Annotated in this window: 48 protein-coding genes and 2 tRNA genes (2 of these 50 only partly in view); 39 read left to right on the forward strand and 11 right to left on the reverse strand. The window is 65.9% G+C overall.

Features of this window, described 5'->3' with window-relative positions:
• Positions 1 to 137, reverse strand: partial view of a histidine kinase gene (locus tag MNO14_RS04925; protein ID WP_241945634.1) — the 5' portion only. Its footprint begins 883 nt before the window's first position; 137 of the gene's 1,020 nt are visible here — the first part of the coding sequence; the start codon lies at positions 135 to 137; its stop codon lies beyond the left edge, outside the window.
• 213 nt (positions 138 to 350) lie between these two features.
• Here MNO14_RS04925 and MNO14_RS04930 point away from each other — a divergent pair, with 213 nt between their 5' ends.
• Genes MNO14_RS04930 through MNO14_RS16660 form a run of 6 tightly spaced genes read left to right on the forward strand, consistent with a single transcriptional unit; the run spans position 351 to position 6,850 of the window.
• Complete coding sequence (locus MNO14_RS04930; RefSeq protein WP_241945635.1) at positions 351 to 812, forward strand: GspH/FimT family pseudopilin; 462 nt, start codon at positions 351 to 353, stop codon at positions 810 to 812.
• Complete coding sequence (gene pilV, locus MNO14_RS04935; protein ID WP_241945636.1) at positions 803 to 1,306, forward strand: type IV pilus modification protein PilV; 504 nt, start codon at positions 803 to 805, stop codon at positions 1,304 to 1,306. The genes MNO14_RS04930 and pilV overlap by 10 nt, the downstream gene beginning before the upstream one ends.
• A 38-nt stretch (positions 1,307 to 1,344) precedes the next feature.
• Positions 1,345 to 2,157 (forward strand): hypothetical protein, encoded by an 813-nt coding sequence (locus tag MNO14_RS04940; protein WP_241945637.1) that lies wholly within the window; start codon positions 1,345 to 1,347, stop codon positions 2,155 to 2,157.
• Entirely contained in the window at positions 2,154 to 2,735 is a 582-nt protein-coding gene (locus MNO14_RS04945) for a PilX N-terminal domain-containing pilus assembly protein (RefSeq protein WP_241945638.1), read from the forward strand. The genes MNO14_RS04940 and MNO14_RS04945 overlap by 4 nt, the downstream gene beginning before the upstream one ends.
• 3 nt (positions 2,736 to 2,738) lie before the next feature.
• The gene (locus tag MNO14_RS04950) at positions 2,739 to 6,419 is read left to right on the forward strand and encodes a PilC/PilY family type IV pilus protein (RefSeq protein ID WP_241945639.1); all 3,681 of its coding nucleotides are present in this window, start codon (positions 2,739 to 2,741) and stop codon (positions 6,417 to 6,419) included.
• Between the two features lie 2 nt (positions 6,420 to 6,421).
• On the forward strand, positions 6,422 to 6,850 hold the full coding sequence (locus MNO14_RS16660; RefSeq protein WP_305879409.1) for a type IV pilin protein: 429 nt from the start codon (positions 6,422 to 6,424) through the stop codon (positions 6,848 to 6,850).
• Positions 6,851 to 6,963: 113 nt separating this feature from the next.
• Here MNO14_RS16660 and MNO14_RS04965 read toward each other — a convergent pair whose 3' ends face one another.
• The 3 genes from MNO14_RS04965 to MNO14_RS04975 form a co-directional block, all read right to left on the reverse strand.
• Positions 6,964 to 7,353, reverse strand: coding sequence for a hypothetical protein (locus MNO14_RS04965; RefSeq protein WP_241945640.1), 390 nt, complete (start codon positions 7,351 to 7,353; stop codon positions 6,964 to 6,966).
• A 202-nt stretch (positions 7,354 to 7,555) separates the two neighbouring features.
• Positions 7,556 to 7,750 carry a hypothetical protein gene (locus tag MNO14_RS04970; protein ID WP_241945641.1) on the reverse strand — a complete coding sequence of 65 codons (195 nt, stop codon included), beginning with the start codon at positions 7,748 to 7,750 and terminating at the stop codon, positions 7,556 to 7,558.
• A gap of 94 nt (positions 7,751 to 7,844) precedes the next feature.
• Entirely contained in the window at positions 7,845 to 8,405 is a 561-nt protein-coding gene (locus MNO14_RS04975) for a helix-turn-helix domain-containing protein (protein ID WP_241945642.1), read from the reverse strand.
• 512 nt (positions 8,406 to 8,917) lie between these two features.
• Between MNO14_RS04975 and MNO14_RS04980 the strand changes: the two genes are divergently transcribed.
• From MNO14_RS04980 to MNO14_RS05080, 21 genes are all read left to right on the forward strand, one after another.
• Positions 8,918 to 9,268, forward strand: a complete 351-nt coding sequence (locus MNO14_RS04980) for a hypothetical protein (protein WP_241945643.1) — start codon at positions 8,918 to 8,920, stop codon at positions 9,266 to 9,268.
• 1 nt (position 9,269) lies between these two features.
• Positions 9,270 to 10,109 (forward strand): hypothetical protein, encoded by an 840-nt coding sequence (locus MNO14_RS04985; RefSeq protein ID WP_241945644.1) that lies wholly within the window; start codon positions 9,270 to 9,272, stop codon positions 10,107 to 10,109.
• On the forward strand, positions 10,039 to 10,464 hold the full coding sequence (locus tag MNO14_RS04990) for a hypothetical protein (protein WP_241945645.1): 426 nt from the start codon (positions 10,039 to 10,041) through the stop codon (positions 10,462 to 10,464). Before MNO14_RS04985 ends, MNO14_RS04990 begins: the two co-directional genes overlap by 71 nt.
• 236 nt (positions 10,465 to 10,700) lie before the next feature.
• Complete coding sequence (locus MNO14_RS04995; RefSeq protein WP_241945646.1) at positions 10,701 to 11,129, forward strand: hypothetical protein; 429 nt, start codon at positions 10,701 to 10,703, stop codon at positions 11,127 to 11,129.
• A 599-nt stretch (positions 11,130 to 11,728) separates the two neighbouring features.
• A complete protein-coding gene (locus MNO14_RS05000; RefSeq protein WP_241945647.1) occupies positions 11,729 to 12,262 on the forward strand; it encodes a hypothetical protein in 534 nt (177 codons plus the stop codon).
• Positions 12,262 to 12,603, forward strand: coding sequence for a hypothetical protein (locus tag MNO14_RS05005; RefSeq protein WP_241945648.1), 342 nt, complete (start codon positions 12,262 to 12,264; stop codon positions 12,601 to 12,603). Before MNO14_RS05000 ends, MNO14_RS05005 begins: the two co-directional genes overlap by 1 nt.
• Positions 12,600 to 12,845 (forward strand): hypothetical protein, encoded by a 246-nt coding sequence (locus tag MNO14_RS05010; protein WP_241945649.1) that lies wholly within the window; start codon positions 12,600 to 12,602, stop codon positions 12,843 to 12,845. The genes MNO14_RS05005 and MNO14_RS05010 overlap by 4 nt, the downstream gene beginning before the upstream one ends.
• Positions 12,845 to 13,210 carry a hypothetical protein gene (locus MNO14_RS05015; protein ID WP_241945650.1) on the forward strand — a complete coding sequence of 122 codons (366 nt, stop codon included), beginning with the start codon at positions 12,845 to 12,847 and terminating at the stop codon, positions 13,208 to 13,210. The genes MNO14_RS05010 and MNO14_RS05015 overlap by 1 nt, the downstream gene beginning before the upstream one ends.
• 445 nt (positions 13,211 to 13,655) lie before the next feature.
• Positions 13,656 to 14,042 carry a DUF3168 domain-containing protein gene (locus MNO14_RS05020; protein ID WP_241945651.1) on the forward strand — a complete coding sequence of 129 codons (387 nt, stop codon included), beginning with the start codon at positions 13,656 to 13,658 and terminating at the stop codon, positions 14,040 to 14,042.
• Positions 14,043 to 14,077: 35 nt separating this feature from the next.
• Positions 14,078 to 14,494: a hypothetical protein gene (locus MNO14_RS05025; protein WP_241945652.1), complete on the forward strand. Its 417-nt coding sequence runs from the start codon at positions 14,078 to 14,080 to the stop codon at positions 14,492 to 14,494.
• Positions 14,494 to 14,898 carry a phage tail assembly chaperone gene (locus MNO14_RS05030; protein ID WP_241945653.1) on the forward strand — a complete coding sequence of 135 codons (405 nt, stop codon included), beginning with the start codon at positions 14,494 to 14,496 and terminating at the stop codon, positions 14,896 to 14,898. The genes MNO14_RS05025 and MNO14_RS05030 overlap by 1 nt, the downstream gene beginning before the upstream one ends.
• A 44-nt stretch (positions 14,899 to 14,942) precedes the next feature.
• Positions 14,943 to 15,170, forward strand: coding sequence for a DUF4035 domain-containing protein (locus MNO14_RS05035; protein WP_241945654.1), 228 nt, complete (start codon positions 14,943 to 14,945; stop codon positions 15,168 to 15,170).
• Positions 15,171 to 15,327: 157 nt separating this feature from the next.
• A complete protein-coding gene (locus MNO14_RS05040; protein ID WP_241945655.1) occupies positions 15,328 to 16,386 on the forward strand; it encodes a hypothetical protein in 1,059 nt (352 codons plus the stop codon).
• Complete coding sequence (locus tag MNO14_RS05045) at positions 16,386 to 16,742, forward strand: hypothetical protein (protein WP_241945656.1); 357 nt, start codon at positions 16,386 to 16,388, stop codon at positions 16,740 to 16,742. The genes MNO14_RS05040 and MNO14_RS05045 overlap by 1 nt, the downstream gene beginning before the upstream one ends.
• Positions 16,743 to 16,888: 146 nt before the next feature.
• Positions 16,889 to 17,350, forward strand: coding sequence for a DUF1833 family protein (locus MNO14_RS05050; RefSeq protein ID WP_241945657.1), 462 nt, complete (start codon positions 16,889 to 16,891; stop codon positions 17,348 to 17,350).
• 13 nt (positions 17,351 to 17,363) lie between these two features.
• Positions 17,364 to 17,771 carry a hypothetical protein gene (locus MNO14_RS05055; RefSeq protein ID WP_241945658.1) on the forward strand — a complete coding sequence of 136 codons (408 nt, stop codon included), beginning with the start codon at positions 17,364 to 17,366 and terminating at the stop codon, positions 17,769 to 17,771.
• Positions 17,761 to 17,985: a hypothetical protein gene (locus MNO14_RS05060; protein WP_241945659.1), complete on the forward strand. Its 225-nt coding sequence runs from the start codon at positions 17,761 to 17,763 to the stop codon at positions 17,983 to 17,985. Before MNO14_RS05055 ends, MNO14_RS05060 begins: the two co-directional genes overlap by 11 nt.
• Positions 17,972 to 18,358 (forward strand): NlpC/P60 family protein, encoded by a 387-nt coding sequence (locus MNO14_RS05065; protein ID WP_241945660.1) that lies wholly within the window; start codon positions 17,972 to 17,974, stop codon positions 18,356 to 18,358. Before MNO14_RS05060 ends, MNO14_RS05065 begins: the two co-directional genes overlap by 14 nt.
• Entirely contained in the window at positions 18,349 to 24,912 is a 6,564-nt protein-coding gene (locus tag MNO14_RS05070; RefSeq protein WP_241945661.1) for a host specificity factor TipJ family phage tail protein, read from the forward strand. Before MNO14_RS05065 ends, MNO14_RS05070 begins: the two co-directional genes overlap by 10 nt.
• A complete protein-coding gene (locus tag MNO14_RS05075; RefSeq protein WP_241945662.1) occupies positions 24,912 to 25,184 on the forward strand; it encodes a hypothetical protein in 273 nt (90 codons plus the stop codon). Before MNO14_RS05070 ends, MNO14_RS05075 begins: the two co-directional genes overlap by 1 nt.
• Before the next feature lie 43 nt (positions 25,185 to 25,227).
• On the forward strand, positions 25,228 to 25,860 hold the full coding sequence (locus MNO14_RS05080; RefSeq protein WP_241945663.1) for a hypothetical protein: 633 nt from the start codon (positions 25,228 to 25,230) through the stop codon (positions 25,858 to 25,860).
• Positions 25,861 to 26,662: 802 nt separating this feature from the next.
• On the opposite strand, the gene MNO14_RS05085 is transcribed toward MNO14_RS05080, so the two are convergent.
• Together MNO14_RS05085 and MNO14_RS05090 are read right to left on the reverse strand one after the other, a co-directional pair.
• Positions 26,663 to 26,739 (reverse strand) — tRNA-Asn (locus MNO14_RS05085).
• Between the two features lie 90 nt (positions 26,740 to 26,829).
• Entirely contained in the window at positions 26,830 to 27,357 is a 528-nt protein-coding gene (locus MNO14_RS05090) for a GspH/FimT family pseudopilin (RefSeq protein WP_241945664.1), read from the reverse strand.
• 181 nt (positions 27,358 to 27,538) lie between these two features.
• Here MNO14_RS05090 and uvrB point away from each other — a divergent pair, with 181 nt between their 5' ends.
• The 3 genes from uvrB (at position 27,539) to MNO14_RS05105 (ending at position 38,743) form a co-directional block, all read left to right on the forward strand.
• Positions 27,539 to 29,572, forward strand: coding sequence for an excinuclease ABC subunit UvrB (gene uvrB / locus MNO14_RS05095; RefSeq protein WP_241945665.1), 2,034 nt, complete (start codon positions 27,539 to 27,541; stop codon positions 29,570 to 29,572).
• Positions 29,573 to 29,909: 337 nt separating this feature from the next.
• Positions 29,910 to 38,522: a glucoamylase family protein gene (locus MNO14_RS05100; RefSeq protein WP_241946264.1), complete on the forward strand. Its 8,613-nt coding sequence runs from the start codon at positions 29,910 to 29,912 to the stop codon at positions 38,520 to 38,522.
• Positions 38,519 to 38,743 carry a hypothetical protein gene (locus tag MNO14_RS05105; RefSeq protein WP_241945666.1) on the forward strand — a complete coding sequence of 75 codons (225 nt, stop codon included), beginning with the start codon at positions 38,519 to 38,521 and terminating at the stop codon, positions 38,741 to 38,743. The genes MNO14_RS05100 and MNO14_RS05105 overlap by 4 nt, the downstream gene beginning before the upstream one ends.
• Positions 38,744 to 38,960: 217 nt before the next feature.
• On the opposite strand, the gene MNO14_RS05110 is transcribed toward MNO14_RS05105, so the two are convergent.
• Positions 38,961 to 39,035 (reverse strand) — tRNA-Val (locus MNO14_RS05110).
• Positions 39,036 to 39,177: 142 nt separating this feature from the next.
• Positions 39,178 to 41,907 (reverse strand): TonB-dependent receptor, encoded by a 2,730-nt coding sequence (locus tag MNO14_RS05115; protein ID WP_241945667.1) that lies wholly within the window; start codon positions 41,905 to 41,907, stop codon positions 39,178 to 39,180.
• Positions 41,908 to 42,108: 201 nt separating this feature from the next.
• Between MNO14_RS05115 and MNO14_RS05120 the strand changes: the two genes are divergently transcribed.
• Together MNO14_RS05120 and MNO14_RS05125 are read left to right on the forward strand one after the other, a co-directional pair.
• Entirely contained in the window at positions 42,109 to 44,727 is a 2,619-nt protein-coding gene (locus MNO14_RS05120; protein WP_241945668.1) for an alpha-amylase family glycosyl hydrolase, read from the forward strand.
• A 193-nt stretch (positions 44,728 to 44,920) separates the two neighbouring features.
• Positions 44,921 to 46,018 carry a YncE family protein gene (locus tag MNO14_RS05125; protein ID WP_241945669.1) on the forward strand — a complete coding sequence of 366 codons (1,098 nt, stop codon included), beginning with the start codon at positions 44,921 to 44,923 and terminating at the stop codon, positions 46,016 to 46,018.
• A gap of 87 nt (positions 46,019 to 46,105) precedes the next feature.
• Here the strand turns inward: MNO14_RS05125 and MNO14_RS05130 are convergent, their stop codons facing one another.
• Complete coding sequence (locus tag MNO14_RS05130) at positions 46,106 to 48,310, reverse strand: TonB-dependent siderophore receptor (protein WP_241945670.1); 2,205 nt, start codon at positions 48,308 to 48,310, stop codon at positions 46,106 to 46,108.
• 177 nt (positions 48,311 to 48,487) lie between these two features.
• Between MNO14_RS05130 and MNO14_RS05135 the strand changes: the two genes are divergently transcribed.
• Entirely contained in the window at positions 48,488 to 49,417 is a 930-nt protein-coding gene (locus tag MNO14_RS05135; protein ID WP_241945671.1) for an oxygenase MpaB family protein, read from the forward strand.
• Between the two features lie 24 nt (positions 49,418 to 49,441).
• Here the strand turns inward: MNO14_RS05135 and upp are convergent, their stop codons facing one another.
• Together upp and MNO14_RS05145 are read right to left on the reverse strand one after the other, a co-directional pair.
• The gene (upp, locus tag MNO14_RS05140) at positions 49,442 to 50,074 is read right to left on the reverse strand and encodes a uracil phosphoribosyltransferase (RefSeq protein WP_241945672.1); all 633 of its coding nucleotides are present in this window, start codon (positions 50,072 to 50,074) and stop codon (positions 49,442 to 49,444) included.
• Between the two features lie 230 nt (positions 50,075 to 50,304).
• Positions 50,305 to 51,840 (reverse strand): aminotransferase class III-fold pyridoxal phosphate-dependent enzyme, encoded by a 1,536-nt coding sequence (locus MNO14_RS05145; protein WP_241945673.1) that lies wholly within the window; start codon positions 51,838 to 51,840, stop codon positions 50,305 to 50,307.
• A gap of 179 nt (positions 51,841 to 52,019) precedes the next feature.
• Between MNO14_RS05145 and MNO14_RS05150 the strand changes: the two genes are divergently transcribed.
• From MNO14_RS05150 to secF, 6 genes are all read left to right on the forward strand, one after another.
• On the forward strand, positions 52,020 to 52,451 hold the full coding sequence (locus tag MNO14_RS05150) for an Lrp/AsnC family transcriptional regulator (protein WP_241945674.1): 432 nt from the start codon (positions 52,020 to 52,022) through the stop codon (positions 52,449 to 52,451).
• Positions 52,452 to 52,671: 220 nt separating this feature from the next.
• On the forward strand, positions 52,672 to 53,721 hold the full coding sequence (gene queA / locus MNO14_RS05155; RefSeq protein ID WP_241945675.1) for a tRNA preQ1(34) S-adenosylmethionine ribosyltransferase-isomerase QueA: 1,050 nt from the start codon (positions 52,672 to 52,674) through the stop codon (positions 53,719 to 53,721).
• 103 nt (positions 53,722 to 53,824) lie between these two features.
• The gene (tgt, locus tag MNO14_RS05160) at positions 53,825 to 54,961 is read left to right on the forward strand and encodes a tRNA guanosine(34) transglycosylase Tgt (protein WP_241945676.1); all 1,137 of its coding nucleotides are present in this window, start codon (positions 53,825 to 53,827) and stop codon (positions 54,959 to 54,961) included.
• A 116-nt stretch (positions 54,962 to 55,077) separates the two neighbouring features.
• Positions 55,078 to 55,416 carry a preprotein translocase subunit YajC gene (yajC, locus tag MNO14_RS05165; RefSeq protein ID WP_183426274.1) on the forward strand — a complete coding sequence of 113 codons (339 nt, stop codon included), beginning with the start codon at positions 55,078 to 55,080 and terminating at the stop codon, positions 55,414 to 55,416.
• Between the two features lie 71 nt (positions 55,417 to 55,487).
• Positions 55,488 to 57,371: a protein translocase subunit SecD gene (gene secD, locus MNO14_RS05170; RefSeq protein ID WP_241945677.1), complete on the forward strand. Its 1,884-nt coding sequence runs from the start codon at positions 55,488 to 55,490 to the stop codon at positions 57,369 to 57,371.
• A gap of 13 nt (positions 57,372 to 57,384) precedes the next feature.
• Positions 57,385 to 57,671 carry the start of a protein translocase subunit SecF gene (gene secF, locus MNO14_RS05175; protein ID WP_241945678.1) on the forward strand. The gene runs 676 nt beyond the window's last position, so 287 of the gene's 963 nt are visible here — the first part of the coding sequence; the start codon lies at positions 57,385 to 57,387; its stop codon lies beyond the right edge, outside the window.

Raw genomic sequence — 57,671 nt, forward strand, 5'->3', positions numbered from 1 at the left:
AACCGGATGGGCCAGTCGGCATCCAGCGGCCGGGCGAGGCTGAGCATCGCCGCCAGCGCCTGGCTCGACAGCACCACCGCGACCAGCACGGGCGCGGTGAACAGGGCGAGTAGCGGGTGGGGCCGGGGCGCGGGCATGGGGTCTGACAGAAGGGACGGGACCACCATCGTGCCGCAAACCGTGCCGGCGCGACCGTTCGGCGCGCCGCAGCGACCATCCGTCGGCCACCGCTGGCATCCGGGCCGGGCGACCTCTAGTGTGCGGCCGATCGGATCGGGGGTGCTATGCGCAGTGGTGGACGTGGCCCGCAGGGGCGCATCGAAGCGGGCGGGTTCTCGCTGGTCGAGCTGATGGTGACAGTCGCGGTGCTCGCGATCCTGTCGGCCGTCGCCGTACCGTCGATGACCGGCCTCATCAATGCCAACCGGCTGTCGAGCACATCGAGCGATCTGGTGGCCGCCGTGCAGTTCGCGCGGTCGGAGGCTGTCCGCCGCAATGTCCGAGTCAAGCTGTGCGGCACCGCCGACGGGGCGACCTGCACCAAGGCGGCGGGATGGTCCGGTTGGCTGGTCGTCGACGAAAGTGGCGACGAGCCCGAAGTGCTGCGCACCCTGGTCGCGCCGGAGAGCCTCCAGATCAAAGGCCCGGCCAACGGTGTCGTGTTCCGGCCCTCGGGCCTGCTGTCGGAGGCATCGTCGCTGACCGTGTGCATGCCCACCACGAACCCCTCGAGCAACCAGCGCGTGATCAATATCAACGTCAGTGGAAGCGCACGCAGCAGCAGCAAGGACGGGAGGGGACAATGCGCCTGACCGGATACCCAAGACGCACCCTGATGTCGCCGCGCGGTCAGCGCGGTGTGAGCCTGATCGAGGTGCTGGTCGCCGTCGTCGTGCTGGGGATTGGCCTGCTCGGCACTGCGGCGTTGCAGACGGTCGCAATGCGTGCGGGCCAGAGCTCGCTGGAGAGCAGCATGGCGGTGGTTCAGACCAACTCCATCATCGAAGCGATGCGCGCGAACATTGCGCAGGCCAGCAGCTACAACATGGCAATGACGTGTAAGGTCCCGACCGCAGCTAACACATTGGCCCAGCGCGACCTGCGCGACTGGATGATCGCACTCAAGACCACCGTAGGCGCCGGTGCGGCCAACGCCGCCGGCGGCGCGACGGCCGCTGCCCTGGATACGACCACCTGCGCCAGTATCGACGGTTGCCCAGGCGCCTGCTCGGTCATCGTGCAGTGGGACGACACGCGCGCCCGTGGCGATGCGAAGCGTCAGATCGAAATGGTGACGCGGCTATGATCCGGCCCGGTGTCCAGGCGCGCGGCCGCGCCGCCGGCATGGCGCTGGTCGAGCTGATGATCGCCATGGTGCTGGGGCTGCTCGTCGTCGGCGCCGCGTTCGCGATCTTCCTGTCCAACCAGCGCAGCTATACCGCGAACGAGGATCTGAACCGGATCCAGGAGAATGCGCGGATCGCGCTGGACCTGATCGCACGCGACATCCGTGCCGCGGGCGGCTCCGCCTGTTCGAGCGCGTCGGAAATCGCCAGCTCAGACAGCAATGCGCTGTTGTTCCGTGACAGCCCGATCTCGGGCGATGCCAGCACGTTGCGAGTTGCGTCGGGTGAGGATGCTGCGTACAAGATCGCGTCCGCATCGACCACCAGCCTGACGCTGGCCCCCGACCAGCTCACCAAGGCGTCCAACGTATTCAGCGCGGGTGACGTGCTGCTGCTGTGCAACGCGCGCAAAACCTTCGTCGTCACCGCGACCGCCGTCGGCGATCAGACCATCAGCTTTGCTGCGCTGCCGTCCGGATACGACTTCGCGGCCGACCCCTATGCGTCCCTGGCGACAGTGGCGCTGGCGCGGTTTCGCGACGTCACCTGGTCTGTCGCCAACAACGCCAACGGCAAGCCGTCGCTGTTCGTCAAGCGCGGCGCCGCCGCCTCCGAGGAAGTGATCGAGGGTGTGCAGTCTGTCGCTTTCTCGTATCTGGACAGCAGCACCGGCCAGTACTCGGCGGTGCCGAACTTCGCGAACGTGATCGCAGTGCGGGTCGAACTCGTGCTGCAGGGCGCGGCCGTCGATGGCAGCCCGCTGCTGCGGCGTGCATCGAGCGTGATCAGCGTGCGTGGGAGAGCCCTATGACCGTTTCAGGACGATGGATGCCGTCAGGTGTTCGCCTTGCGTCCGGCCGCGCTTCCGAGCGCGGCATTTCTCTGATCGTGGTGATGGTGCTGTTGGTCATCACCGCGCTGCTGGGTATCGCGATCCTGCGCAGCGCCACGCTGCAGGAGCGCATGAGTGCGAATACCCGCGACCGCGGGCTTGCGTTCGAGGCCGCTGAAGCGGCCTTGCGTTACGCACAGCAGAACGTGCTCGACGCCGCGCCCGATACCGAAACGCCCAACCTGACCTGGGCCAGCATCGTGCCGACCGCCACGCACTGCACCAACCTGGGCGTGTGCCCGACCGGGTCCGCCGCTGCCTGGAAGCCCGTACCCATTGAGGCATTCAACACCAAGGGTCTGGTGTCGCAACCGGAGTACTGGATCGAGTACCTGGGGACGGGGCCGGGTTATCAAGGCAGCTGCGAGGTGGTCCCTGTGCCGCTCGATTGCCAGAGCCCGATTTTCCGCATCACCGCGAAAAGCCAGGCTGAGGGGCGTGCAGAGGTTGTGCTGCAGGCCAATGTCGTCAGCCGCATTCCGCAGCCGGGAGCCTGAAGCATGTCCGTCTCCCTTCCTGTGCATCGTCGCGCAGCCACTTCGCAGCGCCGCTGGTGGTCCGGGCCGACAGCTTGCCTGGTGACGTTACTGGCGCTGCCTGCCAGCGCGGGGATCACCATCCCCGACGATCCGTTGACCACCGCCAGTCGCGTCGCGCCGAACATCCTGTTCATCCTCGACGATTCGGGGTCGATGGCGTTCGAGACGATGCCGGACAACCCGCCGAGCACCTCGACGCCGGATGTCTCGGACTACGCGTACACGCGCAACTCGCTGGCCTACGACCCGGCGCGGAACTACTTCACCTGGCGCCGGGCCGACGGCAGCCGCATGACGGGCGGTACGAGCTTCAACGCGGTCTACGGCAGCTTCAACCTCGTGGGCGGGGGCACGATCAACTTGGCGAGCGGGTCGAGCTGCCGGCGCTACAACCGCAACAACTCCAATGCCACGACCGACGAGTTCTCGTCGGGCGGCACGCAGGTATGTGGTGGCGTGCAGACGTTCTATGTGCCAAAGGACAGGTCGCAGACGTCAGCGGCCTATCTGGGCAATGGCGAGAACTACTATCGCTACCAGATCACTGCCGACGACGTCATCCGCAGCGAGTACGGCGCGGCGCAATCGGGATCGGGCAATGCGACCGGGTTTCCCATCAGCAACCTGTCGCAATCGGCCGGCAACTGGCTCCGCTACAGTGTGACCGTGCCTGCAAACACCCAGACGCTCCGGGTCACGACGTCTGGAGGACTGTTTTCAGGTAATGCCGATCTGTATGTCCGTCCTGGCGCGGCCCCGACGCTGACCACATTCGAGTGTCGTTCGAGCTCGCTTCTTACGAGCAATAAGGAATGCCTGATCTCTTCGCCGAGTGCTGGTGCCACCTATGAGATCGGGGTGTATGGAGGCGGTTTTTTTGGCTTTTCGGGCATCACCCTCAACGCACAGATCACCACCAACAATCGCTGCGGTACCGGCACGGCCGCTCGCGACTGGATCAATTGCCAATCCGCGACTCCGACCGGCCGCAGCGTCGCGGCCGAGCAAGCGAACTACGCGACCTGGTTCTCTTATCACCGCACCCGCATGAAATCGGCCAAGGCAGGCGCGTCGGAAGCATTCAATGATCTCGACAGCAGCGTCCGCGTGGGCTTTCGCACCATCTGGGATCGCAACAGCTTCGATATCCCGGTCACCGACGGCAATGATGGCCGCTTTGTCGACAACCCGAGTGGCCAGGGGACGAGCGCCACGACCTCGCGCTCGACGTGGTACGACCGGATGCAGAACGCGATCGGCTACAACGGCACGCCTCTGCACGGCGCGCTCGATTCCGCCGGCCGCTACTTCAGTCTCGCGGATGCGAAGGGACCTTATGGTCCACAGGCGACATCCGGCCAGTTCTCGTGCCGTCAGAACTTCGCGATTCTCACGACTGACGGTTACTGGAACGACACGAGCACTAACTACGGTACCAAGGTCGGCAACCAGGACGGCGTCGCAGGCGAGAAGATCACGGGTCCCAACAACCAGAGCTATCAATACAGTCCGAGCGCGCCCTACAAGGATGACTACACGAATACGCTCGCTGATGTCGCGATGCGTTACTGGAAGGCCGACCTGCGGACGGATCTGGTCAATAACGTGCCGAACAACTCGGCCAACCCTGCCTTCTGGCAGCACATGGTGACGTTCGGCATCTCCATCGGCCTCAGTGGCAACAAGCCGTGGTCGAGCGTCGCCGCAGTGCCGTCGAACGCCACCTGGGAAGATCCGACGGATCGCGAGGATGCCGACCGCATCGACGATCTGCTGCATGCAGCCGTCAATGGCCGTGGTGCGTTCGTTGCCGCTTCCAACCCAGAAGAGTTCAGCGCAGGGTTGCAGAGCGCGCTGTCGGTGATCTCGGCACGTACCAGTTCTTACTCGAACGTGACTTCCAACTCGGTGTCGCTCGATACCGGCAGCCAGATCTTCAATGCCAGCTATGTGTCCGGTACGTGGAGCGGTGCGGTCACAGCGCGCGCGGTGACGCCGGCCGGCGTGGTGAATGCGGTCAGCTGGACGTCTTCCATTACCGAGGATTGGGCGAATCGCAAGGTCTTCACCGTCAGCGGGGGCGCGGGCGCCAACTTCCCGAGCACCGCGCAGGTCACCGCGTTGGGACGGCAGGGCGGCGTATCGAGCTTCCCGGTGACGGGCGTCGACAACGCGAACTATCTCCGCGGCCAGCGGACGCTCGAAAACAACCGCGGGGGCGTGCTGCGCAACCGGACGTCCGTTCTGGGAGACATCGTCGGCTCCTCGCCGGCGTATGTGGCAGACACCAACACCCTGTACGTCGGTGCGAACGACGGGATGCTGCATGCCTTCGACGCGGCGACCGGACAAGAGCTGTTTGCCTACGTGCCGGGTATCATCGACATCTCCGCGTTGTCGACGCTGAGCCGGCCCGACTACACACATCGCTACTTCGTCGACGGACCGGTGTCGGTCACCTCGCGGGCACTGACGCCAGGGAAGAATCTGCTGATCGGTACGCTCGGCCGCGGCGGCAAGGGGGTGTTCGCACTTGATGTGAGCGCACCTCGGACAGCGACCGCCGCGAGCGTCTACAAGTGGGAGCTGCGCGACACCGCGACCGGTACGGATGGCAACATGGGGCTGGTGCTGGGTAAGCCGCTGCTGTCCAAGGTTGCCGGTAACCGGGTCGCAGCAGTACTGGGCAACGGCGTCAACAGTACGCGCGAGCGGGCGGTGCTGATCGTGCTCGATGTCGAGACCGGGGAGATCATCCGGCAGATCGATACCGGCGCGGGTTCGACGCAGGCGCCAAACGGGCTGTCGGCACCGGTCGGCGTCTACAGTGCCGACGGACAGACGCTCGCCTACGTCTACGCGGGCGACATGCTCGGTAATGTCTGGAAGTTCGATCTGACCAGCACCAATGCGACGCAGTGGAGCGCCAAGCGGCTGTTCACAGCCCAGGATGCGAACGGCACCGCGCAACCGATCACCGGCGCGCCGACCGTCGCCACCAATCCGACGACCCGCAAGCGCTGGGTGTTTTTCGGCACCGGTCGCTACCTCACGGCCGAGGATGCCGACGCCCGGAATACCGCGGTGCAGACGCTCTACGGCCTGATCGACGACGATCCTGCGACCCCGCCAACCCGCGCGAACCTCAAGCGGCGCACGATCACTGTGCAGAGCACGAGCGTTAACGGTTTCGACGCGCGTGCATTCGAAGCGCGCACCGCGTTGCCGGCCAATGCGAAGGGGTGGTACATCGACCTGCCTGGCAGTGGCGAACGGATCGTCCAGGATGCACAGATCGTGTCTTCGTTCCTGGTCACGGCCAGCGTGATGCCATCGGGCAATGCCTGCGATGCCGGCGGTTCTGGCTACATCAATGCGCTCGACGCGTTCACCGGCACCAGCGCCGGTGGCTCGTACTTCGACCTCGATGGCGACGGGAAGACAGACGATGCCGCTGTGAGCTCCTCCAGTGGCCGATTGCCGGTTGGCTCGGTCAATCCCGGCGTCGGCATGCCGACACTGCCCAACCTGCTGCGCGGCCGTCTTGTGGTCGGCGGCACCGGCGGCCCTGAGGTGCGGACGATCGACACCTCGCGTCCGCGCTGGGATCGCGTATCGTGGCGCGAGCTCCGAGGAGACTGACGATGACGCATGCGTTCTTCGCCCGCTGGCATGCGCGCCGTCGCGCGCAGACCGGTTTCTCGCTGATCGAATTGATGATCGTCGTTGCGATCATCGGCATCCTGGCCGCGATCGCGTATCCGACGTATACGCAGCATATCGTCAAGACCCGCCGGGCGGCGGGCACTGCATGTCTGATGCAGGCGGTGCAGAAGATGGAGCGCTTTTACACGACCAACCTAACGTACACGGGTTCTCCGTCCAGCTTCCCCTGCGACAACGACGTGGCGACGTTCTACACCGTGAGCCAGGTGTCGGGCTCCGCTGGTGCCAGAACCTACAAGCTCAGCGCGGTTCCCAAGGGGGGGCAGGAGAATCAGGACAAGACGTGTGGCACGTTGACCATCGACCACACGGGCGCGCGTACCCCGACAACCAGCGAGTGCTGGTGATGTTATCCAACCGCAGGCACTTGTCTACGGAGCAGGGCGGAGCGGTTGGCGGTCATGCATCGTATGCCTCCGCTTTGCGAGCAAGTGAGCGATTGTGGACGTCGAGCTAGCCTTCACGCCGCCCACCTGCCTGCTGCGCTTGTCTCCGCCTGCATATCGGCAGCTTCTTCACTCTCTCGCTGTAATCGATCTTCAGCCATATCGCGCAGCCGAGCTTCGCGGGCTTCGCCATGGACTTGCGCGAGTCGATACAAGCGGATGAGAAGGTCTGAGCCGAGGAGGTCGGACGGCTCCACTTGATGCAAATCAGCAAGTGCGCGCTCGATGGCGCTGTAGTGCTCGCCATCGAAGGCGCCGTCGTTCCAGCTGTCCGCTTCCTCGACCGAGCTGGGATCGGTACGCAGTTGCTCGACGAGCTCATCGATCCGCTCGTTCTCGGCTTCTTGACGCTCGACTTGCGAGAGATGGGTATCTAGGTCCACGGAGATCGCGCAGTGCCACATCTATCTGCTCCTTAGACGCCGGCTCCTCCGGCTGCCTCAACTATAGGCTGACCTATATACTGGGTCAATAGGTGAACCTATGACGCCGGGCCAGGGCCTTGCGTGAACAAGGCCACAGGCAGCAGATGCTTACTTGATGATCTAACTCGCCGAATCAGCGTGAGAGATCGAAAATTGGCGAAAAGCGCGGACGCGTTCTACATCAACAGGCGGGTAAACAGTCAGGCAAACTGGCCCCTGTTTCCGCGGCGTCCACATATCCATGCATGCGACTCAGCAGGTCGTCCAGCTGCGGATCGGTCAAGTCCGACAGGTAGCGAACGCCTTTTGTCACTAAGAAGTGGCGTACGGCAATCTGCCAGTTGTAGGCGTTCGCGATGTGCATGATCTCGTGCATCTTGGTAGCACGGGGTGAGACGTCAACTGCTTCAAGCGCAGTCCAATCCGCAAGAGCGGAACGAATCGAAGACAATCTAGGCGACTGAGGCCCGTTAGGCGCGCTTTCGTGTCCGACCAAGCGCAGGTCGCGCGGAACCCCCATTTTTCTTTTCGCGCGCTGCGCCACCAGTTGAGCCATCCTTTCTATCCTTTGATCCCTGTCCAACACGATCTCCTGACTGCACTCGTTGCACAAAACGTTCGGCATCAGCAGGGGAGGCTTCAAGCGTGTCTCCCTCCAGCACCGCCTCCAAGGCGAGGGCCAGAAGCTCCGCATCCTCTGGATCGGCAGGGTCCAAAGGGTGCGGATCGACGAGCGAGGTCTCTGCCAATCGAGCCGCGGCGCGGATGATGTCGGCGTTCAGTCGCTTGGGCTGCGACTGATCGCTCTGACCCGTCATGATCCACATCGGGCTGACACGAAGGTACTTGGCAGCAGCCATCAGGTTGTCCGCCATGATCATGGCAGTCGCAGGCTTTGAGTCGGTGTCGTTGAACCACTGGTTGATCGACGGCTGGCTCTTGCCGCATGCCTTGGCAAGCCCGAGCTGCGACAAGCCATGAGGCTTGCCCGCGTCGAGCTTCTCTTTGATCCGTTTGGCCCAGGGCTGCATTAGGCCAGCCTACCTAAACCGGATATAGGTTGGCCTATTGACCTCTGAAATAGGCAAGCCTATAGTCAGGCCATGGACGCAGCCAAGATCATCAACTTGTTAGGCGGGACAGTCGCGGTGGCCCGGCTATGCGAAGTCAAGCCGCCTTCCGTCAGTGAATGGAAGCGCAAAGGAATTCCTCGCGCACGGCTTCAGTACCTGCGCGCGATCAGACCTGATGTCTTTGTCGATCGGGCTGCTCGTCGTCGAAAAGCCCAAGTCGCGAAAAGGAGCTCTGCCAGCTCGCTCTTGCCCCCCACCGACCTTCAGGCAGGAACCACATCTAGGCCCGGTCGTCAGGTCGTCCCCGTTCCGTCTTTGGCTATGGATCAGCATTGAGTCGAAACACATGCGAGACGTTGGTCAGCAGGTCGATCTTCGGCCGCTGGAGCCATCTGTGCGCGCAGAGCTAGTCGAGCTTGTCAGCAACTGATTCGGGCAGCCATTGCGGGTGCCATAGGAAGGATCGCAGCATGAGTACGCAACCCGATCTCGTATCCGGAGATCCCATCGATGCGATGCTATGTGAGAACGCGTCGGTCTTCCGTCCAGGATTTCAGGCCTGGGTGAAAGACAACCGCCACATCTGGCGTGCGTTTTGTCGGGAGGCCGACCGTGCCTGGGCTCGCGGACGTCAGCACTATTCGGCGCGGACCATCATCGAGTACCTACGGCATGAGACGTCCATGTCGGAATCCGGCTGCATATTCAAGATCGATGGCAATTGTGTGCCCGACATGGCGCGGCTCTATCGCCTGATCAATCCGGACCGCGCCGGACTGTTCGAAGTCCGGGTTATGCCCGGTAGCGTGCGGGCGGCCTGACATGGCGGATTGGATCAAGATGCGCGGAAACCTGTGGGACGACCCTCGGGTGTCGGCCATTTGCGATGTCGCAGATAGCACAGAGGCGGCCGTGATTGGAGCTCTGTACTGGCTGTGGGCGTCGGCCGACCAGCACACCGAGGACGGTGAATTGCCAGGTTTGAGCCTGCGCCAGATCGATCGAAAGACCGGGCTGCCCGGATTCGGTGAAGCGATGGTGCAAGTCGGTTGGTTGGAGCCAACCGAAGGCGGCGTGCGAATCGTGAGATTTGAAGAACACAACGGCTCTTCCGCAAAGCGTCGGGGCCTCGATGCGCAGCGAAAGGCAAGTGTCCGCAAGATGTCCGCATCCGATGCGGACAAGGTAAGGACGAATCTTGGAGGGATTGCGGAGCCAGAGAGAGAAGAGAGTGAGAAGAAGCAAGAACAAAAGCTATCTCCTTCGCTTCGCTCAGGAGAAGCGCGCAAGCGCGCGGCCACTCAGTCCCTTCCTCCCGATGGCGTTGACTCGCAGATCTGGCAGGACTGGCTCGCGCTACGGCGGGCCAAGCGCGCTCCGGTGACAGAAACCGTGCTGCGCTCGGCGCGAGCTGAGGCCGGTAAAGCAGGCATGTCGTTAGATCAATTTCTCAGCATCTGGTGCGCGCGCGGTTCCCAGAGCCTGCAAGCCGAGTGGCTCAAGCCTCATGAACGAGCGGGGCCAGCGCCGCTCGTGCAGCAGTTGAGCAAAACCCGTAACGCAATCCAGAAGCTGCAGGCGATGAAGATTGATGAACGTCGAGACGTGGATCCACAACGAGATTATGGATGGCCTGAGCAAGCTGCTTTGCCTAGGGCTTGATCGTGTGCCTGCCGCTGACCTGATCGAGGGAACCGCCGCGACGTGGGGGCAGGCGCTGACGCTGGGAAAGCAATGGGATCGCGAGCTCGATGCACCGCGGTTTCGACACGCCTTCATCGCCCTGGCTGCACGGCAGAAGACATGGCCCGCACCTGCCGATTTCGTGGAGCATCTTCCGCCACGTCGGCAACTCGTACTTACCAAGCAGCATATCCCCGCCGATCCCGAGCGGACTGCGGTCGCCGTCGACGAGATCGCGAAGATGCTTCGTCCCTGCAGGACTCGGACGAGAGTGCGCGGAAGACAGGTACGGGGGGCGCACGACGAAGATGAGAACTGGGAAATTAAGCGATGAAGGCCGCGACGATCGTAGATCGAGGCGGGGCTGCTGCCATCAGCAGCGCTTTGTTTATGCGCATGTCGGATCCGGAATCGGACGTGCGTGGCCAGTCGGGCCAAGCAACCGATAGAACGAGGTGGAAATGAACAGCTGCACGCAACACGAGATGGGCCAACGATGCGCGTGCCGCGCTCGCTCACGGGGCTCGGCAATCACGCCCGTCGCGCCTCTGTTTGCGAGAGGAGCGCTGTATGCAAATTGACACCTTTGGTATTTATGTTCGTGCAGAACTGGATCATTGGGGTTTCGAGTTTGCGCTGCATCGAGACGTGGAGTACCTCGGTTATGCCAGCCGTAGTGTTCTGCAGATGCTGATCGACCATCGCGGAGAAATGCCGGAACTTTCGAAGGGCTACAAGCCGCTGGAGACCGACAGTAGGGCGCAGAAGATCGAAGATATCGTGACGGCGATTTCCAGGACACACCGGTCGATGGCAATCTGCCTGCGAGGCTATTACTGCGCTCGAGGCCGCAGGCGAGTGGAACGATACGAGACCGCGCTGATGTTGCTGACCAACGCCGGTGAGCCCGTGATGAGCGCAACCGCTTATCTGGACTTGTCGCGGCGTGGCGAAGAGCGGGTGAGAGGTATCTTGGAAGGGTTGGCGATGGCGGCCTAGCTGGCTGCGATGGGCGGAGGATCGCGCAGCTTCGCGACCGGCAGGCAATGGCGCGTCTGCAGGTATGAGCATGAATCGGGTCGCCGCGCGCCTTGCAGCGGCGTGGGCAGGGGGAATCGAGTGACACCGTCGCGATTCGACAAGCGCGATCGCCATGTCGATGGCGCACAGCGCTTCCGAGTTCCCGGCTTGGATCAGTGACTTACCTTGCTGTTGGATATTTGCTCTGGAGTCTTGACAGGTCGGACCTGTGTCTGTATACTTCATGGCAACTTGAAGTAAGTCTGCCCAGCCACTGCGCTGGGCTTTTTTGTGGTTGCTTGCTCATACTGCGCACGCTTTCTTTGGTGATAAGCCGCTGCTGACGTCGCCACGTTTCTAGTGACGGATCCTGCTGTGAGAGCAGGTGCTTGCGAACTGCGACGACATTGAAGGCGTGCCCCATCATCGACTTACAGAGCGGTGGTGTCGCACGGCCGCGCTGCTCTTAGGGTCGGCGGCCTTCAGGCCGGCCTTCCCGTTGATGCTGTTATGAACCACCACGATGACCTCTCACGCCCTGGCTTGCCGCCGGGGCGTTTGCATTTTGAGTCCCTAGAATGAGTATTGAGCGCGCGCGTGCGATCAACGAAACGGCGATCGCGCCAGCGCTGCGGCTGCTACCCGCGAGGATGGACGCGCCAGCCGCTCGTATCGTGCTACTGGCGATATGCGGGCAGGAGTCGGACTTCCGATACCGCCGACAGATTGCCAGCGCCAGGGCATTCGGGCCGGCTAAGGGGCTATGGCAGGGTGAGCTTGGCGGTGGTCTCGTCCACGGCGTGCGTCGGCATGCTGCGACCAGACAGTACGCGGCTGCGCTCTACCGCGCGCGGGCGGTGGAACCGACCAACCAGGCGATCTGGGATGCGATCGAGCATGACGATGTACTTGCAGCGGGTCTCGCGCGTCTGCTGCTTTGGAGCGACCCTCGCGCATTGCCTGCAGCCGTCGACGTTGATGGCGGCTGGCAGCTGTACTTGCGGACCTGGCGTCCTGGTGCGTACGCCCGCGGTACACCCGCGTACAGATCCCGCTTGCGGGCGAAATGGGACGGGTACCACGCGACGGCGCGCGAAGCGCTGGAGGCTTGATGAGTCGACAGTCGCACGATGGCCGAATCCACTTCGCTTTGGGGCAGGTCGAACGATGGGTCGTTGCTGGCGGCGCGGGCCTGTTGTCTGTGCTCGGCGGGCTGGTCTATGCGGGCGTCACGTCGAGAATTGACTTGCAAGCTCGGGCGCAAGCTGAGATGAACTCGACGTTGACCGAGATCTCAAAGCAGCAGGCGGTCACTAACGGCCAGATTCAGACACTGAGCGCACAACTCGCCGATGTGCCGCGTCTTTCTCGCGACATGGCCGAGGTCAAGGTGAGAGTGGATCAGCATGAGCAAAGCATCCGCGAGCTCAGGCAGACGAGGGCCGCGCGATGAGCGAAGCCGTGATCGTGACGGACTGGCGCAAGGTCTGGCGCTACTACTCGACATGGGTGCTGGCGCTCCTAGCGCTGATGCCTGATCTGTACGCCACGCTGGTGGCATCGGGATTGCTGGCTGGCGACGGCATTCCGTCCGTCGCCTCGTGGATCATCCGCTGTCTTGCCGTTGCGGGCATTGCATTGCGCTTCGTCAGCCAGGCGCGTCCGGCGAAATTGTCGACTCGCGAGCCGTCGTAATGCGAGAAATCCTGGTGGCTCTTCTCTTGCTTGCAGTGATGTTCGGCGGTGTGCAGTCATGCAGGCTGTCCATCCGGAAAGAGGTACTCGCCGAGCAGGGAAGGTCGCTCGCGCGCTCCGACGTCGAGCTCACGCAATGCCAGGTCTCGCTGCGTGAAGCGGGCCGCGGTCTGGCCTACGGTCAAGCCAGAGCTGATGCGCGGGAGCAAGCCGGGCGCGCCGCATTGGAGAGGATCGGGAGCGTAACGGAGGCCATGACGAGCGAGCGCGTTCGCGTCGAGCGCGTACTGGTCGAATCCAAGCGCGATCTGACGTGTGTTGAGCAATTGGAGGTGAAACTGTGCCCAAGTATCCCTTTGCTCTGATGCTGCCGCTCCTGACCGGATGTAAATCGGTGCCGAGCGTGTCGGCCGCTATGCAGCCTAATGTGCACGTCGTCACGCGCCACATCCCAGTGCCAGATTCGCTGACTCGTCCTTGTCCGATCGCCGATCTCGATGATCGCAGTGTGGAATCAGTCGTGCGCGCGGCTAACGCCCGTCGATTGGCGCTCGAACACTGCAACGCTCAGTTGCGGGAGATTCGAGACTTGGATGCGCAGACGCTGCCTATGCCTGAGGTTACGCGCTGATACATCGGCTGCACAAAAGACCGGCGTATGTAGCCGGCCGTTCTTGAGATCTGTACATCCAGATAGAAGGCTCCGCTGGGGCGCCTGGCTCCTGCAACGAAGAGTTTCAACCATATCCGGCTTGCTGCGGCTACCACCGGCCGAGCTACCGACACGATCGAAGAATGACTAGGACGCTCATGATCGAAACAATCATTCAGAGTCTGCTGACCGCGCAGCCTGCGCTTGCGGGTGGGCAGGTGTACACCGACGTTTTGCCTGATCCAGTGCAGAGCCCCTACATCACACACCGCTACCTGGGCGGCGAGCTGGGCATGACCTTCCGCGGGCCCGATGGCAGCGAGGCAGGCAGTGTCCAGATCGATTGCTGGGCCGAGAGTGCTGGGGAGGCAACCACGCTCGCGCTGCAGGTTTACAAGCGCCTTTCCGAGCAGAACACAGATTTCGCTGCCAGCAGTATCCGGCGGCTCCCAAGTGCGTACGACCTGAACACGAAGTTGCATCGCGTGTCGTGGGAAGTCGCCATCACCATTGCCATCGCAATCGACCAAGAGGAACAATCATGAATTCTAAGTTTACACGTAGCCAAGGGACCAAGCTGTTGATCTCTGCGCTCGCCATGGATGCGCTGCCGGGCACGCCGATCGTGGACGAGGACTACATCGAGCTTGGGTGCACGCTCAACAGTTACAACCGAGCAGGCGGTCAACGCACTGAGATCGACGTCTCCACCTTCTGCTCCGAGGTCGTCGAGAAGGACTTCGGTCTGAAGGACAACGGCACTGCTACCTTCTCGGGCAATTACTTTGACGGCGACGACGCGCAGGACCTGTTGCGGTCGGCCGAGCAGTCTGGCGACCGCCATGTGTTCCGCGTTATCGATAGTCGCAGTCGCGAGGCCCGCTTCGTCGGGGTCGTCACCCAGACGTCTGAGGAAGCCAGCGTCAACGGCAAGTGGAACGCCACGTTCACGGTGGCGATCGTCTCGCCGATCATCCGCGCGGCTTACACGCCGTGATGGCCGGTAAGCAGGGCATTCGCGCCTTGGCTACGGCCCCGCTCGCGCCTTTCAAGCACGAGCGGGTAACTGTCAACGAGTGGGGCGGCGCGACGCTGATCGTCCGACAGCTTACTGCCGGTGACTGGATCGACTACCGGGCCGCGATCGTACGTGCACGGGAAGCCATCGGCACCCGGCTGGACGAAGTATCCGAGTTGCCGATCAACGTGGTCCCTGCCACCGCGCTGGTACTGGCTCGCACGTTGTTCGACGAGGAAGGAAAGCGCATCTTGACCGATGCGGATGCCGACGATGTGGCCGCCTCATTCTCGGAAGTGCACGGCCGGCTGGTCGACAAGGCGTTCGAACTGTCCGGTATCAGTGCCGGCAACGACGAGGTCGCAGAAGCGGGAAACGGCTGACGCAGGAGCCGGACCTGCGATTTCTGTGTGACCTCGCGCTCCGGATGGGTCGAACGCTCAAGGAACTGCGCGAGACGATGGAGCCGGAAGAGCTCGTGCTCTGGATGGCGCGTGATCGTGAGTCGCCGATCGGCATGGAGCGGGACGACTTCCACGCCGCGCAGGTGGCCGCGGCCATAGGCGGCGGTCGGATCGCTGACTTGATGCCACGGTGGGGAACGGCGGGGGACGATGACGCGGACGCAGCGCTGGACCGCCTAATGGGCGGATGAAGTAGCCGCAAAGACCTCTGCTGGTTCTAGGGGGCGCCGTTCCATGAGGGGCGGCGCCCCAGCATCTTTTGGGTTACAGACGTCGCCTAGCACGTCGCATTACTTTGTTCGAATAAAGAACCCGGCTAGCAGTCGGGCTAACTCTTGGAAACCTTCTATGGCTACGCCGCTCCGGGATCTCATCGTTTCGGTATCTGCCGATACGACCAACTACCAGCAGGAGATGGACCGCGCTACGCGTACAGGCGAGCAGTACTTCAAAACTATCCAGAAAGGCGCGGCAGAAGCCACGAGGTCTTGGGAGCTTCAGACCTCAGCTGCGCGCACGCACGCATCCGCGCTAGAGACGCAGGCCCGTTCGCGTGCAGAAGGTGGAGAGCGTCTTACAGCTCTCGAGCGTCAGATCGAGACCTACGGTCTTGTCGGGAATGCTGCAAAGATGGCCTACGACACTGCGCGGGGGAGTCTGGCCAATCTATCCCAAGAGCAACGGGATGCACTCAACGACGCAGCGCGATTTCTCGACTGGCTCGATGAACACGTGGCACCGATGGACGGCATCTGGGATCAGATCAGCGGCGAAGTAGCGGGTAAGCAGACGGAGCAGCTCGGCGAATGGTCGAAGTTCGCAGCGGAGATCGCAAAGAACGTGCAGTCGTCGTTGGGCGAAAACCTTAAGAACGCCTTGGATGGGAATTTTTCCGAGATCGGCGACTCGTTTGTAAAGATGCTCAAGCGAATAGCTGCGGAGTATGCAGCCTCTCGGATTTGGGAGTGGCTGGGGACATCGCTTGCCAATTTTGGAGGGCAGGGAGCCTGGGGAAACATCGTGCGAGGTTTAGGCGGCGCAATCCAATCGGTCGACAGCAAGAGTATAGGCGGCGCCTTGGTCAGTTCCCCCGGTGCTCGAAACGTCGCTCAGCAGGAGCGAGCGCCGCCTATCTACAGCGCGAGTGAAGCTCCGGCGTTGAGAACAGCCGGTAGTTTGGTAACGCCTCTGATGGATGTAGCGGGCGGTGGAACGTTCGGAGCCGGGCCTCAGATCGTGATCAATAACCACACGGGGCAGAAGCTCGCGCAACGGCAGCAGACCCAGCAGGGCCCTGATGGCCAACTCCTGCGTCAGGTCGTCGTTGATATCGGCCTGGAGGAGCTTAGCGGCGGTGCGTGGGCCGCGCATGGAAAGAGCCAGTTCGGCTGGCGGGAGGCAATCTGATGGCAGCATTTCCGGCATACGCCAAGATTCTATTTGCCGGGTACGGCGAGAGTTTTGACCCGAGCGTTGAGACCACTGAAATGGAGCGGGGACCGCCTCAGGAAGAGGTTCTCAACACCCAGGTGATCGTCTCGGTGCAGGCATCTATCCTGTTCAGATCGGCGGCCGACGCAGAAGCATTCGAGACTTGGTACTTCGATGAGATCGGGCGTATCGGTTGGTTCGATCTGATACACCCGCGTACGGGGAAGACAGTCAAGGCGAAGTTTCCAGGAGGTAGTATCGGGACGCTGGTGCCTCTACTTCCGCGATTCCGGGCTTCGCGTCGTGACTTGGTGATCCAGTACATGCGGTGAAAAAGCTGTGCGTGGTGTCGGCTTGGCCAAGATGAGCGCTTGGAGTATCTGAGCGCCACGCTTGAGGCTACACCCGATTTGACCTTCGACGCGTCCTGCGTCGAACTGACGCCCTGCTTAATGCAGGGCATTTTTATGGACGAAGAATGAGTACATTCACCGAGCGGCAGCAGCGCCGCACCAAGCTTGCCGGAACTCTGCTGTTTCTCGAGATTCGGGCGACTTCGATGCCGGAGGTGTTGCGCATCGTCAATGACACGAAGAACTGGACGAGCAACGGCGTCGAGTACATCGGTGTGCCCTTTGAGTTCAAAGCGCCAGATGACAAGGCGGGGCAGACCCCGCGTGCGCAGCTGGTCATGGCAACAGGTGGCGCCAGCATCACGGAAGACCTCGAAGCGCTTGCGCCGAATGAGTTACTCCAAGGCCGCTTGATGCTGGCTGATCGAGCGAATCCTGACCTCTATCAGCGGGTCTGGACTCTTCCGATGACCAATGTCTCGACCGGAAACGGGCAGGCGACTGCACAGCTCGGAGTGGAACACTTCATGCGTCAGCAAGCCTGCCTTCTGCGATTCAACGAATTCACGGCCCCCGGCCTTTTCTAAGAGATTGACGAGAATGGAAAACGCGAACATGGTGATGATTCAGGTCGAGGCAACGACGCAAATCATTCGTGATCAGCTTTCGACCTGGGCTGAGCGAAACCGCGCAGCGCTTGGCGGCGACCCGTTCCCTTACACCGCGGGCGAGTTCATGTGTTTTGAGCCTGGATTGGCCAAGGCGCTCGAGCTTGAGCCGAGCAACCCGGTACTGGTTGTTTCAGTCGGCGAAGAAGCGCCGCAGGGCTTGGTTGCGTTCTACAACCGTGACGGTCTGATCCAGTCGCTGTACGTCACCGGTGCCCAGCTTGTACCGCTGGATAGCCCGTGCCCGCTTGTGGCATCCGGTGATGAGCTTAGCGGGGTGTTGGCGGCTGCGTCGATCCACGTGGAAGAGGAGCGTGAGGCCGCTGACGATGCTGATTGAACCCGCAGCGGTCAGGACAAATGACTTTATGCCGATCTTGCGGGCTATCGCCGTGCGCTTCAACGCTCTGGTCAAGGCGGCTCTGATTGGAGGATCCGTGCATCGCATGGGTTGCAAGGTTGAATGGCCAGCGAACCGCGACGGCCGCGAACTTGGGGAGGGGCGGCAGGACGTGCGTACGGCAATCGAGGGTGCAGAAGATGCAGCTGGCTGACGTCGAACGTCTGGTCGGCGTGCCCTATTGTGCCGACACATTGGATTGTGCGGACTTCGTTGTGCTTGTGCAGCGGGAGCTGTTCGGACGCGACGTCGTGTTGCCCGACAACCGTCCAAGAGGCGCGCGCGGGCAGGTCGCTCTAGGTGAGCTGTCACGGCCTTATGGTCATCGTACCGAGGAACCTGCGGATGGCGATCTGGTCGTCATGTTCGAGGGGGGGCGGCCAGCGCACGTCGGCGTCTATTTATTCCTGGCCCATGAAGGCTGGGTCCTGCACAGCTGCGAGCAGATCGGAGAGTCGGTCTGCCACCGCGTGCGCGAGTTGCCCGATTGGGGCGCTCCGATTGAGGGGTTCTACAAATGGGTCTGATCGAGTGCCCGCCGGTCTGTAGCCGGCTGATCACCAGTCCGCATCCGGTGACGGATGATGGCCAGCAAAATCGCGTTGCCCAGCTGCTTCCAGGAGAGAAACTAGGCGACTTCCTGCGGCGGGAGGTGGATAACTGGACGGGTGACGCCTGGGAAGTGCGGATCAACGGCGTGCTGGTGCCGGTCGAACTCATGGAGCGGGTACGCCCACGCGACGGCACGCTGATCGAGGTCCGCAGCCTGGTCGGCAAGCAGGCGCTGTACATCGTCGCGCTTGCGGTCCTTACGTACTTCACGTTCGGTGGGGGTGCAACCGGGGGCGGGATCCTCGGTAATGCGACGGGTGTCGGTACGTTCTTTGGCGCAAGCGGTTTCGTGGCAGCAGGATTGGCATCCGCCACCTTTGTCGCGGGCAGCATGCTGATCAACAAGGTCTTGGGGCCCAAGCCGGCGGGTAGCGGGCAATCCCAACAGAATACGGTCTACAACGTCGGCTCGAGTCGCAACCAGGCGCGGCAGTACCAGCCGTTTGCGCTGACTTTTGGTCGCGTGAAGTTCGCCCCCGACGTGCTCAGCGCACCTTACAGCTGGTACGAGGGCGACGACCAGTTCGTCGGGCTGGTGTTGACGCCTGGCGTCAACGTGCACCGTGTTGAAGAACTCTACCTTGGCGATGCGCTGCTGTCCTCGTTCGAGGGAGTGGAGACGTTCTACGCCGGCTTCCCAGGCATGCCTGAGCAGAAGATCCCACTGTACAGCAACGCGGACACGATCCAGGGCGGTGAGCTCAACAAGGACCGCACCTGGGTACAGCGCACAACGCCGGCGCGGACGGTCCGTATCCAGATCAACCTCGAGTATGTGCTGGGCGACCAGACGAGTAAGGGCAAGCCCTACACGAACATCGAGACGGTCGAGGTGCAGTATTGCCCAGTTGGTACGGGGGCGTGGACGCCGCTGGTGTCCCGCAATTTCGCGAACAGCGACTACAACCCCCACCGTGCGACGCTGGCGCGCGACGTGCCGGAGGGACAGTACGACGTGCGCGTCCGCATCCAGGGCCGCGCGATCGATGGCGGCGGCTCTAACGGCCGTTCGCAGTGGCAATGGACCACGATGACCGCGGTCCAGACGGATACAACCGATTACGCCGGTATTCCCCGCATCGGCGTTCGGATGAAAGCGTCCGGTCAGCTTCAGAACGCGCCCGACGAAATTCGCTGCGTCGTCGTCAGCCGGCCGGTACCGGTCTGGACGGGCGCAGAGTGGGTAACGCGCGAGACGAGTAACCCTGGCGCTCACCTGCTTGCATACGCCCGCGGTATCAATGATGAGAATGGCCGGCGGATCGCCGGTATCGGCCTGTCCGAGGAGATGATTGACATTGCCGGCTTGCAGGCGTTCATGGCGCATTGTGAGGCCGAGAGCTTCAGCTACAACTACGTCGTCAAGGACGCGCGTAATCACGACGAAATGGTGAACAGCCTGGCGTTGGCCGGCTTCAGCCAAGTGACTTGGGCGCAGGGCCGGCTGTCGCCCGTGTGGGCGGCGGACGAGCAGCCGCTGAGTGGCGTAGTCGGCATGGGCAACATCAAAAGAGGGCAGTTCCAAGTCGATTACACCTTGGCAAATGCTGCCGACGGTATCGAGTTCACCTACTACGATGCAGAGGACTGGAGCACTAAGACGCTTCGCATCCCGGCACCCGGCGCTACCACTATGCTCAATCCTGCGCAGGTGACAGGCGAAGGCATCACGAGTGAAGCGCATGCGGCCATGATTGCAAGGTGGCATCTTGCGCAGAGCCTGTTCCAGTACAAGAGCATCACATACGCCACAAATCTTGAGCATCTGTCCTATCGACGGCTGTCGATGCTGTCGTTGTCTCACGACCTCACACAGTGGGGGATCAGCGGCACGGTAAAGGCCGCGCGTATCGACAACGGCGTGGTTACGATCGAGCTCGATGAGCCGGTCCCGCCGCCCGAGCAGGGCCGGGCCTATCTTGGCCTGCGCATCCCGGGTGAACGCAATTATCGTGTATTCGAAGTCAGGCCATTCGTCGAAAAGTCGAGCGTCCTGCAATTGGTTGACGCGTGGCCGAGCGATGCCGCCCTGCCGGGCGACAGCGAGGGTAATCCTGCCTGGGATACGCTTTGGTGCTATGACTTCAAGTCCACCCCCGGTTATCGCGTGCGCGTGGTCGCGATGGAACCGGAAGCGGACATGAAGGGCGCCAGGGTATCGGTTGTGCCCGAGGGGCCCGAGTTCTGGGAGTACGTGCGGACGGGGCGCTACATCCGGCCGCCGAACCAGTCGCTGCTGCAGACGCGCCCGGTCGCGTCGGACCTGCAGGTCAGCGAGCGGCAGGTGGTTCAGGGCGACACTGTCTACACGGAGCTGGTCGCGCAGTGGGAGGTCAGCGGCCCGGTCGGCGACACCGTGGTGCAGATGGCCGACGCGAACGGCCAGCTGCAGGAAGTCGCGCGCACGACGACGCGCAGCGCCGCATGGCGCATCCCGGGCGCGGGCACGTATCAGATTGCGGTGCGCCCGTTCGCGCCGGACGGCCGGCCGGGCATCGCCACGGGCACGATCTACAGCACGATCGGCGCCGACGCGCCGCCGGTGCTGATCGACCTGTTCGACGTCGAGGAGCGTTCCGGCGGCGTGCGGCTCTACACCTGGGGTTGGTTCGACGGCACGACGCGGTCGGCGGATTTCGCCGGCGTCGAGATCCGCGTCACCGCCGGTAAGGTCGCCGCGCCCGACTGGGACGCGATGCAGCCGGTCGGCAATGCCGACGGCTACCACACGGCGCCGTTCGAAGCCGTGGTGCCGGAATCCGGTGATTGGACGTTCGCGGCGCGCTCGCGCAACACCAGCGGCACGCTGTCGACCGGCATGCGCGTGGTCGCCAGGACGCTCGGCCGGAATCTTGGCGAGCAGATAGGCGGCATCGGCGACGACCTGGGTGCGATCGGCGACAAGGTCTCGAAGGAGATCGCCGACCGGTTCGAGGCCGACGCCAAGGTCGCGAGCGACGCAGCCGCCGATGCGGCGAGCAAGGCCGAGGCCGCACGAATCGCTGCGATCAGCGCGGCGTCGACGGACGCGACGGCCAAGGCCAACGCGGCGCGGACCGCGGCTGTTGCCACGGCATCGGCCGATGCGACGGTCAAGGCCAACGCTGCGCGGGACGAAGCCGTCGCGCGCGCGGATGCGGCGATGGCGCAGGCCGAAGCGCTGGCCGCCGAGATCGCCGAGATTGTCGGCGCCCCCGAGTGGGAGCCCGGCGCGACCTATAACGCCGGTTGGCTCGTCCGCTACGACGGCGGCCTGTACCGCGCCCGCGTGCAGACGACCGGCCAGAACCCGGCGTCGACGCCGACCGCCTGGGAAAAGCTCGGCGACTACGACAGCGTCGGCGAAGCCCTTGCGGCTGCGCTGGCCGCGACCACGCAGATGGCCACGGACCTCAACGCCGAGGTCACCCGCCTGGACGCGGTGGTAGCCCGCCTGCCCAGCGGGAATGGCGCGCTGGCGGCCCAGGCCACCGTGGCAGCGAATGAGGCCGCCAGCGTGAGCCGCGATAACGCGCTCGGCCAGCGGACGACCCTCATCGAGACGCGCATGCCGAGCGGTACCGGCGCCCTGGCCACCCAAGCCACGGTCGCCGCGAACGAGTCGGCGAGCGTCACCCGCGACCATGCCCTGGGACAGCGGACCACCGTGATCGAGGCCCGGATGCCGGCCGGCACCGGTGCGCTGGCGACGCAAGCGGTCGTGACCGCAAACGAGGCCGCGAGCGTGTCGCGGGACAACGCGTTGGCGCAGCGCGCTTCTGTCATCGAGGCGCGCATGCCGACGGGGTCGGGCTCCCTCGCGACAGCGGCCAGCGTCACCGATGCCGCGCAGGCTGCGGCGAGCGCGAACGCTGCAAACGCGGAGCGCATCGAGGACGTGCGTGCCGTCATCGAGGGGCCGACTGTCAATCTGGTGGTCAATGGCAATTTCGCAGACGGCCTCGCGAACTGGGCGACGTCTCCGTCGAACCAAGCGGATACGGGCGTCTTCGACAGCGCCGAGCAAGCTATGTACGCGGCCGGTGCCTTGCGCAAGGGCAACATCGTCCCGGTCACGCTGGTCCGGGGCAAGACCATGCGGATCGAGGTCACCTACAAGACCACCGCGGGCTATACCGGCTGGTCAGCAGGAGGCGCGGGAATCGTCACCGGGTTAAGTGGAACGGCCTGGATTGGCAGCACGATCAGCCCTTCAACGTTCACGCCTACAACCACCTACCGGACGGTGGGCGCCAACATCGAGATTCCATCCAACGCCCCCTCGCAAGGTTACGTGCGGATCGCGAACGCCGGCGTCACGGGCACTGAGCCAGGGGTGTGGATCAAAGAGCTCCGGCTCACTCAGCCGACCTCGATCTCTGATCTGCAGCTGCAAAGCAACACGCTCGCGCAATCATTGATCGTCACTGATGCCAAGGTCACGCAGCAGGGCACCGACATCACGTCGCTGGCGAGTCGAACCGCGGCGCTGGAAACCAAGGCCCCGGTCGACGGTGGTCGCGCCGCGAGCGAGGCGCGCGTGCTCTCGGTCGAACAGGCCGCTGCGACTGCGAACAGCGCGCTGGCGAATCGGACCAGCGTGATTGAGGGGCGCATGCCCACCGGGAGCGATAAGCTCGCAAACGAAGCCCGGGTAATCGCTGCGGAGAATGCCGCTGCCACGGCAAATAGTGCCCTCGGTCAGCGGCTCGACTCGGTCAGCGCGGCGTTGAGCAATGCAGGCGGCGACAATCTGCTCGCGAACTCTTCGTTTGAGGAGTGGAACGGCCAGAACGTTGCAGACAGCTTCCGGGGCTGGACCATCACCACCTCGAACATCGCGGCAGGCACACGCTTCAGCTCGCAGGTTCCATCAATCAGTCCGCGTGGAAAGGGGCTGGCATTTCGACAGGTCGGTACAGGAACCGGGACGAATACGCCTTATATCGAGGTTCGGCAAGATATCTCGGGGCTAAAAGCCGAAGAGACCTATACGTTTTCGGCATGGGGCCAGAGCCCCACGAGCGAAGGGCCGGCCCCGCGAATTTACTTGCTGGCGTACAGCGCAGCAGGCGCTGTTGTGGGTACAACTGTACAGTCGATTGGCGCATCAAGTCTCGAGCCGCAGTTTCTAAGCGTTACTCGAAAGTTCCCAACCGGCGCTGCGTATTTCCGAGCGATCTTGCGTTCGCAAGGCGTGCTAAACACCGCATCGCAGTTCGATTTCATATTTGATGACGCCAAGTTGCAAGTCGGCGCCACGGCTACGGCGTGGTCCGAATCGTCGATCGACGTGAGCAGCAACATCAACGCCGTTAACACGGCGAGTGTCGATCGCGACACCGCGCTCGGCACCCGGACGACCGCGATCGAGGTGCGCATGCCGTCCGGCGCGGACAAACTGGCGACCGAGGCGCGCGTGGTGTCCGCAGAACAGGCCGCCGCGACGGCCAACTCGGCAACAGCCAGCCGGGTGACGGCCGTCGAGGGCAAGCTGCCAGCCGGCGACGGGCGCGCGGCGAGCGAGGCCAGCGTGACGCAGCTGCAGACAGTCGTCGCGACGCAGGGCCAGCAGCTCGCGCAGCAGATCACGACCGTCGACAGCAAAGCGGGCAGCGCCCAGTCGACCGCGACGCAAGCGCTGGCGGCGGCCAACGGGGCCGCGTCCGCAATTATCGACGTGCGTTCGAATCAGACCGGCGGAGGCAACCTGCTGCGCAATGCTGATTTTGGCGGCAACGGCGGCGATATCGGTAGCGGCTGGGAATGGGGCGTTCTGATGTGGGCGTCGCGCACCGCTTCCGTAAATCTGGCTCAGCCGCAGTGGAAACCTGATGGCGTTAACTCTTTCGGAATCACCGCTTCTGGCACCCCAACTGGTGCAAATTATCTGGATAGCATTGGCGTGCCTGCTGTGCCGGGCGAGAAATACATCGTTTCGGCGTACTTAGCTAATCACCGCTGCCTGGGGCACGTTGAAGTCCAGTTCTTGAACGCCAATGGCGATTTGCTGCTGTACGTTCGCAGTAATCAGTATCAGGCTGGTGGCGGCAACGCCATCGCCGCATGGGCTAGGGCAGAGGTGAGCGGAACAGCACCAAGCGGTACAACGCAAGTTCGGATGCGGTGGGGGTCGGAAAGCCCGGGGGACGGTCCGTACGCATGGATCGCAATGCCGATGCTGGAAAAGGCAGCGCCTGGGCAAACGCGGCCGTCGCCGTGGTCTGCTGGCGCAACGGGGCTCAACCAGGCCACATTCTCGCTCCAGTCAGGGCTCAACGCCAAGGCGGGCCTGTACCTGACGAACGGTAACCTGATTTCCGGGTTCGAGAGCGTCAACGACGGCGTGCGGTCGGAGTTCAATGTGTTGGCGTCGGTGTTTCGTATTGTGGCACCTGGTGGTGGCGAGCGTACAGAGTACAGTGATGGAAGCTGGCGCACCTACGATAGAAACGGGGTGCTCCGCGTGCAGTTGGGGGTCTGGGCCTGATGCCTTCTGGGATTTGCGTGTGGAATGCTGACGGGACGCTTCAGTTCGATAGCAGCAAGCGTCTGTTCCGGTTGCTGACTGCTGCCGACATCGGCGACACCAGTTCGGGCTCCTATACGGTCAGCGGGGTGCAGGGGACGCTCAAGGTAGTAGCGATCCCCACCGAAGAGACCGGGACCGCGCCCGTGGTGACCGTGTCCGGGAACAACGTCTCTTGGAACTATGGGGCTGGCGGGCGCCAACGTCAGAACTTGATTATGGTGGAGTATTGAGATGCCGGCGGGGATAAAAATCTGGAACGACTACGGGACGATCATGATTGATGACACGAACCCGTCTGTTGCCCTGCGCGAAAAGAAGATCACATCCACTCAGAATGCCTATGTCCCACCGATTACGTTCTCGGGAGCCGAGACCCCGATTTTTGCCGGGTTCCTGGAGGGCGAGTGGTGCATGAACTACACCACGATCAACGGTTCTAACCGTACGTGGGGGTGCATTCTTAAGGCTGGGTACCAAGGGGTGAGGTCATTCACCAGCTATATATTCGACCGCCCTGTAACCCAAAACTCGAAGTCTGGCCTTGTCATCCGGGATGCCCAGGGACGCGTGACTTTCGATGCCTTGAGCAAATATGGGGTTGTTGTTGCCACCCTCAGTCAAGGTCAGACTTTCACGGGGGAGGTTGGCAGGCAATACGCTGGAGTAATCCTCGTTCAGCGCCAGATCGAGACCTTGGAATCCACCGACATCATTGGGCAGAAGGTGCGGCGGTTCTATCGGACGGGACTCAGCATGACTACCCTAGTAGGTAACCCGGTTCGTCCATACGTCCAGTTGGTCGACGTGATGACATCGGAGATCTACTACCCGACCGCCGATCAGAACTTTGTTCGAAACTACGGTAGCGTCCCCCAGGCTCTAGTGCTCGATGTTACGGGGTATTGATGTCAGCAATGAATCTTTTGATGTCGTGACCCTGCTGGTGAGCGTGAGCAGCTTCCGGTTGTCCACCAAGTAGTCCGGCGCCAAAGCGTAATCGTGTTTGGGAAAGCTGAATAGACCCGCGCGCTTGTACCTTTTCGGTCCGCCTGGCGCTTCGGTGTAGTGGTGGCTGTGCTGAGCCGCAGGAGCCGGCCAGCAGGGTCAGGATGGTGGTCCGTCGATCGGATGATAGGAAGCTCACCTTCAATGTGCTCAATAAGCCGGCACGGGTTGCAGCGTTCCATGTCGGCACAATACCGGCGCGTGCCAAGGGCTGGGTACCTTGGGCGGTGCGCAAGCCTGAGCAGAGACACCGCTTTTCGCCAGCCCTCATATCCGCGTTCACGTTCACCAGGGTGGGCTCATAGTCCTCGACAAAGTTCTTCCAGCGCTAGAATGTGCGACTCGCGGAAATGTCTGTGAACGGCGGCACGTTGAATTTGGCTATATACAGGGAGAGCGCAGTGATTACTGCGCTTTCACAGGGGCGAAATTGTCAACTGTTACACAATGCAATTGCAATCGACGTCTATGGCTATTAGCGAGGTGGTCTTTGCCAGGAAGGTCGCCGTGATCACATCCTATGCGTAGTCGGGTAGGAGCTGATCTGGCAATTCTCTGCACGCAACATAGGGCTCGTCGGCTTCAAGAGCTATCCGACAAGTGCAGCTGCACCAACGGAGCAATGCTGACATCCATCTTGCTGGACATGCCGCGAAAGAACTGCACACAAAAAAGGCCCGCATCGCTGCGGACCTCTTGAATTTGGCGCCCGAAGTTGGACTCGAACCAACGACCCCCTGATTAACAGTCAAGTGCTCTAACCAGCTGAGCTATTCGGGCGGGGAGGCGTAGTTTAAGGGTTCGTCGCGGGAGGTCAAGCGCCCGAACGAGGCGTGGCGCCGTGGGGATGGGCGCGGGCGGGGTGGGGCGTCATCCCGCGCCGCATGGTGCGGCGTCCGTGGTCCGTTCGGTCCGCGCGCGCCCGGCATTGTTGACGATGAGCCGGCGCTGGACGCGGCCGGCGCTGCAGACGGCGATGGTCAGGTTGGTCCCGACGCTGCGGCCGTCCGGTCGGTAGCGCACGAATGGGCGGTTGGCCTCGAAGGCGAGGTTGCCGTTGACCAGCCCCGGTGGCTGGGCGATGCGCAGCAGGTCGTGGTCGGCGTCAGCGGCGAGATCGCGGTCCGGGTCCCGCAGCACCAACCAGCCCAGCGTCCAGGCGCCGTCGTCGCGGCATCGGTTGTCCTCGGTGCGCGGGCAGACGACGATGCTCTTGCCGCCGGTGACAGCGGCATTGCGGGCCAGGGCCAGGTCGGCCTTGAGGTGCTCGGCCGCCGAGATCGCGCGGTAGGCCGCCAGGGCCTGCGCAAAGGCGGGAACCCCGATCAGCGTGAACACCAGAAGCACACTGACGGTGCACATCAGTTCGAGCAACGTGACGCCGCGTTCGCGCTGCATGGCCGATCCTCCTGAACGGGAGCGGTCAGCATGACCGGTTCCGCGGGGCGCCGTCGCTCAGTACGGGCCGCCTCCACGGGTCGGAAACCTCCGCCTGCTATCGTCGGGGGTTCCCCGTACCGGCGGTTGTCGCCAGCGTCGGCCGCCCCCATTTGAAGTGCTCCCTCGCAGCGCAGACGCCATGAACGACGCCATCCAACCCGCCGGATTCCAGCTCGTCTCGCCCTACCAGCCGGCGGGCGACCAGCCGCGGGCGATCGAGCAGCTGGTCGAGGGCTTCGAGGCCGGCCTGGCGCATCAGACGCTGCTCGGCGTGACCGGCTCAGGCAAGACCTACACCATCGCCAACGTGATCCAGCGGGTGCAGAAGCCGACCTTGGTGATGGCGCCGAACAAGACCCTGGCCGCCCAGCTGTACGGCGAGTTCAAGTCGTTCTTCCCGCACAACGCAGTCGAGTACTTCGTCAGCTATTACGACTACTACCAGCCCGAGGCGTATGTGCCGTCGTCGGACACCTACATCGAGAAGGACAGCTCGGTGAACGAGCACATCGAGCAGATGCGGCTGTCGGCGACCAAGGCGCTGCTCGAGCGTCGCGACGCGATCATCGTGTGCACGGTCTCGGCGATCTACGGCCTGGGCGACCCGAACGAGTACTTCCGGATGGTGCTGCACATGGTCCGGGGCGAGCGCATCGACCAGCGCGAGCTGATCCGACGACTGACCGAAATGCAGTACAGCCGCAATGATCATGAACTGCGCCGCGGTACCTACAGGGTGCGTGGCGAGACGATCGACGTGCACCCGGCCGAATCGGACGCCGAGGCATTGCGTATCGAGCTGTTCGACGGCGAGATCGAGCGCATCACCCAGTTCGACCCGCTGACCGGCGAGACCCGGCGCACGCTGCAGCGTTACACGATTTACCCCAAGTCGCACTACGTGACCACGCGGCGCACCACGCTGGATGCGATCGAGGCGATCAAGGCCGAGTTGCCGCCGAGGCTGGAGCAGTTCTACGCCGAGAACAAGCTGGTGGAGGCGCAGCGGCTGCAGCAGCGCACCCAGTTCGACCTGGAGATGATGGCCGAGGTCGGCTACTGCAACGGCGTGGAGAACTACTCCAGGCACCTGACCGGGCGCATGCCGGGCGAGGCGCCGCCGTGCCTGTTCGACTACCTGCCGCCCGACGCGCTGCTGGTCATCGACGAGTCGCATGTCACCGTTCCGCAGATCGGGGCGATGTACAAGGGCGACCGCTCGCGCAAGGAGACGCTGGTCAATTTCGGTTTCCGGCTGCCGTCGGCGCTGGACAACCGGCCATTGAAGTTCGAGGAGTGGGAAGGGCGCTCGCCGCGGGCGATCTTCGTCTCGGCCACCCCCGGCACCTACGAGATGGAGAAGTCACAGGGCCAGGTGGTGGAGCTGGTCGTGCGTCCGACCGGCCTGATCGACCCGGTGGTGGAGATCCGGCCGGTCGCGACCCAGGTCGACGACGTGCTGGGCGAGATCCGCGAGCGCGTGGCGATGGGCGACCGGGTGTTGATCACGACGCTGACCAAGCGCATGGCCGAGAACCTGACCGAGTACCTGAGCGAACACGACGTCAAGGTGCGCTATCTGCACTCGGATATCGACACCGTCGAGCGGGTGGAGATCATCCGCGACCTGCGGTTGGGCAAGTTCGATGTGCTGGTGGGCATCAACCTGCTGCGCGAGGGCCTGGACATGCCCGAGGTGTCGCTGGTCGCGATCCTCGACGCCGACAAAGAGGGCTTCCTGCGTTCGGGCGGGTCGTTGATCCAGACGATCGGCCGTGCCGCCCGCAACCTGCGCGGCAAGGCCATCTTGTATGCCGATCGCATCACCAATTCGATGCAGACCGCGCTCGACGAGACCGACCGCCGGCGCCAGAAGCAGGTCGAGTACAACGCCGAGCACGGCATCACGCCGAAATCGGTCGCCCGCGCGATCGTCGACATCATGGAAGGCGCGCGTGCCGAGCCCGAGCTCGAGAAGAAGGGCCGTGGCAAGGGCCGCAAGGTCGCCGAACCGGCCGAGGACTACGCGGCGCTGCCGCCCGACAAGCTCGCGGCGAAGCTCAGGACGCTCGAGCAGCAGATGTACCAGCATGCCCGGGACCTCGAGTTCGAGGAGGCCGGGCGCCTGCGCGACCAGATCCAGAAGATCAAGACGGCCAGCCTGATTCAATGACACGCCGGTCGCGCTGAGGTCGCCGCGGCGGGCAGCGCGACCGGGCGTATCCGCGACGTCAGTCGCGCTCGGCGGTGGGGACGGCCAGGCCGTTCGCCGTCTCGCCGGATACGTCACGGTGGCGCGGGTCGGACCATCGTCACGCCCGCATGCCAGGCGGGTGCAATGATGGCGGCGAGGGCCGCCTGGCCCGACGGGTCATTCAATGATCGCTGCGTCAAGGATGGTTCGCCGTTGGTGGCGGTTGCGCCGAAACGCGCGATTGCGGCATGCCACACTCCCCGTCGATGCCGAGGCGGAAGCACCGCTGCGCGCGCAGCTGTTCAGCGCCGAGCAGATGGAACTGCACGGCAAGGCGCTCGCGCTGGCGCACCGGGTCCAGGTCCGCCGCGTGCCCGACCGCCTGCTGGCGCGGTTGAGCGAGAACGCGGCGCTGCTCGAAGACGCGCGTACCTTCCTGTCGCTGATGGTCCGCGACGAGATCCGCATCACCCCTGCGGGCGAGTGGCTGCTCGACAACTATCACCTGATCGAGGAGCAGGTGCGGCTGGCGCGCCGGCATCTGCCCAAGGACTACAGCCGAGAACTCCCTACGCTTTCCCACGGGCCGTCGGCCGGCTTGCCGCGGGTCTACGACCTGGCGATGGAGGCGGTGGCGCATGGAGACGGGCAGGTCGATGCGACGACGCTGAGCGGGTTCGTCGCGGCCTATCAGTCAGTGACCCCGCTGGCGCTCGGCGAGTTGTGGGCGATCCCGATCATGCTGCGCCTGGCCGTGCTGGAGAACTTGCGTCGCATGGCGGTGCGGGTGATGCGCGACGGCGAGGACCACCGCCTCGCGCGTCGCTGGGCCGAGCGACTCAATGCGACCGCCGCGCAGGCGCCGCGTCATGTGGTGCTGGTGGTCGCCGATCTGGCGCGCAGCGCGCCGCCGGCGACCGGTGCGTTCGTCGCAGAACTTACCCGGGGTCTGCATGGGCGGGGGGCGGCGCTGGCGATGCCGCTGAACTGGATCGAGCAATGGCTGTCCGACACGGGGCTGCGCATCGACGCGCTGGTCCATGCCGAGAGCCAGCAGCAGGCCGAAGATCAGGTGTCGATCGGCAACAGCATCGGCAGCCTGCGGTTCCTGGCGACGATGGACTGGCGCGAGTACGTCGAGACCATGAGCCTGGTGGACGCCGTGCTGCGCGAGGACCCCGCCGCGACCTATGTGCGGATGGATTTCGGCACCCGTGACTATTATCGCCATGCGATCGAGCGGATGGCGCGCCGTGCTGGGGTCGACGAGGTCGAGGTGGCACGGACCACGCTGCGCCTGGCACAGGCGCACCCTGCCGACGCGATCGAGGCGCATGTGGGGTACTACCTCGTCGACGACGGGGTTGCGCAGACGGTCGCCGCGCTGGCGGCTGTGCACGGCCGTGCGCGGATCCGCATCATCCCGCGGACCGTGCCATTGCCGGTCTATCTCGCGCTGATTGCGATCGTCGTCGCGCTCGCGACCAGCGGCCTCCTGGGGCAGGCCGACATGCGTGAAGTCACCTGGGCGCCCGGGTGGCTGCTTGCCGCCCTGGGCGTGCTGGTGTTCAGCGAGCTCGGTATCGCACTGACCAACTGGCTGGCGACGGTGGTGATGCCGCCAAGGCCGTTGCCGCGGCTGGACTTTTCCGAAGGCATTCCCGCCACGTCGCGTGCGCTGGTGGTGGTGCCGTGCATGTTCGGCGATATCGGCGAGGTCGATGCGCTCATCGAAGGGCTCGAGGTGCGGTTCCTCGCCAATCGCGACCCGCATCTGCACTTCGCGTTACTCAGCGACTACCTTGATGCCGACCTGGCGCAGATGCCCGGCGATGCCGCGCTGCTGGCGCATGCAGCGGCGGCGATCACGGGCCTCAACCAGCGCTATCTGGGTGACAGCCCGGCGCCGGGTGGCGACCGTTTTTTCCTGTTCCATCGCCCGCGCACGTGGAACGCCGGCGAAGGCTGCTGGATGGGCGAGGAGCGCAAGCGCGGCAAGCTGGCCGCGCTGAACGGTCTGCTGCGCGGGGCCGGCACCGGTGCGTTCCAGCGTCTGGTCGGCCGAGTCGACGTGTTGGCGAACGTGCGCTACGTGATTACCCTCGACACTGACACCCGACTGCCCCGCGATGCGGCGCGCGCGTTCGTCGGCACGTTGGCGCATCCGCTCAACCGGGCGCGCTTCGATCCGCGGCGCCAACGGGTCACGCGCGGCTACGGCATCTTGCAGCCGAGCGTGGGCAGCAGCTTCAGCGGCCGCCCGATCAGCCGCTACGCGCGCATGTATGGCAGCGAGCCGGGCATCGATCCGTACACGCGCACGGTGTCGGACGTCTATCAGGACCTGTTCGGCGAAGGCTCCTTCGTCGGCAAAGGCATCTACGATGTCGATGCGTTCGAGCAGGCACTGGACGGACGCCTGCCGGACAACCGCATCCTCAGTCACGATCTGCTCGAAGGCTGCTATGCGCGCGCCGGCTTGGTCAGTGACGTGCGGCTCTACGAGGATTACCCGTCGCGCTACGCTGCCGACGTCAAGCGGCGTCACCGTTGGATTCGTGGCGACTGGCAGCTGCTGCCCTGGCTGCTGCCGTGGGTGCCCAGCGCACGTGACGGCGCGGTCCGCAATCCGCTGTCCTGGCTTTCGCGCGGCAAACTGCTCGACAACCTGCGCCGCAGCCTGGTCCCGGTCTCGGCGTTGGCGTTGCTGCTGTTTGGCTGGTTGACGCAACCCGCGCCGCTGGCCTGGACACTTTGGCTGCTGGCGGTGTTCTTCGCGCCGGTGCTGATTCCGGCACTGCGTGACCTGCTGTCGAAGCCGGCGGATATGCGCATCGACACCCATCTGCAGCAGGTCGGCGACGCCACTGGCCGCGGCCTGGTGCGCGCCGTGGTCAATTTCGCCTGCCTGCCCTACGAAGCGATGTTCAGCCTTTCGGCAATCGCGGTGACCTTATGGCGCATGCTGGTCAGTCATCGGCATCTGTTGCAGTGGAATCCCTCGAGCGAGGTCGAACGTTCGCTCGGTAGCGGCATGGCGGCCGAACTGCGCGCGATGGGGGCTGTACCGCCGCTGGCGTTGCTGATCGGGCTGCTGCTGGCGCGGATCAATCCGGCGGCTGTGTGGGCCGCCGGTCTGCCGCTGGCGCTGTGGGCGGTCTCGCCGCTGCTGATGGCCTGGCTCGGGCGTGCGCCGCCGCAACGCAGTGCGCAGCTGTCGACGGCGCAACTCGCGTTTCTCGGGCGGCTCGCGCGACGTACCTGGGCGTTCTTCGAGGTCAATATTCGCGAAGCGGATCATTGGCTGCCGCCGGATAACATCCAGGAACATCCGTCACTGGCCGTTGCGCGTCGCACCTCGCCGACCAATATCGGACTGTCGTTGCTGGCGAACCTGGCCGCCTGGGATTTCGGTTACCTGCAGACCCCGGCGGTCATCCAGCGCACCCAGCGCGTATTCGCCACGCTCGATCGGCTGGAGCGCCACCGCGGACACTTCTACAACTGGTACGACACCGAGACGCTGGCACCGTTGCCACCGCGCTACATCTCCACCGTCGACAGCGGCAACCTGGCCGGGCATCTGCTGACGCTTCGGCAGGGGCTGCTGGCACTCGTCGATGCCCCAGTGCTGGCGCCGCAGACGTATGCCGGTCTGGCCGATACGTTCGGGTTGTTGGTGGAGGCGGTTGAAACACAGGGGCGGGCGAGCGTGCCCTGGACCGTCGCGTCCGAGGCGCTGGGGGCGGCGCTGGCTGACGTCATCGCCTCGCCGCCGTCGACGATTGTCACCGCGCGCGTCGCGCTCGAGGCATTGCGCACACTGGCCGCGCCGTTGTCGGAGATGGCGCCTGCAGCCGACGACCCGCAGGCCCCCGACGAATGTGCGGACTGGGCAGCGCGCCTACAGAACGCGTGCGACGAGGCAGCCGAGGCGCTGTCGTGCTTGCTGCCCGCGGCGGTCACGGACGCGCACAGCAACGACGGGTCATTGGCCGCGGACCCGCTGCCTTCGCTACGCGCCCTGTGTGCGCCCGGTCACGATCCCACAGTGCGCGAACGCGCTTTGGCCCGGGTGCGCGAGCTTGAGCGACTCGCCCACATCGCGGGTCAGTTCTCGTTGATGGAGTACGGGTTCCTCTTCGATCGTTCGCGGCAATTGTTGTCAATCGGCTACGACGTCGACAATCGCCGCCTCGATCAGGGCCACTACGATCTGCTCGCCTCGGAAGCTCGGCTGTGCAGCTTCGTCGCGATCGCGCAGGGCCAGTTGCCGCAGGACACGTGGTTCGCGCTCGGCCGGCTGCTGACCGAGGTCGATGGCGAAGCGACGCTGCTGTCGTGGAGCGGCTCGATGTTCGAGTACCTGATGCCGCAGTTGGTGATGCCCAGTTATCCCGATACGTTGCTGGATCAGACAGCGCTGCATGCGGTCCGCGCTCAGATCGCCTACGGTCGCCAGCACGATGTGCCCTGGGGCATTTCGGAGTCCGGTTACAACGCCGTCGATACCCGGATGAATTACCAGTACCGCGCCTTCGGTGTCCCGGGGCTGGGGCTCAAGCGCGGGCTCGGCGAGGATCTGGTGATCGCGCCTTACGCGACCATGATGGCGCTGATGGTCGCGCCCGAGGCGGCCACCCAGAACCTGCAACGGCTTGACGATGCCGGTTTCTCCGGCCGCTTCGGCATGTACGAGGCGATCGATTACACCGCCTCCCGGTTGCCGCGCGGCCAGACCCATGCGGTTGTCCGCTCGTTCATGGCGCACCACCAGGGCATGGGATTCCTGGCCCTCGACCACCTGCTGCGTGAGCAGCCGATGCAGCGCCGCTTCGTCGCCGATGCGGAATTCCAGGCGACGTTGCTGCTGCTGCAGGAGCGCGTGCCGCGCACCGGCGTGGTCCGTCCACACGAGATTGGATCGCTCAGTGTGCGCAGTACCGAGGCGGTTGGCGAGACGCAGCTTCGGGTGTTCCGCACGCCCGACGCGTCGCGACCGGCCGTGCAGATGTTGTCCAACGGCCGCTTCCACGCCCTGCTCACCAGCGCCGGCGGCAGCTATTTGCGCCGGCACGATATGGCGGTCACCCGCTGGCGGGAGGACGGCACGCGCGACCATTGGGGCGCCTTCTGCTATCTGTGCGATGTCGAGGCGGGCGATGTGTGGTCGGCCGCCTATCAGCCGACCTGTGTGCCGGTCGAGCACTACGAGGCGATCTTCTCCGATGCCAAAGCCGAGTTTCGCGGTCGCAAGCGCGGACTGGAGACCCATCTGGAGATCGCCGTTTCGGCCGAGGACGATATCGAACTGCGCCGCCTGCGCCTGAGCAACCGCTCGCGCCGCACACGTATCGTTGAAGTGACGACCTATGCCGAAGTGGTCCTGGCGCCGGCGATCGCCGACGAGCTTCATCCCGCCTTCGGCAACTTGTTCGTGCAGACCGAGATCGTGCGCGAGAAGCAGGCGCTGCTGTGCACGCGGCGGCCCCGCGCCCACGACGAAGTGACGCCGTGGATGTTGCATCTCCTCGCTGCGCACGGTGCGGACATTGTGGAGATCTCCTACGAGACCGATCGCGCGCGTTTTCTCGGCCGAGGCTGTACGCCGCGCGATCCACAGGCCATGCGCGGCCCTGGCATGCTGTCGGGCACTGCAGGGTCGGTGCTCGACCCGATCGTCGCGATCCGGGTGCGGGTCGCGCTGGCGCCGGAGCAGACCGCGGTGCTCGATCTGGTCACCGGCGTCGGTGACGACCGCGACGCGTGCGCGGCGCTGATCGATAAGTACCGCGACCGCCGGCTCGCCGACCGCGTGTTCGACTTGGCCTGGACCCACAGCCAGGTCGTGCGCCGCCAGATCAACGCGTCGCAGGCCGACGCGCAGCTCTACGAGCGCATCGCGGGGTTGATGGTCTTCGTTCATCCGTTCCTGCGCGCAGATAGCGCGGTGCTGCTGCAGAACCGGCGCGGGCAGTCGGGCTTGTGGGGGCACTCGATTTCCGGCGACCTGCCGATCGTGCTGGTGCAGATCGCCGATGCCGACAACATCGAACTGGTGCGGCAGATGGTGCAGGCCCACGCCTATTGGCGGCTCAAGGGACTCAACGTCGATCTGGTGATCTGGAACGAGGACCAGGCCGGCTACCGCCAGCAGTTGCAGGAGCAGATCCTGGGGCTGGTCTCCGCGGGTCCAGAGGGCAACGTGCTCGATCGCCCAGGCGGCATTTTCGTGCGGCCAATCCAACAGATCTCGCAGGAGGACCGTATTCTGATCCAGTCGATCGCGCGAGTGATCGTGAGCGACCAGAAGGGCACTCTGGCGGCGCAGGTCGGGCGCCATACGACGCCCGAGCGCGAGGAGCCGCTGTTGATCGCGGATGCGGGCACCGCCGCACCTGCGGCCGAGAAGGGTGGGGACGACAGCCTCTATGGCCTGCCGCCGCCGGACGTGTGGCATGGTCCCGCGGAGGACCCATGGCCATTCGAGGCGATGGCCGAGGCGTCGTTGTTCGCCAACGGCATCGGTGCGTTCTCGGCCGATGGGCGCGAGTACGTCATCGTGCTCGATGAGGGCGCTGTGACACCGGCGCCGTGGGCCAACGTCATGGCCAATCCTGCGCTCGGCACCGTGGTCAGCGAGAGCGGGCCCGGCTACACCTGGTTCGAAAACGCACACGAGTTCCGGCTGACGCCGTGGCACAACGATCCGGTCTCCGATACCGGCGGCGAAGCCTTCTATCTGCGTGACGAGGACAGCGGCCACGTCTGGTCGCCGATGACGTTGCCGCGCCGCGGACGCGGCGCTTACCGGACCCGGCACGGGTTTGGCTACAGCGTCTACGAGCACGTCGAGGACGGCATCGCCAGCGAATTGTGGATCTACGTGGCACTGCGCGATCCGGTGAAGTTCTCGGTGCTCAAGCTGCGCAATCTCTCGGGTCGAGCACGACGCCTGTCGGCGACCGGCTATGTCGAGTGGGTCCTGGGCGACCTGCGCGTGAAAACGCAGATGCACGTGGTCAGCGAGCAGGATCCGGCGAGTGGCGTGCTGACCGCGCGTAATCCCTACAACACCGAGTTCGGCGGGCGCGTCGCGTTCTTCGACGTCGATGGCGACCGTCGCAGCTTCAGCTGCGATCGAAGCGAGTTTCTCGGCCGCAACGGCAGCCTGCGCGATCCCGATGCGCTGCGCCGGACGCGGCTGTCGGGCCGGCTCGGCGCAGGCCTCGATCCATGCACTGCGATCCAGGTGTGGGTGGACCTGGCGCCGGACCAGGCGGCCGAGACCGTGTTCCGGCTCGGCATTGGCGACGACAAGTCCGCAGCCCTGCAACTCGCGCAACGGCTGCGCGGCGCGATGCCTGCCCACGATGCCCTCGATGGCGTGCGCCTGCACTGGCTGCAGACGCTCGGCACGGTGCAGGTGGAGACGCCGGAGCCGGCTACGGACCTGCTGGTCAACGGCTGGTTGCCCTACCAGACGCTGGCATGCCGCTATGTCGCGCGCAGTGGGTATTACCAGTCCGGCGGCGCATTCGGATTCCGCGACCAGCTCCAGGACACCATGGCGACGGTGCATGCGCTGCCTGCGCTGACGCGCGCGCACCTGCTGCTCAGCGCCGCGCACCAATTTCCCCAAGGTGATGTGCTGCACTGGTGGCACCCGCCGGCGGATCGGGGCGTGCGCACGCGCTGCTCGGACGATTATCTCTGGCTGCCGCTGGCCGCCTGTCGTTATCTTGAGGCGACCGGCGACGACAGCGTGCTCGACGAGCGCGTGGGCTACATCGAGGGCAGGCTGGTCAACGCCGACGAGGAGTCGTACTACGACCTGCCGGTGGCGTCGGGGCGCGTGCAATCGTTCTACGACCACTGCGTGATCGCACTCAAACGCGGGATGTCGTTGCTTGGCGCGCGCGGGCTGCCGCTGATGGGCACCGGCGACTGGAATGACGGCATGAACCGGGTCGGCGAGGGCGGACGCGGCGAGAGCGTGTGGCTGGGCTTCTTCCTGTTCGATGTGCTGCAGCGCTTTTCGAAGGTCGCCCAGGCGCGCGGTGACGCGGCGTTCGCCCAGGTCTGTACAGATGCGGCGACGGGGCTGCGGCGCGATCTCGAAGCCCACGCCTGGGATGGCGGCTGGTACCGGCGGGCCTGGTTCGACGACGGCACCCCGATCGGCTCGCGGGACAGCGACGAATGCCAGATCGATTCAATCTCCCAGAGTTGGGCGGTGCTCTCGGGCGCAGCCGATCCCGAACGCGCGCGCCAGGCGATGACCGCGCTCGACAGCCACCTGGTCAAGCGCGAGGCCGGCCTGATCCAACTGCTCGATCCCCCGTTCGACCGGACCACGCATGACCCGGGCTACATCCGCGGCTATGTGCCTGGCGTGCGCGAGAACGGCGGCCAGTACACGCATGCCGCGGTGTGGTCGGCGATGGCGTTCGCGGCGCTGGGCGACCGCGAGCGCGCATGGGAGCTCGCGCGGATGATCAATCCCATCCATCACGCCGCGGATGCGGCCGGCGCGGCCGTCTACAAGGTCGAGCCCTACGTGATGGCGGCCGATGTCTACGGCGTCGCGCCGCACGTCGGCCGCGGTGGCTGGACCTGGTACACCGGTTCGGCCGGCTGGATGTATCGGTTGCTGACCGAATCGCTGCTTGGTCTGCGGATCCGTGGGCAGACGCTCGAGATCGCGCCCTGTATTCCCGCTGCCTGGCCCGGTTACCGGATGCAGTTGCGCCATGGCGCGGCGGTCTACCGGATCGAGGTCACGCAGGTCGATGCGGGCCCGCCCGCGTTGTGGCTCGATGGCGAGCGCCAGACGCACCTGGATATTGCGCTGCGCCGTGCCGATGCGGTGCATGAGGTCGTGCTGCACTGGCCACGCAGCGCCAGCAACGAGGGCGTGACTGCGTGAACACCCGCCTGCCCGAGACGCTCGAGGCAGCGCTGGACGAGCTGGAAGGCATGCTGCCTGTCTGGCTGGAGAAGCTGCGCGTGCGCGCGGCGTTCGATCCCCAGTTCGACGCTCTGGCGCAGCGCATCCTCGTCAAGGCCAGGACCGATGACGAACGGCGCTGCGTGCAGCGCCGTCTCGATGCGATGCTGGCCCGGCAGGGCATCGTGCGTCGTCCCTGAAGCGTTGTCGACTCGCCGAGCGACGTGTCTGGCCGCTTTCGAGTCGGCGGCAGGTCGGGCGATAGCAAAGATGCCGGCCTCGAACGTGCTATTAACCATCCCTGAGACACAAAAATGCCGGCGCTGCGGCCGGCATTCTTGGGGGCAGTCTGGGGACAGTCGATCGACCCCGCGCTGCGTGCTTGTCACGAAACGCCTTCAAATTGAGGCATTTTCGTGGTGGGCGGTACAGGGTTCGAACCTGTGACCCCTACCATGTCAAGGTAGTGCTCTACCGCTGAGCTAACCGCCCGGTGTTGCTGCCCGCCGCTTCGGCGAGGTCGCGCATTCTAGCCCAGTCATCGGAGGCGCACAAGCGTGTCCCGGACTGGGATGGCGTGCGCCCGACGTGGCCGGTCCCGGCCGCGCGGCGGTGCACCGCGCGGTCGGCCGGGTCAGAAGCGGTAGTTGACCCCCATCAGGTAGGTGCGGCCGTAATCGTAGAACTGGTTCGGGCGCTCCTGCAGGCCGTCGAAGGTCGAGCGGAAGGGCTCGTTCTCCAGGTTGTTGACCTGCAGCAGCAGCGACAGGCCCTCCAGGCGTCCGCTTTCGAAGGCGTAGCCGAGCTGCAGGTCGGTCACGGTCTCGCCGGTGAACATCACCTTGGTGCGGTCGCCGCCGGCGCCCTGGACTTCGCCGAGGAAGTCGGAGCGGCTGCGCTGCGACACGCGGGCCGAGAAGCCGTAGCGCTCGTAGTACAGCGCAACGTTGGAGACGTACTTCGACAGGCCCGGCAGGGGCTCGGAACTGTCGGGGCCGTTGGGCGCGATGTCGCTCTCGGTGTCGGAGTAGTTGCCCATGAAGCCGAAGCCTTCCAGCGGCGCCCACAGCAGGCCCAGCGGCAACGATACGGCGAACTCCCAGCCCTTGATCGTCCCGCCCTCGCCGTTGACCGGCTGGCTGTACTCGCCGATCCACGACGGCGGCAGGTTGCCCGGCAGCTCGGCAGGCAGCGGTAGCTGGCTGAAGTCGAACTCCGTCGTCTGACGGTAGATGTACGTCTTGAGGTCCTTGTAGAAATACGCCGCGCTGACGTAGCCGCGTCCGATCGACTCGTTGCCGAAGTACTTCTCGTACGAGAGGTCGTAGGCATTGGCCAGCCACGGATCGAGCTCGGGGTTGCCGCCGCTGCCGGTCCAGCGGTCGCGGCTGCGGTCGATGCTGTAGCTGCCACCCGCGGTCAACTCGTCCATGCGCGGGCGCGCCATCTGACGCGAGGCACCCACGCGCAGGAACTGCTCGGCCGGCAGGCCGAACGACAGGTTCATGCTCGGCAGGTAGTGCACGTGGTCGGCGCCGCGCTCGCTGGGCGCTTCCAGCGCAGCGCCTTCAAACGTCGCCACGCCGGTCGAGCGCTGGCTGGCGTTGACCACCTGCACGCCGACGTTGCCCTTGAGCGGCACCGGGCCGAGATCGGTGTCGATGTCGGCCTGGACATAGAGCGTGCCGATCTCTTCGTGGATCTCCCAGTTCTTGTCATTGATCGCCGCATCGTCCTTGCGCCACGGGCGATAGACGCCGGCGGCGAGCATCGCGCGCTCGTCGAGGTCGAGGAGCGAGGGAATGCCGGCGAAGCCGAACGCGCTGTTGCGCACGTACTGGCCCGGGATCGCGACGCTGAGATCGCCGGTACAGGCGTCGGTGACGCACAGCGTGTACTCGGTCGACGCGCGGCTCTTGCGGCGGTCGGTGATGTTGCCGCCGAAGCGCAGGGCGGACAGAAAGCCGGTATCGAAGCGGCGCTCGAGGTCGACCCGGAATGCGCTGATCTGGTCGCGGACCTCGAAGTTCTTCAGGTAGCCGGCCTGGTCGCGCTCGCCGCCCCAGCGGTCGGGATCGCGCAGGACGAAACCGCCCGGCGCGCCGAGGTCGTAGTCGAGGTCGATGTCGTACCAGCCCTCGGGATTGAACACGTAGCGACCCGAGGTGGTGACGCCGGCCGGCGGCGTGGCGTAGACCTCGAACAGCTGCTCGGCACGGCGCGCGCGCGAATGGCTGACGTCGGTGGTCAGCGTCCAATTCGCGTTGACCTCCAATTCGGTATTCCAGCCGAACGACAGCAGGCGGTCGTCCATGGTGTTGCTGTCATTGCGCAGCACGATCGGCGCGATCTGCGACCAGGTCGAATCGATTGTGGTGCCGTCGGGGCTCAGTGTGGCCTCGTCGAGGGTCGCCCGGCCATAGGCCAGACCGGTCTGCAGGCCGTACTTGTTCTCTTGCCGATCGAACTGCGAGTAGAAGAGGTCGATGGTCGAGTGCAGACGCTCGTTGGGCTGGAACTCGAGCACCGCCATGTAGCCGTCGCGGCGATTGCTGCCTTCGATCGCATAGGCCGCGGTACCGCCGAGCACGCCGTTGCCCTCCCAGCCTGCGTACTCCTTGTTGAAGTTCCACGACTCGAACTGGTGGCCTAGGTTCGGGCTGTCGAGGCGGGCGTAACCGACGGCAATGCCGACGGTGTTATCGGCGAACTGATCGATGTACGAGATGCTGGCGCGGCTGCCGTACTCTTTGTCATCGCCGAGCTTGTTCATGTCGCCGCGCACGTTCACCGCGACCGCGCGCTCGCCGAACGACAATGGGCGGACGGTCTTCATGTTGACCGTGCCCGACAGGCCCTGGCCGACCAGCTGCGCATTGGTGGTCTTGTGCACCACGACCTGGCTGATCAGTTCGGACGGGTACTGGTCGAACTCCACGCCGCGGTTGTTGCCGAAGCTCACCTGCTCACGGCCATTGAGCAGCGCGGTGGAGAAATCGCCGGCGAATCCGCGGATGTTGAGCTCCTGCGGGCGGCCGCCGAAACGCTGTGCCGAGATGCCGGGTAGGCGCGCCAGCGAGTCGGCGATGCTGGTGTCGGGCAACTTGCCGATGTCCTCGGCCGAGATCGCCTCGACGATGGTGTCCTCGGCTTGCTTGGTGTCCATCGACAGTTCGATGCCGCGGCGGATGCCGGTGACACGCACGCTGTCGAGCTGCACGGCGTCGCCGGAGGCCGGTGTCTGCGTCGTGGCAGTGTCGGTCGCGTCCGTGGACGCGGTGGTCTGCGCGTGTGCGCCGGTTGCGAGCATCAGCAGCGCAGACGACAGCGCAACGCTGAGCAGGTTGCGATCGAGCTTCGACATCGCCCCTCCCAAGGGTGTCCAGCAGGCAGTTGTGCGGGGCGTGCAGTCCGCATCGCAACTGGATGGATCGGACACGCCTCGCGATTGGCGGCCATGGTAGTCCCGGGGTTCGGATGCGGCGGCGCACTGCATACGTATTCATGGCGCAACGCGGTGGCACTCGTCGACGATGTGGGCGTCGATGATGCTGGGGAGGCGACGATGGGAAACGTTTACACGCGACAGCGCACGCGCGTGTGCGTGCGGGGCATTGCGCTCGCATGCCTGTGCTTGGTCGCCGGCACAGCGAGCGCGGGTGATCTGCACGTGCCGTCGCCCGACTGGCGCGACCAGATCGTCTACTTCCTGATGATCGACCGCTTCGACGACGGCGATCCGTCCAACAACGACCAGGGCACCGGCGAGTACGATCCGAACGATCCGGCGCGCTACAGCGGCGGCGACCTCGCGGGTGTGACCCGGCGACTCGACTACGTGCAGGGACTGGGCGCGACGGCGGTGTGGATCACTCCGCCGGTGGCGCACCAGTGGTGGAACGAGGCGACGCGCTACGGTGGCTACCACGGCTACTGGGCGGACGACTTCTCCGCAATCGACCCGCACTTCGGCACGCGCGACGACTACCGTGCCCTGTCGCGTGGTCTGCACGGTCGCGGCATGTACCTGATCCAGGACATCGTGGTGAATCACACCGCGAACTATTTCGGCTATCCCGACGGCTGGCGTGCGGACGATCCGGCGGCCGGATTCGTGCGTTTTTCCGATGCGCGCGGACGCCAGGCGCCGGTGCAGCCGCCGTTCGACCGCAACGATGCGCGCGACCCGGCCCAGCGCCGGGATGCGATCTACCACTGGACGCCCGACATCGTCGATTTCACCGACCGCACGCAGGAGCTGACCTATCAGCTCGCCGGCCTCGACGATCTCAATACCGAGCACCCCGAGGTCCGCCGCGCGCTGCGCCGCAGCTATGGCGACTGGATCCGCGACATCGGCGTCGATGCGTTTCGTGTCGACACCGCGCTGCACGTGCCAGCGGATTTCTTCGACGATTTCCTGCACGCCGAGGATCGCGATGCGCCGGGCATCGCCGCGGCCGCGCGTGCGACCGGCCGCGAGGACTTCCACGTCTTCGGCGAGGGTTTCGCGATCGACAAGCCGTTCGAGGACACCCAGGCGCGCCGGCTCGAGGCCTATATGCGCACCGAGGCTGGCGGTGAACGCCTGCCCGGCATGATCAACTTTCCGCTCTACGGCAGCCTCGGCGACGTGTTCGCGCGTGGCGAGCCGACCGCGGTGCTCGGCCATCGCATCGCCAGCATGGTCGCGCTGCATCCGCGCCTGCACTGGATGCCGAGCTTCGTCGACAACCACGACGTCGACCGGTTCCTGGCCGGCGCCGACACGCGTGCACTGCGCCAGGCGCTGCTGGCGATGATGACGCTGCCGGGCATTCCCACGTTGTACTACGGCACCGAGCAGGGGTTCTCGGGGCGCCGCACGGCGATGTTCGCCGGCGGTGTCGGCGCGCAGGACGACGCGTTCGACACCGCCGCACCGCTGTATCGCGAGATCGCCGCGATGTCGGCATTGCGGCTTGACGACCGGCTGTTCTCGCGCGGTGTGCCCGAGGTGTTGCGCGACAGCGGCGGCGGGCCCGGTGCGCTGGTGTGGGCCACGCGTCACGAGGCCGCGCTCGCGCTGGTCGCGTTCAATACCGCCGATGCGCCGGTGCTGGTCGATGCGCTGGAGACGGGGTTGCCGGCCGGCACACGGCTGGAGGGCGTGTTCGGACTCGATGGCGATCCTGCGCCGCTGACCGTCGCCGCCGATGGTCGGCTGACACTGGTGCTGCCGCCGCGTGCGGGGCTGGTCTGGCGGCAGCGCGGCGGTGACGCGCCGCCGGAGGCACCGCGGAGCGCGGCGCCGACACTCGATGCGCTGCCGCCAGACCCGTGGCGCGACGACGTGGTACTGCACGGACGCGCGGCGCCCGGCGATGCGTTGCGGGTCGTGGTCGACGGCGATCTGCAGCGCGCCTCGCGCGTCGTGGCCGGTGCCGACGGGCGCTGGACGGTGACGCTGCGCACCGACAGTTGGATCGATCCGGCGCGCACGCATCGCCTGGTGCTGTGGCGCGAGGCCGATCGGACCGCGTCGACAGCGCAGCGGTTCCAGGTCGAGCGCCAGTGGCATGCAGTTGCGCGCATGGACGATCCGGCCGGCGACGATCACGGCTTGGACGGGCGCGTGGTCTATCCCACTGGCGGTCAGTGGCGGACGCAGCGGCAGGGTGACCTGCGCGGGCTGGACGTCGAGACCAGCGGCGGTGCGCTGCGCGTGACCTTGCACATGGCGAGCGTCACCCAAGGCTGGAATCCGCCCAACGGCTTCGACCATGTCGCGCCGGTGGTATTTATCGAATTGCCGGGACGTGAAGGGGGCAGCGAGGTGATGCCCCAGCAGAACGCACGACTGCCCGACGGGATGCGTTGGCATTACCGCATCCGTGCGCACGGCTGGTCGAACGCGCTGTTCTCGGCGCAGGGCGCTGACGCGGACGCCGAGGGCACGCCGCAGGCGCAGCCGGCGCGCATCGACGTCGATCCGGACGCGGCGACGATCCGCTTTACGCTGCCGGCTTCAACGCTGGGCGATCCGGCGACACTCGCCGGCGCACGCGTGCACGCGGTGACTTGGGACTACGACGATGGGTTCCGCCCCTTGCAGCCGGAGGCGAGCGGTTCGGCATTCGGGGGCGGGGACGGGCGGCACGATGCCCGCGTCCTCGATGCGGTGGGACCGCTGCGGCTGCCGTGAAGGGCCGCAATGGACAAGTCTCCCCTTGATCTGGAAAATGAGAATCGTTCCTGATAAGGGGACGTCGCGAGCCGGAGGGTTTGTCGGCGTCCGCGGTCCGGCCCCATCGCCGGCCCGTGCCTGCGGCCGCCGTGCCGCCGCAGGCTCCCATGCGGGCACCCCTCCCATCGTCCGTCCAGCCGAGTCCATGCCCATGACCCCGTCCTCTCGCTCCCTGCCTTTGCTGGCCGCCGCGACCGCACTCGCGCTCGGCCTGTCGTCGCTCGCGCATGCCCAGCAGGCGCCGACCGTCGCAACGCCTGCGGCCACCGCGACCGCGCTGCCCGATGGCGTGCTGCGCCGCGATCTTGCGCGCGGGGTCTATGAAGCGCGCTACAGCCAGGCCGCGAACGCCCTGTTCGTCGCGTCCTCGGAGGCCGCGCCCGACACCAAGGGCGGGGTGATCTACCGGCTCGATCCGCGCACGCTGGAGACCCGCGGCCAGACCCACACCGACCTGCGCAACTTCGCCATCGCGACCGACGCCAAGGGCGAGACGCTGTACGTGACCAACAGCGTCGAGCGTGGGCTGACCGCGATCGACGCGGTCAGCGGCGAGGTCAAGGGTCGGCTGCGCTTTGAAGACAAAGCGTCCGACGGCACGAATTATGGTCCGCGGCAGGTGATCCTCGACGAGGCCAGCGGCACGCTGTATGTCGGCGGTGTCGGTGCGCCGGGGCTGATCTGGGTGGTCGATGCGGCCACGCTGACGCTGCGCGCGACGATCGGCGATGCCGGCAAGTGGGTCACCGGCCTGCTGCTCGATCCGGCGGCCGGGCGCCTGTACGCGGCCAACGGCGACGGCGAGGTGCTGGTGATCGACACCGCGACCCATACGATCCAGCACCGCTGGACGCCCGGCGACGGCAAGGAGTACCTGCTGCTCAACCTCGCCCACGACCCGGCCACCCACCGCCTGTTCGTGACCGACCATTCCAAGGGCGCCACGGTGCTGGTGTTCGATACGCGCACCGGCAAGGTCGAGCGCAGCCTGCCGGTCGGCGACTCGATGGGCATCGCGCTGCATCCCGCGCGCAAGGCGCTCTATGTGACCCATCGCGACCAGGGCACGGTCAGCGAGCTCGATGCCGACAGCTACGCCGTGCGCCGCACCTGGACGCTGCCGCCCAATCCCAATAGCTTGGAGATCGCGCCCGACGGCAAGGCGCTGTATGTGACGGTCAAAGCGCCCTTCAACAAGGACTACACCGCCAGCGCACTGGAAAGCGTGGTCCGCATCCCGCTCGAGTGATGCCGCGTCGCGGCGGCGTCCGGATCGCAGGGCGCCGCCGCACAGCACATCCGAACGGACGCCACGGCGTCCGTTCGTCGTTCGCCATTACAGTGCGAGCGAGACCGACACGGTGACCGTGCGCGGCGCCGCCAGCACCAGGTAGTTGGCGCCGGAGGTGCCGCCGGTCGAGGCCCAATAGGCGCGGTCGAAGACGTTGTCCACGCGCGCGCGCAGCGTCCAGTCGCGGCCGCCGGCCTCGAACGCGTAGCGCGTGCCCAGGTCGAACCGCGTCCAGGACGGCAGTTCCAGCGCATTGTCCGCGCGCGCGGCCTGGCGGCCGGTGTACACCGCCCGCGCATCGAGCGTGAGCCCGTCCACGCCGGGGACGTCCCAATCGATGCCGGCGTTGGCCTGCACGTCGGGCACGCCGATCACATCGTTGCCTTCATTGATGCCGTCCTGAGTGCGGCGCAGCGTGGCGTCGAGCAAGGTCAGGCCGCCGAGCACGCGCAGGCCGTCGGCCGGCTGACCGTACACACTCAGTTCCAGGCCCTCGTTGCGCTGCTCGCCGTCGGCGCTGACCCGGTAGTCCTGCTCGATCGCATTCGGCTTGGCGATGCGGAACACCGCGGCGCTCGCACCCCAGCCGCCGGCGTCGTACTTGGCGCCGAGTTCGTACTGCTTGGAGCGGAACGGGTCGAGGATCTCACCAGCGTTGACGATCGGGGTGCCGTCGGCGCTGGTCTGTGCGACGGTCTGGCCGGGCAGCAGCGCCTCGGCGTAGTTGGCGTACAGCGAGAGCTGGCGACCGAGCTTGAACACGACCGCTGCCACCGGTGTGACCACGCTGTCGTCGTAGCGGTCGAGCGGCGCGCCGGTGGTGTAGTCGTAGCTCGACTGACGCAGCGTCTGCCGGCGCGCGCCCAGCGTCAGCAGCACGCGCTCGTCGGCCAGCCGCAGGGTGTCGGCGATCGCATAGCTCGCGGTCTGGGTGCGGCTGGTGGTCAGCGGGTCGGCCATGTCGCCGACCGCAGGACTCGTCGGCGGCAGCGGGGTCGCGACCGGCGCGTACAGCGTGCCCGCCGCGCGGCGGGTGCCGGTCGCGAACGCGTTCTGCGAGTCGAGGTCGAAGAACGCACCGGTGATGCTGACGCGGTGGCCGACCGCGCCGGTGCGGAACTCGGTGCGCAGGCCGACTTCGCCGGTACGCAGCAGGTCTTCGCGCACGTTGTCGAAGCGCGAGGCGCTGAGGGTGCCGGCGGTGTCGACCCGCGGGTTGGCCAGCACGTTGTGCTCGCGGCTGTCGCGGATGCCGACGGCCGCCCACGCCGTCGTGGCGTCGCTGATGTCGTACTCGCCGCGGACCACCCCGAACAGGTCGTTCTCGTCGGTGAAGGTCCACGGCTGGGCGAAATTCACGTCGGCCGCGGGTGCCTTCGGGATCAAGCCGGTGGGCGTGACGCTGGGCCGCGGGGCGTCGATGCGGTGGTCCTGCCAGCCCAGATCGGCAGAAAAGCGTGCGCGTTCGCCGCGATAGTCGATGCCGAGCGCCAGCACGCCGAGCTCGCGGGCTTCGCCGAGCACCGTGTCGCCGTCGCGGCGCACGGCGTTGGCGCGCACGCCCCAGGCGCGGTCGGCGCCGAAGCGACGCGAGACATCGGCCGCGGCGTAGCCCTGGCCGTCGCTTTCGTAGCCCAGCGTCAAGCGGGTCAGGTCGTCGTCGCCGGCGCGCTTGGGCACGAGATTGAACGCGCCGCCGATGCCACTGCCGCCGGGCGCCGCGCCATTGATGAAGCTGTTGGCGCCGCGGAACACTTCCACGCGCTCCAGGAACTCGGCCGCGACATACTGCCTCGGCAGCAGCCCGTACAGGCCGTTGTAGCTCATGTCGTCGGAGTACACGGGCAGGCCGCGCACGACGTACAGCTCCTGGAAATTGCCGAAGCCGCGCGCGACCCGCACTGCGGGGTCGTTCTGCACGACGTCGGCGACACTGCGCGCCTGCTGGTCGCGCATCAGATCGGCGGTGAAGTTGAGGCTGTTGAACGGGGTGTCCATCAGGTCGAGGTTGCCGAATAGGCCGACGCGCCCGCCGGTGGCGACTTGGCCGCCGGCGTAGGCGGGTGGCAGTTCGACCTGCGAGCCGTCGGCGGTCACCAGCACGGTGTCGAGCGTGCGGGTCTTCGCGTCGGGCGCGAGGTCCTGGGCGAGCGCGGGCGCCGCCGCGATGCAGGCCAGCAGGGCGAGCGTGAGCGGGGCACGGCGCGCGCGCAGCGACGTGGTCGGCGCGGAGAACGGAAAAGCGGGCATGGCGAAGCAGTCCTGTTGTCGGCAAGGGGAGGCGGCAAGGCTGGCTGAGGGCCGGGGCCCCTGGCTGACGGAGCGGCGCGGACGGGCGTGGACGCGTCGGCGACGTGTGTGAATTGTCGCATGCGGCATGACCGGCATCGACGCCCTCGTCGACGCGGGCTCGATAGCCTGTCGGGTATGGACGCACCCCGCCCGGGATTCGCCGCTCCGCTGACCGCCGCGCTCCGTCGTTGGGTGCTGGGCGTGTTCCCGCGCGGGCAGAGCGGGATCGATTACGACACGCCCGCAGGCGACCCGGGCTTGTTCGGCCCGGACGCGGTCACCTGGCGAATCCATGCCGATTTTCCGGGCATGCTTGCCGGCGGTCTGTGCGCGCTGCTGCTGCAGACGCTGCATCCGCGCGCACTGGCCGGCGTGTGGGACCACTCCGATTTCCGCACCGACCTGATCGGGCGGCTGCGCCGCACCACGGCCTTCGTCGCGGGCACCACGTATGCCGGCAGCGCGCAGGCGCAGCGGTTGATCGCGCGGGTCGCTGCGATCCACGGCCAGGTGCGCGGCATCACGGCCGATGGCGTGCCGTACGCGGCGGACGATCCCGCGCTGCTGGCCTGGGTGCATGCGACCGAGGCGTATGCATTCCTGCAGGGGTTTCGCGCCTACGCCGGACTGCCGACGCCCGATGGGGTCGACGACCGCTACTACGACGAGTCGCGCCGGGTCGCCGAGGCCCTGGGGGCACGCGACGTGCCGACGAGCGATGCGGCGATGGCCGACTACTTCGCCCAGGTCCGGCCGGACTTGCGCTTGGACGCGCGTTCGCGCGAGGTGCTGGCAGTGCTGCGCACGACCCGCCTGCCAGTGCCGGGCGGGGCGCTGTTGCGCGGGGTATTCATCGGCGCCGGTGCCGCGCTACTGCCGCCCTGGGCCGAGGCGCTGCTGGAGATCACACTGCTGCAGCGGATCCGCTACCGCGTCTGTGCATGCGTGCTGCGCGTCCTGGCGCCGCTGTTCCGCATGGCGCTGCCCGACGGCGTCGCGCCGCGCGCGTGCCGGCGCGTGGGCGTATCGCCGGACATCCTCCGGCGCTGGCCGGGCATGGGCTGAGCGCATCAACGCGCGACGCGTTGTTCAGTCGACCCGGGTGCCGAAGATCTTGTCGCCGGCGTCGCCCAGGCCGGGCAGGATGTAGCCGCGTTCGTCCAGGCGCTGGTCGATCGAGGCGGTGTAGACCTCGACATCGGGGTGGGCGGCCTCGAGTGCGCGCAGGCCCTCGGGCGCGGCGACCAGGAACAGACCTTTGATCCGGCTGGTCCCGGCGGCCTTGAGCATCGCCACGGTGGCGATCAGCGTGCCGCCGGTGGCGAGCATCGGGTCGAGGATCAGCGCGGTGCGGTCGGCCATGTCGCCGACGAGGTTCTCGTAATAGGGCACCGCCTGCAGCGAGGCTTCGTCGCGCTTGATGCCGACGACGCTGACCTTGGCCGCCGGGATGAGTTCGAGCACGCCGGGCAGCATGCCGATGCCCGCACGCAGGATCGGCACCAGGGTGATCTTGCGGCCCTTGATGCGCCGGACCTGCACCGCACCGGCCCAGCCGTCGACGGTGGCGTCCTCGGTTTCCAGGTCCGAGGTGGCTTCATAGGTCAGCAATGTGGCGACCTCGGCGGACAGTTCGCGGAAGGTCTTGGTGCTGTTGTCGGCGCGGCGCATCAGTCCGAGTTTGTGCTGGACCAGCGGGTGGCGGACTTCGACGATCTTCATGGGGCATCGGGAGCGAGGCGGGCGATGCCGACAGGATAGGGCACGCGCGCCGCCGGGGCCGCCCCGGGAACCGGACATCCGACTGATCGGTGATGCGATCGAACGCGTGGCGAAGCCGCCCGCCTTCTTCTTCGTTGCGGCGTAAAGCAGGCAACTGCCGCGCGACCGATGCTTCGCGCCCTCCCCCGCACGCGGGGGAGGGCTGGGGTGGGGGCAGCATGCCCCGCGGATCAGGCCTCGACAGGCTCGCGGCTGTCGGCGTTACGTGCACCGGCCGATGCCCCCGCCTGCTGCGGACCCTCGCGCAGCGCGCGACCGACCATGTCCACCAGCAGTTCGAGCTCGTCCTCGCCGATCGCAAAATGCGGCGTGAAGCGCAGCGAGTTCGCGCCGCCATGGATCACGCCGATGCCGCGCTCGCGCAGCCACTCTTCGGTCGAGCCGGCGCCGTAGCATTTGAACCGTGGGTCGATTTCGCACGAGAACAGCAGGCCGGTGCCCTGGACCTTGGTGATCGCGCCGCCGGCATCGGCGCGCAGCGCCTCGAGCCGTTCAATCGCACGCCGCCCGGCCTTGCGGATGTTGTCGCGGATCGCGGGCGTCAGCTGCTCGAGCACCGCGCAGGCCACGTCGAGCGCGCGGGGGTTGGCGGTCATCGTATTGCCGTAGACGCCGCTGCGGTACAGCTGCGCCGCGTCTGCCGAGACCGCGAGCACCGACAGCGGGTACTGGCCGGCGTTGAGCGCCTTGGAATAGGTTTCCATGTCCGGCGCCTCGACCCCCTCGAAGCCGGGATAGTCCACGATCGACAGCACGCCGTGCGCGCGCAGGCCGGCCTGGATCGAGTCGACCAGCAGCAGACTGCCATGCTCGCGCGTGAGTGCGCGCGCGGCGGCATAGAACGCGGGCGGCAGCGCACGGCCGGGGTCGCCTTCGCCCATAACCGGTTCCAGGAACACCGCTTCGACGAACCAGCCGTTGGCGTCGGCCTCGGCGAACGCCTGGCGCAGTGCCTCGACGTCGTACGGCGGCACGGCGATCAGCGAGTTCTCGTCGCGGAAGCTGGCCAGGTGCTTCATATAGGTCGCGCGGGAGGAGTCGGAGTACAGCGCCGGCCGTTCGGTGCGACCGTGGAAGCTGCCTTTGACCACGATGCGCTTGATCGTGCGTCCGGCATGGCGGCCGCCCGGGTCGGTTTGCACGCGGGTGTTGATGTCGGCGATGCGCGCGGCCAGGCCGACCGATTCGGAGCCGGAGTTCAGGCACAGGAAATGGCTGTAGGGGCAGCCGCCGTCGCGGGTGTGGCCGATCTCGCGGCGCAGCGCGCGGTCGAGGCGCAGCTGCGACAGGTGCGGGGTCATGATGTTGGCCATCGGCACCGGCCGCGCCATCGCCTCGAGCACCGGCGCCGGCGTGTGGCCGAAGCCGAGCATGCCGTAGCCGCCCGAATCGTGCAGCACTGCGCCCTTGAGCGTGACGATCCACGGGCCGCGTGCGGCCAGCGCGACATAGGGATTCACCGCGTCGCCGGGGTAGAAGTTCACGTAGCCGGCCTGCACGGCCTGCGCCTGGGCATCCTCGTCGAGGTCGAGCAGCTCGGCGAACTCGTCGCGGATCCGCGCGTACTCGTCTGCGGCGGCCTGCAGCGCCTCGACGAGTGCGGGATGGCGCGCGGCGTAGGTCTCGACGACCTCGTCAGACAGGCCGGTCGTGCGGCGGGCGCCGCCATGGGCACGGAGCGGGGCGAGGATACGGGTCACGGACATGCGGTGGACTCCCAGGTCGGCAGGCGGGCCGGTGGCGGGCGCGGGCTCGCGGCAATGGGCGAGACCAGCTCCCAAGCCGGTGCGTTCCTTCTATTATCTGGACGATTCCGTCGACCGGTAGCGACGGATCGCCGAATCGCTGATAGGATTTCGGCGAATTGCCGAATCTCTTCGTGGAAATGTCCAGCGAGCCCGCCGACGTCCGTCTGCTGATGCTGTTGCGCGAGAACGCGCGGCTGTCCACGGCCGAGATCGCGCGCCGACTCGGGCTGTCGCGCACCACGGTGCAGAGCCGGATCGAGCGACTCGAGCGCGACGGCGTCATCAGCGGCTACACGGTGCGGGTCCGCGACGACTTCGAACAGGGGCACATCCGCGCGCAGATCATGATCAGCGTCCGGCCCCGGCAGATGACGCCGGTGGTGACCGCGCTGCGCGCGATCGATGCGGTGCGCACCCTGCATTCGGTCAGCGGCCCCTACGACCTGATCGCGCTCGGCGTGGTGCCGACCGTCGCCGACATGGATGTGCTGACCGATCGGATCGGCTGCCTGGAAGGCGTCGAGCGCACGACCTCGTCGATCATCCTGTCGACCAAGTTCGATAGATAACGCGTGGTCCGCCCTGGGGCGGAAGGCGCATCCGTCCCGCTCCCGTTGACGGGGGCGGGGGGCCATCGGCGGGGCCGATGGTCGGGAAGGCCCTTGCCCGCCCCGGCGCCTGTCAGCGCCGACCTCCGCGCGGGCGAGGGAAGTGAGCCACGACGCCAATGGCACCGACCGCGCGCTCGCCCCGCCTACAATGGCCGCCCTTTCCGATCGCCGGCCCCTCTTGAAGAAGTCCGATTTCCATTTCGACCTGCCGGACGCCCTGATCGCGCAAGCGCCGCTGGCCGAGCGGTCGGCCAGCCGGCTGCTGGTTGTGCCGCCTGCCGACGGCGCGTTCGACGATCGTCACGTGCGCGATCTGCCGGAGCTGCTGCAGCCGGGCGATCTGCTGGTGTTCAACGACACCCGGGTGATCCCGGCGCGGTTGTTCGGGCACAAGGACAGTGGCGGACGCGTGGAGATCCTGATCGAGCGGCTGCTGCCCGGTAACGAGGCGCGCGCGCAGATCGGGGCCAGCAAGGCGCCCAAGGTGGGCGGACGGATCGCGCTCGACGGCGGCGGCAGCGCCGAGGTGCTGTCGCGCGACGAGGGCTTCTACCACCTGCGCTTCGAGGTCGACGGCGCGCTGGAATCCTGGCTGCTCAAGGTCGGGCGCATGCCGCTGCCGCCCTACATCCGGCGTGAGCCGGGGCACGACGACGCCGAGCGCTACCAGACGGTGTTCGCGCGCGAGGTCGGCGCGGTTGCGGCCCCGACCGCTGGCCTGCATTTCGACGACGCCTTACTCGACCGGCTGCGTGCGCGGGGCGTGGCCTTCGGTCACGTGACCCTGCATGTGGGCGCCGGCACGTTCCAGCCGATGCGCGTGGACGACATCCGCGAGCATCGCATGCACAGCGAATGGCTCAACGTCGGCGCCGAACTGGTCGCGCAGATCCGGCGCACCCGCGAGGCCGGTGGCCGCGTGATCGCGGTCGGCACGACGGTCGTGCGTGCGCTCGAAAGCGCGAGCGTCGACGGCGAACTGCACCCATTCTCGGGCGAGACGCGGATCTTCATCTTCCCCGGTTACCGCATCCGCAGCGTCGATGCGATGGTGACCAACTTCCATCTGCCCGAATCGACGCTATTGATGCTGGTCTCGGCCTTCGCCGGGCGCGAACGCATTCTCGCCGCCTACGCGCATGCGGTCGCGGCGCGCTACCGGTTCTTCTCCTACGGCGATGCGATGCTGTTGTGGAGCGCCGACGCGCCTGCGCAGCCGGCGGACTGAGCGGGCGGGTCAGCCAGGCGCGCCAGGCATCGCGCCCAGTCCCCAGGTGACGGCGATCCATGGTCTCAGCGTCGGGAGCGGAGGGACCGGTCATACTAATGGGATGTCCAGAATGTCCTTCCAGCTGCTCGGCAGCGACGGCGCGGCCCGGCGCGGCCGCATCGATTTTCCCCGCGGCACCATCGAAACGCCCGCGTTCATGCCGGTCGGCACCTACGGCACGGTCAAGGGCGTACTGCCGCATCAGATCCGTGCGCTGGGCGCGCAGATCATCCTGGGCAACACCTTCCACCTGTATCTGCGTCCGGGCCTGGAGGTCATCGAGGCGCACGGCGGCCTGCATGGCTTCGCGCGCTGGGACGGACCGATCCTGACCGACTCGGGCGGCTTCCAGGTGTTCTCGCTGGCGCACAAGCGCAAGATCACCGAGGAGGGCGTGACGTTCTCGGCGCCGACCGACGGCTCGCGGGTGTTCCTCGGTCCCGAGGAGAGCATGCGCATCCAGAAGACGCTCGACTCGGACATCGTGATGATCTTCGACGAGTGCCCGCCGGTGCAGGTCGACGGCAAGCCGGTCGACCCGCGCGTGGTCGAGCGCTCGATGGAGCTGTCGCTGCGCTGGGCGGCGCGCTCCAAGCGTGCGCACGAGGGCAACGACGCCGCGCTGTTCGGCATCGTCCAGGGCGGCGTGCACCACGACCTGCGCACGCGCTCGGCGCAAGGCCTTCAGGCCATCGGCTTCGACGGCTATGCGATCGGTGGGCTGGCGGTCGGCGAGACCGAGGCCGAGCGCAACGCGATGCTCGACCACACCTGCCCGCAGTTGCCGGGCGACCGTCCGCGCTACCTGATGGGCGTGGGGCGCCCGGAGGATCTGGTGGAGGCGGTCGCCCGCGGGGTCGACATGTTCGACTGCGTGATGCCGACCCGCAACGCCCGTAACGGCCACTTCTTCACCTCCACCGGCACGATTCGCATCCGCAATGCGAAGTTCGAGAAGGACCTGCGCCCGATCGAGGAGGGCTGCGGCTGCGAGGCCTGCGCCGGCGGCTACACCCGCGCCTATCTGCGTCATCTGGACCGCTGCGGTGAAATGCTGGGGCCGATGCTGGGCACGCTGCACAACCTCTGGTACTACCAGAAGCTGATGTCGGACATGCGCGCCGCGATCGAGACGGGAACCTTCGCCGCGTTCCGGGAGTCCTTCTATCGCGCCCGGACCGGGAATCCGGACGCCTGAGCCGGGCCTGGCGGCCCGGATCGCCCGATTTTCACCCCCGTCCACGCCTCGGCCTGCGCCCCCGGCCGGCCGTGGCATAATCGCCTGCTGCCTTTTCGACCCTGATGGATGCCCAGATGAATCTGCTGGACCTGCTGATCGCCCCCGCCCACGCCGCCGCCGGGGCGCCCGCCGCGCCGAGCATGCTGTCGACGCTGGCTTTCCCGATCATCCTGATCGCGATCATGTACTTCCTGATGATCCGCCCGCAGATGAAGCGGACCAAGGAACATCGCGCGATGCTCGACAAGCTGTCGGTCGGCGACGAGGTGATCACCAATGGCGGCATCGCCGGCGTCGTGCGCGCGATCGGCGAGAGCTTCATCACCGTCGAGATCGCCGAGCGCGTCGAGATCCGGGTCCAGAAGGGCGCGGTCGGCAACGTGCTGCCCAAGGGCACCCTGAAGTCGGCCTGATTTCCTGATTCTGCCGGGGCCCGCCCCGGCAACTCTCCCGGCGCCGCCTGCGCGGCGCCCGAGGCAAGCCAATGCTCGAATTCCCGCGCTGGAAATACGTCCTGATCCTGCTGGTGCTGGTGCTGGCCGCGCTGTACGCGCTGCCCAACGCCTACCAGAAGAATCCGTCGATACAGATCACCCCGAGCACCAGCGAGGCGCGCATCGACGATGCGCTGCGCCAGCAGGTCGACGGCCTGCTAAAGGACGCCGGCGTGACGCCGGTCGGCACCGAGGCCGACGACAGCCATCTGCTGGTACGCCTGCACGATGCCGACGCCCAGACCGCCGCCGCCGACACGCTGCGCCCGGCGCTGGGCGAGAACTATTCGGTCGCCTTGAACCTGGCCTCGACCGTGCCCGACTGGCTGTCGCGCTTCGGCGCCCGGCCGATGTCGCTGGGTCTGGACCTGCAGGGTGGCGTGCACTTCGTGATGCAGGTCGATCAGGCCGCCGCGCTGCAAAAGCGCGTCGACGGCTACGCCGACGGCATCCGCACCGTGTTGCGCGACAATCGCATCGGCTACTCGAGCGTCGAGCGCCGGGCCGACAACAGCATCGGCGTGGTCCTCAACGAGGGCGCCAACGTCGACCAGGCCCGTCAGCACATCGCCACCAGCCTGGCGAGCGCGTCGGGGCAGGGCGTGGCCGGCAGCGGCCCGCAGATCGCCGTCGATGGCAACCGCATCACCGTGCGCCTGTCGCAGAGCGAGATCGCCCGCATCGCGACCGACGCGGTCGAGCAGAATCGCACGGTGATCTCCAACCGCATCAACTCGATCGGCGTCGCCGAGCCGGTGCTGCAGCGCCAGGGCGAGGACCGCCTGGTCATCCAGCTGCCCGGCCTGCAGGACACCGCCGAGGCCAAGCGCCTGATCGGCGCGACCGCCACGCTGGAGTTCCGCGCGGTGACCGGCGACGAGAACCAGGCTGCCGCCGCAGTGGCTTCGGGCAGCATCCCGGCCGACTCGCGCGTGTACTACGACGAGAACAACCGCCCGCTGCTGCTCTCGCGGCGCATCCTCGTTTCGGGCGATCAGCTGATCAACGCCAATCCGCAGACCGACCAGCAGACCGGCATGCCGTCGGTCAGCATCACGCTCAACAGCGCGGGCGGCAAGCGCATGCTCGACCACACGCTGGAGAACGTCGGCCAGCGCCTGGGCATCGTCTACGTCGAGCGCATCCCGACGGTGCGCGTCGTCAATGGCGAGGAAGTGCGTTCGGCACGGACCGTCGAGCGCGTGATCAGTTCCTCGACGATCCGCGGCGTGTTCGGACGCGAGTTCCAGACCACCGGTCTGAGCCGCGACGAGGCCAACGACTTGGCCCGCCAGCTCAAGGCCGGCGCACTGGCCGCCCCGATGGACTTCGTCGAAGAACGCGTCGTGGGCCCGAGCCTGGGCGCGGAGAACGTCGAGCGCGGCGTCACCGCGGTGCTCTACGCGTTCGTGTTCACGCTGATCTTCTTCATGCTGTACTACCGCATGTTCGGCATCGTCACCTGCCTGGCGCTGATCCTGAACCTGCTGATCGTGGTCGCGGTGATGTCGCTGTTCGGTGCCACGATGTCGCTGCCCGGCTTCGCCGGTCTAGCGCTGTCGATCGGCCTGTCGGTGGACGCCAACGTGCTGATCAACGAGCGTATCCGAGAGGAGCTCAGGGCCGGGATGCCGCCCAAGGCGGCGATCGTGACCGGCTACGAGAAGGCCTCGGACACGATCTTCGACTCCAACCTGACCGGCATCATCGCAGGCATCGCGCTGTACGCCTTCGGCACCGGCCCGCTGCAGGGCTTCGCGGTCACGCTGGTGATCGGTATCGTCGCCTCGATGTTCACCGCGATCGTCGTCTCGCGCGCGCTGGTCACGCTGATCTACGCGCCGCGCAAGAAACTCAAGTCCCTGGCGATCTGACGGGAGAGACCCCATGAAAATTTTCCCGTTGACCCTCGTTCCCAGCGACACCCGCATCGACTTCATGCGGCTGCGCCACGTCTGGGTGTCGTTGTTCGCCTTGCTGTTCGTTGCCTCGATCGCGGTGATCGGCCTGAAGGGCTTCAACTTCGCGCTCGACTTCACCGGCGGTACCGCGGTGAACGTGCGCTTCGAGCAGCCGGTGAGCGTCGATGAGGTGCGCGAGCGGCTCGAGACCGCCGGTATCGCCAATGCCCAGGTGCAGACCTTCGGCAGCGGCAACGATCTGCTGATCCGCGT

This window comes from Luteimonas sp. S4-F44 (assembly GCF_022637415.1).
GTDB lineage: Bacteria > Pseudomonadota > Gammaproteobacteria > Xanthomonadales > Xanthomonadaceae > Luteimonas.

Bases quoted from the DNA above. Each gene is read 5' to 3' on its own strand.
- MNO14_RS04930 (WP_241945635.1), top strand. From the start codon at position 351: ATGGTGACAGTCGCGGTGCTCGCGATCCTGTCGGCCGTCGCCGTACCG.
- pilV (WP_241945636.1), top strand. From the start codon at position 803: ATGCGCCTGACCGGATACCCAAGACGCACCCTGATGTCGCCGCGCGGT.
- MNO14_RS04940 (WP_241945637.1), top strand. From the start codon at position 1,345: ATGGCGCTGGTCGAGCTGATGATCGCCATGGTGCTGGGGCTGCTCGTC.
- MNO14_RS04945 (WP_241945638.1), top strand. From the start codon at position 2,154: ATGACCGTTTCAGGACGATGGATGCCGTCAGGTGTTCGCCTTGCGTCC.
- MNO14_RS04950 (WP_241945639.1), top strand. From the start codon at position 2,739: ATGTCCGTCTCCCTTCCTGTGCATCGTCGCGCAGCCACTTCGCAGCGC.
- MNO14_RS16660 (WP_305879409.1), top strand. From the start codon at position 6,422: ATGACGCATGCGTTCTTCGCCCGCTGGCATGCGCGCCGTCGCGCGCAG.
- MNO14_RS04965 (WP_241945640.1), bottom strand. From the start codon at position 7,353: ATGTGGCACTGCGCGATCTCCGTGGACCTAGATACCCATCTCTCGCAA.
- MNO14_RS04970 (WP_241945641.1), bottom strand. From the start codon at position 7,750: ATGCACGAGATCATGCACATCGCGAACGCCTACAACTGGCAGATTGCC.
- MNO14_RS04975 (WP_241945642.1), bottom strand. From the start codon at position 8,405: ATGCAGCCCTGGGCCAAACGGATCAAAGAGAAGCTCGACGCGGGCAAG.
- MNO14_RS04980 (WP_241945643.1), top strand. From the start codon at position 8,918: ATGAGTACGCAACCCGATCTCGTATCCGGAGATCCCATCGATGCGATG.
- MNO14_RS04985 (WP_241945644.1), top strand. From the start codon at position 9,270: ATGGCGGATTGGATCAAGATGCGCGGAAACCTGTGGGACGACCCTCGG.
- MNO14_RS04990 (WP_241945645.1), top strand. From the start codon at position 10,039: ATGAACGTCGAGACGTGGATCCACAACGAGATTATGGATGGCCTGAGC.
- MNO14_RS04995 (WP_241945646.1), top strand. From the start codon at position 10,701: ATGCAAATTGACACCTTTGGTATTTATGTTCGTGCAGAACTGGATCAT.
- MNO14_RS05000 (WP_241945647.1), top strand. From the start codon at position 11,729: ATGAGTATTGAGCGCGCGCGTGCGATCAACGAAACGGCGATCGCGCCA.
- MNO14_RS05005 (WP_241945648.1), top strand. From the start codon at position 12,262: ATGAGTCGACAGTCGCACGATGGCCGAATCCACTTCGCTTTGGGGCAG.
- MNO14_RS05010 (WP_241945649.1), top strand. From the start codon at position 12,600: ATGAGCGAAGCCGTGATCGTGACGGACTGGCGCAAGGTCTGGCGCTAC.
- MNO14_RS05015 (WP_241945650.1), top strand. From the start codon at position 12,845: ATGCGAGAAATCCTGGTGGCTCTTCTCTTGCTTGCAGTGATGTTCGGC.
- MNO14_RS05020 (WP_241945651.1), top strand. From the start codon at position 13,656: ATGATCGAAACAATCATTCAGAGTCTGCTGACCGCGCAGCCTGCGCTT.
- MNO14_RS05030 (WP_241945653.1), top strand. From the start codon at position 14,494: ATGGCCGGTAAGCAGGGCATTCGCGCCTTGGCTACGGCCCCGCTCGCG.
- MNO14_RS05035 (WP_241945654.1), top strand. From the start codon at position 14,943: ATGGGTCGAACGCTCAAGGAACTGCGCGAGACGATGGAGCCGGAAGAG.
- MNO14_RS05040 (WP_241945655.1), top strand. From the start codon at position 15,328: ATGGCTACGCCGCTCCGGGATCTCATCGTTTCGGTATCTGCCGATACG.
- MNO14_RS05045 (WP_241945656.1), top strand. From the start codon at position 16,386: ATGGCAGCATTTCCGGCATACGCCAAGATTCTATTTGCCGGGTACGGC.
- MNO14_RS05050 (WP_241945657.1), top strand. From the start codon at position 16,889: ATGAGTACATTCACCGAGCGGCAGCAGCGCCGCACCAAGCTTGCCGGA.
- MNO14_RS05055 (WP_241945658.1), top strand. From the start codon at position 17,364: ATGGAAAACGCGAACATGGTGATGATTCAGGTCGAGGCAACGACGCAA.
- MNO14_RS05060 (WP_241945659.1), top strand. From the start codon at position 17,761: ATGCTGATTGAACCCGCAGCGGTCAGGACAAATGACTTTATGCCGATC.
- MNO14_RS05065 (WP_241945660.1), top strand. From the start codon at position 17,972: ATGCAGCTGGCTGACGTCGAACGTCTGGTCGGCGTGCCCTATTGTGCC.
- MNO14_RS05070 (WP_241945661.1), top strand. From the start codon at position 18,349: ATGGGTCTGATCGAGTGCCCGCCGGTCTGTAGCCGGCTGATCACCAGT.
- MNO14_RS05075 (WP_241945662.1), top strand. From the start codon at position 24,912: ATGCCTTCTGGGATTTGCGTGTGGAATGCTGACGGGACGCTTCAGTTC.
- MNO14_RS05080 (WP_241945663.1), top strand. From the start codon at position 25,228: ATGATTGATGACACGAACCCGTCTGTTGCCCTGCGCGAAAAGAAGATC.
- MNO14_RS05090 (WP_241945664.1), bottom strand. From the start codon at position 27,357: ATGCAGCGCGAACGCGGCGTCACGTTGCTCGAACTGATGTGCACCGTC.
- uvrB (WP_241945665.1), top strand. From the start codon at position 27,539: ATGAACGACGCCATCCAACCCGCCGGATTCCAGCTCGTCTCGCCCTAC.
- MNO14_RS05100 (WP_241946264.1), top strand. From the start codon at position 29,910: ATGGAACTGCACGGCAAGGCGCTCGCGCTGGCGCACCGGGTCCAGGTC.
- MNO14_RS05115 (WP_241945667.1), bottom strand. From the start codon at position 41,907: ATGTCGAAGCTCGATCGCAACCTGCTCAGCGTTGCGCTGTCGTCTGCG.
- MNO14_RS05120 (WP_241945668.1), top strand. From the start codon at position 42,109: ATGGGAAACGTTTACACGCGACAGCGCACGCGCGTGTGCGTGCGGGGC.
- MNO14_RS05125 (WP_241945669.1), top strand. From the start codon at position 44,921: ATGACCCCGTCCTCTCGCTCCCTGCCTTTGCTGGCCGCCGCGACCGCA.
- MNO14_RS05130 (WP_241945670.1), bottom strand. From the start codon at position 48,310: ATGCCCGCTTTTCCGTTCTCCGCGCCGACCACGTCGCTGCGCGCGCGC.
- MNO14_RS05135 (WP_241945671.1), top strand. From the start codon at position 48,488: ATGGACGCACCCCGCCCGGGATTCGCCGCTCCGCTGACCGCCGCGCTC.
- upp (WP_241945672.1), bottom strand. From the start codon at position 50,074: ATGAAGATCGTCGAAGTCCGCCACCCGCTGGTCCAGCACAAACTCGGA.
- MNO14_RS05145 (WP_241945673.1), bottom strand. From the start codon at position 51,840: ATGTCCGTGACCCGTATCCTCGCCCCGCTCCGTGCCCATGGCGGCGCC.
- MNO14_RS05150 (WP_241945674.1), top strand. From the start codon at position 52,020: ATGTCCAGCGAGCCCGCCGACGTCCGTCTGCTGATGCTGTTGCGCGAG.
- tgt (WP_241945676.1), top strand. From the start codon at position 53,825: ATGTCCAGAATGTCCTTCCAGCTGCTCGGCAGCGACGGCGCGGCCCGG.
- yajC (WP_183426274.1), top strand. From the start codon at position 55,078: ATGAATCTGCTGGACCTGCTGATCGCCCCCGCCCACGCCGCCGCCGGG.
- secD (WP_241945677.1), top strand. From the start codon at position 55,488: ATGCTCGAATTCCCGCGCTGGAAATACGTCCTGATCCTGCTGGTGCTG.